The organism is Methanoregula sp., from assembly GCF_049518935.1.
Lineage (GTDB): Archaea > Halobacteriota > Methanomicrobia > Methanomicrobiales > Methanospirillaceae > Methanoregula.
The window spans coordinates 1-54,894 of the sequence record NZ_JBEKRH010000012.1; the positions used below are offsets into that span (position 1 = coordinate 1).

The following is a 54,894-nucleotide window of genomic DNA, read 5'->3' on the forward strand; positions in this document are numbered from 1 at the left end:
GGGAAGAGATTTGAACTCTTGAGGTGCAGGGCACCAGTAGCTTTCAAGGCTACCGCCTTCCCGGACTAGACTACCCCGGCAATGCTCCATATGTTGGTGGTCAGATGTAAAAAAGGCTTCTTCGGGCGAAATGTGGTACTGAGTGGATCTCCGGTCTGCCAGACAACCGACGTAGTGTTTTAATGATTTTTTCGTATCCTCACAAGAGCAACTGCGAAACAGACTACAGCAATACTTGCAGCAGGCAAGATTGGGGATGAAGGCGCAGGTGTCGCGGTTTGTGGTGGTTCACTTGCCGCAAACGGGGTGGAAACTGAGGGGAACGCAGTTGTTTGCGTCACAATTGAGGAGGAAGCAGGGGAAAGTTGCTCGACAACAGAGATCGTACGGGTACCAATGAACCCTCGTGCATCGGTGAAACTCACGTCATAATCACCTGTCTGGGAAATCGGGATATCAGCAGCAAAATTTCCTGCATTGTTCGTATTTACGTATTGGGGCCCGAACACTAATAGGCCGTCAGTATCCGTTACTTCTATCTGGACCCCGGCGTTTTCATCTCCATTGATATTTCCGGCGATATAGATTTTGCCGCTGAAACTTTGGTTGAGGGGTGATACCAAGTAAATATCATCCTCACGGTCCACGAGCTGGATGACCCGCATATTTATTGAATCCCCAAGACCATTTGCCGGTACTTCGACCTTATAGGTTCCTTTTTTCAAGTCGGTTGTGTCAAAAACAGATTTAAATGTCTTGTCCGACTGGACGTAGACAATATTTCTATGAATTTCCGTCGTTGTGGTGAGTTGGTAGTACAATACGACATCGATCGGTGTCCCGACACCGAAGGTTGTCGTACCGGTCACAATGAGGGGCTTTCCGACAGTAAGTGAATCCGGAGCATCAATATTGACCTGATATGCCGATACCCATCCCGACAGAAAGAGAAGTCCTAACACCAGCAGGACGATCTTTTTCATCTATATCAGATCAACTAATAGGATGTTAATGATTTCTGAAATACCCGAAAAACCGCTTGCATGCTGGCGGGGAAAAGAGCGATATGGCAGTGAACTCCTGGATTGCTTAACAATTATCTTCAGGAGTGGCGGGTGCAGCTGGTCACGGTGCCGCATGTGCAGTTATCGTCACGAGAGGTACGGCGAACAGAGCTGCGACGAACTCACACGCCACCTCAAAGCACAGCTTGCGTGGGTATTGAGGGAGCACCGGTTGGATGAATACCGGATGGTTAAAATATTTACTTCGGGTAGTTTTTTCGATCCCGCTGAAGTACCGCCTGCATTCAGAAACGAAGTCGCATCAACATTCCGGGGGAAACTGTTGATCGCAGAGACCCGGCCGGAATACGTAACAGAGGATGCATTCACGCCATTTATCGAGGCTATTAATGATGGCAGCTGGAAAAACCCACTTTATTGTGCTATTGGCCTTGAGACCAGCAATGACCAGATCCGGGAAAAATGCATCAATAAAGGATTTGATTTCGCTGATTTCACGTCGGCTGTAACTGTTGCCCGCGCGACCGGTGCCGGTGTCAAGGTATACCTGCTGTTCAAACCCCTCTTCTTAACGGAACGGGAAGCGGTTGATGATATGAAGGCAACACTTCGGGACATCACCCCATACGCCGACCTGATCTCCATGAATCCCTGCACAGTGCAGCGAAATACGGAAATGGAGTACTACTGGAAGCGGGGGGCATACCGCCCGCCATATCTCTGGAGTGTTCTGACATTGCTCATGAATTCGCCGGTTCATATGACCTGTGATCCGCTCGGTGGCGGCCAGAAAAGAGGTCCGCATAATTGCGGAAGCTGCGATTATGAACTGGTGAAGGGTATCCGCGATTATTCGCTCAACGCAGACCGGGATCTCATCGGTGCCTTACTGGATACCACATGTGATTGCAAACATGAGTGGGAATTTGTCCTTGAAAGCGAGAAGCCACACAGTATGCCACTGACGCGGTAAAAAATTACTTTTTTGCTGCACAACTCTGAATCTCAAGCTGTTTCGCCAACAGCGGCAGGAACGTTCCCGCATCCGAGACTATCCCAATTGCCTGTGTCGTACCGCGATCCATCAGTTTTGTCAGGTGGGCCGGGTTGATATCAACGCAGACAGTTTTGACACTGGATGGAAGGCAGTTACCTACGGCAATGGAATGAAGAAGGGTGGCAATCATCACTACCATGCTGCAGCCTTCGATATGTTTCCGCATGGCATCCTGCGCCTCCATCACATCCAGGATCACATCCGGCAGAGGCCCGTCATCGCGGATGGAACCGGCAAGGACAAAAGGAATATTGTGCTTTATGCATTCATACATAATGCCTCCGGTCACAACACCGGTATCGACCGCATTTTTGATCGATCCTGCCCGCATGATCTCGCTGATTGCATAGAGATGGTGGCGGTGGCCACCCATCACGGGTTTCCCGGTGGAGATATCCATGCCAAGCGAAGTCCCATATAAATTATACTCAATATCGTGGGTTGCAAGAGCATTACCGGCAAAAAGGACATCAATGTACCCGTCATGAATCATGCCGGCCAGCGCTCTGTCTGCACCGGTATGGATAATTGCAGGACCCCCAACGACGGCAATCTTTCCCCCGTTTTTCCGGACTTCGAGGATCTCTTTTGCGATCTTGGCAATGAGTGTCTCGCTGGGTCGTTCGGGAGAAACCGTCCCGTGCATAAACTCGAATGTGCTCTGTTCCCGGGGTCGTTCAGGGTAACTGACACCAACACCCTGTTCTCCCACAACAACAAGATTACCTTTCTGCACCTTCCCGAGCGGTTTAGCTACGGCTATCTTCTCTTCAGGATTGACCACGATGAGAAAGTCCATTTCGATTGCCTGAACTGGGATCCATTCACCACAATATTTCACCTGAGTTGGGTGGTTAGTGGTGGTGTAAAATCCCTTGGGCACGACACGATCAGCTTCAGCAGGAACAAGATGGACATCTTTGACTTTGAGCGGGCGGGCGCCAAGACGGTGAAGTTCGGAAAGGATTGACTGCAGTGTTTCCCTGCTGGAGGCTGCGATACGCAGGCGGGCATAGCTCGGGTCTGTCTTTTTCTTGCCGACTTCAAAGACGAGGATCTCGAAATTCCCCCCCATGTCCATGACCCGATCAAAGAGCTGCGTCATGATACCGGAATCAATGATGTGACCCCGCAGCTCGATCTCCTGCGACTCTGCCATAATACTATGATCTTGGGTGATGCACCTTAATATGCATTCCTGAAAAATATGGCAGGATTATCCTTATTTTGGATTGAATGTCACAGATTGGGACGAATTCTCCGAAAATTGCGGCGATTTCCATCAGGAATTTAAAGCCGCCCTTTCTTGGAGGAAGAGTTCTGCAGCGGCAAGGTCTGCCCGGGTATTTACGTTCAGTGCAAGCCCGGGGTCATCCAGAAGAAGGGCGAATTCGCTCTGGACCTCTGTGATTTGATCCGCACGCAGGATATTGACACCGGCAGGACATGCCTCAATACCATGAATATGCTCCCGGTACGGCATACCACCCCGACATGATTTGACTAAGTTTGCCGGTACCCATACCGATAAGGCATCGTTCCCCACAGACGCATATGTATCCCAAATATAGCGAATATTGTCAGAAGTAATGCCGGGGATATCAGAGACGCAGATAAAAAGGGATTCCTGCTCATCCAGTTCCTCAACGGCATCGATCATATCATCAATATAGCCATGCCCTTCGGATTTACAGAAGGCGACACCTCGTGCTCTGCACCAGTTCAGGGTCATTGGTGTTCTTGGTGAGATTGCAACAACGGGTTCGCACCCGGCTGATCGAAACGCTTCCACAACATAGGCAATCATCGGCTGGCCATTCACCGGGATCAATGGTTTTTCACCGAGATTGAGCCGGCTTCCCTCACCACCTGCCATTATCAGTGCACGCATGCTGCCATTACCTCAATAAGACGGGCATTTTCTTCATGAGTCCTGACCGCAATCCGTATGCATTCCGGGAGACCGAATGATGTACAGTCACGGACAAGAACGCCATTCTGTGCAAGACGTTCGCAAAGAGATGCAACATTCTTCCTGCAATTAACAAGCAGGTAATTTACAGAGGAGGGGGAACAGATCAGGCCAAAAGGGGTGATCTGTGCAACAAGCCAGGCACGTTCCCGATCAATGGCAACGCGTGATGCATCCAGCTCATCTATATGCAGGAGTGCTTCCATGGCATATGACTCTGCGAAGGCATTAACGGTCCAGGGGGATCGGGCCGTTTCTATTTGTTCAATAAGATCCGCATCCCCAAAGCCGTACCCGAACCGGATCCCGGGTACTGAAAAACTTTTGGTCAGCGATCGCAAAACGAACAGGCCGGGATCGCACACATCAGCTACGCTCTCATGAGGATCAGACAATTCTATAAATGCCTCATCACAAAAGAGGAAACTGCCGGTGTCTTTGTGAGATTGCAACCGGGCAAGAACATCTGCCTTTTTTGTCAGGGTACCCGTGGGGTTATTGGGATTACACAGGAATTCTACATCCACAGTTTCTGCAATATTGGTCTGTTTTGCGCCGGCAAGACGGGCCGACAATGCATATTCACCAAACGTTGGAATATCGGTAAAAAACAATTTCTTGCGAGACGGATCACGGAAAACTACAGAACAAAAAACCCGGATCAACTCAATGGACCCATTCCCAACACAAATTTCCGACGGATCCCGTTTGAAAATTTTTCCTATACGCTCTTTCAGTTCAGTATAGGTATCATCAGGATAGTAAGACAGGTCAAAAGGATCGGGCTTCCAGGCAAATGATGGGGGATATGGATTTGTGCTCGCGCTGAAATCCAACACATTTTTGTGCGTTTTTTCGCGCTGAAGCTTCCCGGTACCCCCATGCATGACCCGTTCTGGAAAATCAAAAGTCATAAAAATCCAGTCTATTTATCCAATAATTGGATAATCTGTCATAAATGCATTGTGAAGAGGTTGGCGCATGCAAAGAAGAAAGTTTATATAGATTTATGTTTTATTTTGATTCATCTGGTTAAGTCAGACACAAGGGTTCTCTTTGTCTGACATATGAACGACAGAAGCCAGACATATGTCAGAAATGTGAGATACGATGATGCAAAGAATCACGCTCCGGTTGCCCGAACAGCAGATCAACCTGCTCCAGCAGATGGTAGACTCTGGTGAGTATCCCAATGTCTCTGAAGCGGTGCGGGCAGCGGTCCGTGAACTTGTAGAAAAACGCGCCAGCCGTGTCCTGAAGGAAAGTGACCAGGTTTCATTCAAGGTTTGAGAGGGTAGACATGCAGAGTATTATCAACGATGCACTAAAAAACGCCGAGCTTGAGAAAGAGATTAACAAGCCCGGCAGCACCAACGCACTGGATGATGACTTCGTTGGACAGCCAAGAATCGTCATCATCGGATGCGGTGGGGCAGGTAACAACACCGTGAACCGTATCCACCACATGGGAGTCTCCGGTGCAGAAACGATTGCAATTAACACGGACAAGCAGCACCTGGATATGATCCAGGCGGACAAGCGTATCCTCATCGGGAAATCCTTGACAAAAGGTCTCGGTGCCGGCGGTTACCCCGATGTTGGTAAACGCGCAGCAGAGATGGCTCGCCCGACCCTTGAGGCAATCCTCGAATCCGCAGATCTTGTCTTCATCACTGCAGGAATGGGAGGAGGTACCGGTACCGGTTCCGCACCCGTCGTAGCGCAGGTAGCAAAGGAACAGGGCGCCATCGTAGTAGGCATGGTCAGTTATCCGTTCCAGGTTGAGAAGGCAAGACTTATCCGTGCAGAAGAAGGTCTCGAGGCACTTGCATCCGCAGCGGACTCCGTCATTGTTCTGGATAACAACAGGCTGAAGAACTTTGTCCCGAACCTCCCGCTGGGACAGGCATTCTCGGTCATGGACCAGCTCATTGGTGAGACAGTAAAGGGTATCTCGGAAACGATCACAGAGCCCTCACTTATCAACATCGACTATGCAGATGTCAGGGCAATTATGTCCAAGGGTGGCGTAGCAGTCATGCTCGTCGGTGAGAGCAAGCAGCAGAACAAGGCAGAGAGCGTTGTCCGCGAGTGCCTGAGCAACCCGATGCTCGATATCGACTACCGTGGCGCAACCGGCAGCCTGATCCACATCACGGGCGGTACCGACCTCACCCTGCAGGATGCAGAAGAAGTCGCAACCTCGCTCACGTACGAACTCGACCCCCACGCAGATGTCATCTGGGGCGCCCGGGTCCGCAGCGATATGGAAGGGAAGATCCGTGTCCTCGCCATCATGACCGGTGTCAAGAGCGCGCAGATACTCGGTACACGCCAGTCATACAAGACCATGATCGAAGACATCGAGAGCAAGCGCTCCAACCCCAAGGCAGTTGAGATGCCCGTGGCCAAGAGGAGCGGCAGGGACCAGCCAAGTGGCGGCGGCGTCCTTGAATGGGTCGGTTAATTCCAACACCACGCACATAAAAAATCTAAAAATCCAAAAAATTCCATAGTAATTCAGGAACTGTTGGTTCAATCCAACGACCAACACCCTTTTTGTCATTATCTTCCTTCAGCTCATTAGGATCGTCATTCCCGGCAGTTCACTCCTGAAAATCGGCGAAATGCTTAATAATCCTCGGCTCCTTTAAAATATAGTACATTCGACCAATCCTTCGCTGGGAGGATGGGGGTAAACGACCTTCTGACCGTTTGCCCCGGTATCGGGAGTTGAACATCATGAACAGAGTGTTGAACAAAGACTTCACCGGGAAGTCTTACCTGAATTCTGCGCTGATTGCCTTTTCTGATGTTTTTCGTCCTGCATCCTTGATGCAGAGTTGTAAAATGTGTGATCCGGACGGACGGAAATTTCCTCCCGTTTTGATCACAAACGCCTCAAGTAAAAACTCACGCCTCCCATACAAGGAGAATCTGATGAGGAGTTGGTAACGCATGCTGAATGACCTGATGGAAAAGAGAAAAAAAATTCTTGCCGAGTCTGAAGAACACAAAAACCACCGCAATGAGCTGAATGCTTCTGCAAGCAAATCAGCCCGGGAACGCAACACTCTTAACAACCAGACCCGCGAGTTTGTCGAAGAGGCGCAGAAGAACAAAGATCTCCGGGACAAATACAACCAGGAAGTCCTCGATATCAAGGCCCAGCGCAATGATCTCAACGACAAGGCAAATGTCCTTTTTGAAGATATTGAATCGTTCAAGAAAGAGCACGGTTCCTTAAAAAACCGGGGAATCAAGGAACTCCAGAAGCAGATCGAGTATATGGAGTACCGCCAGCAGACCGAGGTCTTCACCACTGATAAGGAACGTGAGTTGATCGAGAAGATCAAGCAGATGAAAGGCCAGGTGCGGGAACAGGAAGCCGAGCTCGAGCAGAACAAGGAGATGCGCACTAAGGTCACCGAGGCCCGGGATTTCCGCAAGGCGGCATCCGATCTCCATGCAAAAGTCACCGAAGTAGCTGAGCTTGCCCAGAAACACCACGACCTCATGGTTGAGTCATACCGCAAGGCAGACAAGTCCCGTGAGGCTGCGGACGCAGCCCACAAGAGTTTTGTCGAATCACAGGAAGCCGCAGATTCCGAGCACAAGTTCTTCATTGCGTGCCAGAAAGAACTCCGCGATTACGATAAGGTTATCTCCGGTCTGCGCAAGAAGACCAAAAAAGTCAAGGTCTCCAAAGAGCAGAAGGCAGTCAGGAAGGAAGCAGAGAGCCTCTTCAAGAATTTCCGGGCTGGCGAGAAACTCACCACCGACGATATTCTGCTCCTCCAGCGCTCAAAACTCATCTGATTTCCATTTTTTTTCCTTTTTTTGGCGTCAGCAATAATTTAATAGATTTACGGTGATTTTATAGATATAATGACGTTGGGGCGGACTTTAGTACTGAGTGTCGACCGTGACGATGACATCGGATGGAAGGCGCAGGTCGAAAGTCCGTGCATCGGCAGGGCGGCATGCCTGAGGGCTGCAAATACACTCGCGCTCGCAGACCCTGAGGACTCGGATGTCAACGCCATTTTTTCAGCGATCAAGATTTACGATGAACTGACAGCAAAAGGTGAGGATACGGCAATAGCGGTTGTAGCAGGGAATCACCTTCATATGATTGAGGGCGACCGCCGTATTGCCGCATCACTGGAGAAAGTGGTCATCGAGACACAGGCAACAAACTGTATCCTCGTTACCGATGGCGCTGAAGACGAGTACGTCATTCCGATCATCCAGTCAAAGATCCCGGTCTCCAGTATCCGGAGAGTAATCGTCAACCAGATGCCCAATCTTGAAGGGACATACTACATCCTGAAAAAATTCTTCGATGACCCGAAGATCTCACGGATGGTCTTCATCCCCATCGGGCTCGCGATGCTGCTGTATGCGATTGCGTACCTTGCCGGTTCTCCCGGAATAGCAACGATAATTGTCGTAGGCGTGATTGGATGTTACCTGCTCTATAAAGGATTGGGATTTGACGAGCTGTTCCATGGAATATGGGATGCTCTCAAACTCTCTCTTTCCCGGGGGAGGTTTTCATTCGTTACGTATACAACAACGATACTCCTGATCATTATCGGATTTACCGTAGGTTTCATAAATATCCTCAAGTATTATTCCTCTGATGGCAGCCTTGGCCTCGTCACTTATCTTATGACATTCTTATTCGGAGCCCTTGGATGGTTGATCCCAGCCGGCCTTGTCCTTTCTGTTGGGGTTATTATCGATGTCTACAATAATGAGCGTGAGAATCTTGGTAAAGTAATAGTCTTCCCATTCTTTGTCACCGCTATCGGACTCATCCTCTACGGTGCAAGTATATTCCTCATCACTATGAACGGGGTACCTGACTTTCCCCTTTCTACGGATACAACATCAAAATATATTCTCTGGTCAACGATTGGAGGCATTGTCGCCGCCATTGCCGGAGTAATAACGCAGTTCTTTGTCAACAAAAAAATTGCGGAATTGCGCAAACAGGAAATTATCGAAGTGATGTAACCGGTATTCGTAATCACTTTTCTATCCAATATCATTGAAAATAATTTCATCTGTCGCGTACTGCCGGAGAAAGCAAAGCTCCGGAATTGCGGCATCCCGATTAGATAACAGAAATCCTTGACGACACCAGGTTCTTCACCGCGAAATACTGCAGGACATATCGTAATGTAAAATATCTCTGCATTAAAAATAACCGACAGCACCTTATCCTGCCAGTAAACCCTCAAAAAACAGAGGTGGATCACAGAGTCCCTCACGCTTATTGCGGAGAGGTGGTAGGAAGAGCATTCAGCATCTCTTCATTGGGCGCCGGAGAATCATCATGTCCAAAGTACCCGATACCACCCGGGAATTGCTTGACCATGGTGAAATTTTTCAGGGTCTGGGGCGATTTTACCGTAAGATTGGGGATGACCACATTGAAGTCATGGGTAGGGTACCAGTAAACGCCATTTCCGTACGAATAAGATGCATTATCAACCGTGAATTCAGCACTGGAAAGATCGATGTGATTCATATGTGCATCATCATAATTGAGGATCGTCATCAGTTTATTCTTGAGATCCTGTTTTCCCAGTAAAAAGAAGATGAACCTGGTACCTTCATCCACGGTATAATTCACATGGATCAGAGCTGTCCCGTTGTCAAGTTGGATCGCTATATCCGAAACCTGAATATAGCTGTACCGATCTTCATTGGCAGCATATGCCGGGGCTGCGATGCAAAGGGAAAGTAGGATCAGCAGCGCGATGGCACGGGCTCGCATAGCATAATAAATTCGTGAAATCCCCTTAAATTGTTTTGGGTATTTTCACAGGATTATGGACTGGTGAAGACAAGTTTTACGAGAAAAACAGACCACCTTAAAAAAATTATTTGTTATTGGTAAGGATGATCTCTATTGATGAAACATTTGTCTTCCCGGAATCTGTATCGATGATCTCGGTTGAAGTCACAATCTCCTTTTTTGTGACACCGTTGAGAAAGCGGTTGAGAGCAATCTCGGCAGTATCAACAGCACGGGAGATTGCCTTGCCCCGTGCCTTGATTGCTACCTCATCTGCACCATTGTTGAACTGGGTAACTACGGCAAGAACGTAGTTCATGACCGGCTTATTTCCAACGAATACTGTGTTCTCTTTCATTTGCTGCATAGGTCCCACCCACTTATAGATACTTCTTTTTGGAGATCAGTTCTGCGTTCAGTACACTCGCACCTGCCGCACCGCGGATCGTGTTATGACCCATAGCAATGAAACGGATACCCTCACGAAGACGACCAACAGAGACGGTCATCCCTTTGCCCCGCATGCGATCAAGGCGCGGCTGGGGCCGGTCAGGTTCCTCCTCATCAAAGAAGTGAACAGATTCCGCCGGTTGTGTCGGGAGACCCTTGATCGGGGGTTTGTAATCGCGATAGGCCTCTTTGAGTTTATCAACCGGTTCTTTGATGTCAGCCCAGATGGCCATCGTGTGACCATCAATGACCGGGACCCGGTGACAACTGGCACTGACGCGGAATGGTGCGTTCTGGACCTTGCCCCCCTTGAGGGTTCCCATGATTTTGAGGGTTTCGGTCTCCATTTTCTCCTCTTCCTTACCGATGTAGGGGATGACGTTGTCACAGATAGCCATCGCAGCCACACCCTCAAACCCGGCCCCGGAGATCGCCTGCATTGTAGCGACCCGAATATCGGTGAATTTGAACGAGCGCAGGGGAGCAAGGGCTGTGACCATCATAATGGTAGAGCAGTTCGGGTTGGTGACAATAAACCCGTCCCGCCCCTTATCCCGCTGGACATCAATAAGGCCCAGGTGTTCGGGATTCACCTCAGGTACTACGAGGGGGATCGTGGGTTCCATACGGTGGGAACTGGCATTGCTGCAGACCGCGATACCCGCATCTGCAAATTCGGTTTCGGTTGCAGTTGCTACCTCAGCCGGAAGGGCAGAAAAGACAAGATCGACGTTCTTCATCGCTTTGGGCGATGTGGAGACGACCTTGAGCTTCCCGATATTCTCCGGAAATGGCGTATCGAGACGCCATTTGACAATCGATCCGTACGGTTTTCCCGCACTGCGTTCGGAAGCGGCAAGCGTTGTAAGTTTGAACCACGGATGATCTGCTAAAAGTTCAACAAATCGCTGACCAACCGCACCCGTTGCACCGAGTACTCCAACATTGATCATGGTGTCCCTGTATGTCTGTATCCCCCGTTTCTGATATAATGGCGGATTGTAAAGTCCCATATTACTTCTGATGATAAAAACGTTGTTTTTTACAATTTCCCCAACGGGGAATCCGGGTTCCGTATTACAGGCAGTGAACTCACCGATAATACCCAATTCTAACAGAGCAATGAGAAAACAAAGAGCGGATAACCGTGTTCCGGGGAAATGTGATCCCTCGTGAAACACAAAAACAATTGAAAAAACCGGTTCAACCGGATTATTCCATGTGGATTGCTTCTGAGGGGCAGACATCAACGCAGGTCTGGCAGTCTACGCACATGTCCTTGTCAATCTTTGCCTTGTCATTCTCCATGGCGATAGCCGATGCAGGACATTCGCTCACGCAGGTTTCACATCCGGTACATTTATCGTTGTCAACGACTGCTACCAACTCGTTCACTCCAGTAAATATGTTTCTTTTATTGGGAAAAAAGGGTTACTATCATGACGCGTTTACCCGGGAAAATTTCACGGTACGGGCTGGTGGCTTCCTGAGTAAAACCCCGGTCTGTCCGGAAGTAATGTGCGAGAAAACACGGGGTTTTCAAAACGCGAATTCGTGTCCTCGGGAAATACGGCAGAATAACGATCGGGGATACCAAACAACGACCGCCGGAGAAATCGTGGAAGAATGCAGGAGAACGGAAATGAAACGCGGAGGTTCAGACCTGGTACCGAAGATTCACCCAACGCTTTAAGGGAGAATCAGGAATAAATCCCGGAAAATAAAAAAATTTATCTCTTCAGTCCGAGTACATCGCTCATGCCATAGATACCAGGTTTCTTCCCGACAACCCATCGGGCTGCAAGAAGGGCGCCGCTTGCGAAGACCGATCGGTCATAGGCACGGTGTGAGAGTTCTATTGTCTCGAAATTTTTCGAGTACATCACTTTGTGATCGCCCACGATATCCCCGCCCCGGATCACGTGCACACCGATCTCGTTCTGCCGTTCAGTCATGCCCTCACGACCATATACTTTCTTCCGGGCACCTGCTTCGTCCTCAATGATCTGGAGAATTGTCTTTGCTGTGCCGCTCGGGGCATCTTTCTTGTTCCGGTGGTGCGCCTCGATTACCTCAATATCATAGTCTTTCAGGAGCTTTGCAGATTCCCGCACGAGCTGCCAGAAGATGTTGACGCCAACGGAAAAGTTGCTCGCGATGACTGCCGGCACATGACCGTGGATTGCCGTTTCCATTACGCCACGCTGTTCCGGTGAAAACCCGGTTGTCCCGACAACGAGCGCCACATTATTGCGGGCCGCCATCTTCACATTTTCCACAGCAGCACTCGCGATCGTGAAATCGATCAGCACGTCCGCCTTCGTCCGCTTCAGGAGATCCTCGGCATTTCTGGTTTCAACAATCTCGACACCAAAGAAGGTGCTGGGCTTGAGGTTGATCCCGCCGACCAGTTCCAGATCGGAAGACTCATGAACCATCCGCCCGATGGTCTGTCCCATACGGCCGGAGGCTCCGCATACAACAATTTTTTTCTTCATGACGGGTTCACCGGGTCTTCCTTATGCTGGCTGCCCGTGTTGTGCGGGCAGCAGGCTTCACCGGTTTTTTTGCCGGTACTTTTGGTTTTGGCGCCGCTTTTGCAGGAATGGTAGCAATGATCTTCTTGAGCTGCTCAGTCTTTTTTGCATCCAGTTCATCGAGCGGCAGCCGAACCGGCCCACCGGCAAGTCCCGCCAGTTCCACGGCCTTCTTGACCGGGATCGGGTTTGTGTCGATGAACATGGAGCGGAAGAGAGGCGACATTGCATAATGAAGCACCAGTGCTTTCTGGTAATCACCATGCTTCATTGCTTCATACAAGGCAACCATCCGGGCCGGATCTACATTCGCTGCTACCGAGATCACACCGGATCCACCCAGTGCAAGGATAGGCAGAGTGATGTTGTCATCACCGGAGATGACCGCGAAGTCGTCGTCCTGGGTCTCTTCGATTATCCGTGATATCTGCCCGATATTGCCACTTGCTTCCTTGACACCGACAATATTGGGATGCTGTGCCAGTTCCGCAATAAGATCCGGCTCCAGGTTCTGGCCGGTCCGTCCCGGGACGTTATACATAACCACCGGTATATCGAGGTCCGCAAGTTTCTCATAATGTTTGATCAGGCCGGACCGGTTCGGTTTATTGTAGTACGGACTGATCACAAGCACGCCGTCCGCACCGATGTCCTTCGCCGCCTTCGTCAGGCGCACTGCCTCGGCAGTGTTATTAGAACCCGTACCGGCAAGCACGGGAATCTTTCCATTAATCTTTTCGACCGTGACTTCAATGACCTTCTCGTGTTCCTCGAACGTGAGAGTAGCCGATTCGCCCGTCGAACCACAAGGGACAATCCCATGAATACCATGGGAGAGAAGAAACCCGATGTTGCATTCGAGGCCCGGAACATCCAGGCTCATCGAAGGGTTTCTTTTAAAAGGGGTTATGATTGCCGGAAGGACACCTTCGAACATAAATAGGGTTATGAGTGTCTTTTGGTATTTATTTTTCTTGTAATGTATCCGGCGATACGGTTCCGGACACGCTTGCTCTCAATGACTGCTGAGCTTGAGAGTTGCACCTTATTCTCATCGAAACTGCCCGAGAAGTTCTCCCGCTGCTTTGCGAGAAGTTCGGTTCCCATAGACTTGATATATGACGGCTTTATTCCCATGTGAGATTCCTCAAGAATTCTATACCTTAAATGCGGTTTGAGCAGATAATAATATTGTTTGCAACGTCGTTCGGATATTCGCCCAGAATGAGGATCATCCCCTCCCCGTCATCTGCCCCGAAGGGAAAGATCACGTCGGGGACTTCCCCGCGGCAGCAGGATGCAATGCCCCAGTCCATGGTGCTGATGCCACCAGGGGCTTTTTTGGGATCATATGACGCGCACTCCAGGAACAGGTCATCATCCAGCATCTGCAGGACCCGGTCTGAGAACCTGATCAGTGCCGCGCTTCTCCTATAGGGATCGAAGTGCATAACCGTAACAAGGGCACGCGCGATCTCCTCGTCACAGCCGAAGGTACAGGGGCCAATGCAGGGTTTTCCATCCAGTACGACGATCCTTCCGTCAACCGCAGCCACCCCCCCTTTGTCCCGTGCGCCACGGATCGCATACCCTATCTGTGCCCCGCCGGAAGGAATGAGCCTCTCACTCATGGACTGCCCGAGCGTGCTAACTACCCGGGTAAGCAATGCCAACACCTCCTTTCGTTCCTGAACCGGATCCATTACCGTACCAGTGGAGAAGGGTGCGATATTAAGCTGTCCGTTGGCGCTGCGCATACGGAAACGGTACACCGGTTCCTTAAAAAAACAGGACATGAATGCTGCGCCCGGATAAACCTATATTTCCCGGGGGCATACATGAGATGGATGGATGCACGACTTCTTGATGTGATCATCGGGGTGAGCGGATTCATTCTACTCGTAGTACTACTTGCCGTGCTGCCCGGGGTCTTTGCACAGATCTTTGCCCAGACCCTCCAGAGCGTGGCAAGTTATGCGTATCTCACCGCAATCGGGGTATTTATCGTCTTCCTTTCCGGTGCGGGATATCTCGTCAACGAGAAGATTACGTAGGCGGAACTGGCGATTTTTCCTCACCGGGTTTTTGGGTTCCTTTTCCCGTCCCGGATCCCTGCTTTGAAAATTTTCCGGCCTGGTCGCGTTTTTTTGCCTTGTAATAACTCAGGGGATGACTCACTTTTTCGCAGAGGGAATCCCTATGCACACAGAGGCCGGTTGTGCGCATTGCCGCACAGGCCGGTGTAGTATACTCAGTGCCCGATCCGCCCCGACCGGTGATATGCTCGACCTGGTACATGGTGCGCTCGGGATCGAAATCCGGTGACCGGGCATACAGTTCCGCGATACCGTTCACATCCATACCAATCGTATGGAGAAACGTGGTAAGCGAGAACCTGCCGGCATGCGTCAGGTTCGTTCCTGCCGTGAGAGCCGTAATCAGGGCCTGCATACACGGTGGGAACGCACTCTCCTCAACCGCCCCGAACTGCTGGAGCATCTGCTCCTGGTACACCTTTTTCAGAAGGATAACACGGGGCGCCAGCTGTTCGCAGAGCGAGGGAGGGACCTTGTGCGGCAGCTCGCGGCGCAGCATGAGCCGGATCCGTTCCCGGACCAGTTCATATCGCTCTTCTTTTTTAATCGCCACAAAACCATTCTCCACCCGGCGGTTGATCAAGTGGAACCGGTCATCATGGAGCGGGGCTACGAGCTCCACATAATCGGCAAACTGCATCCGGTCCAGCGTGATCCGAATGCCAAGCTCTTCGGCGAGGGCCACGCAGAGCCGGGAGTATTCGCCCACTTCCTGCCGGTAATTCTGGTTCCACTCCTCTTCGTTCACAAGAAAAAAATACGCACGTTCGGATTCGTACCGGGTGAGCCGGTCGATCAGCTGCCGGTCGTTCACGCACGAGACCACCACTCGCGCAAGGGCATAGCCCGCGATCTCGTCCTCCGCAGAACCTGTCACTTCAGGAGAGAATTTTTTTTTCGGTGTAATCGCGTCCTGGATCCGGACAAGGGCGCGTTCGATCAATACTTCCCCTTTCTGGTCCTTCAACAAGGAATCGAGGGATAAAAAACGGCCCCTGACATGGTCTTGGGCTTTTTTTAAAAAGGGAAAATGAGAGAGTTCCTTTGCTGATGGGGAATACTCCATCAGTCAGCCTCAATCCGGGGTGCGAGGAGGTACTCGACATGCCCGTTCCCACCTGCAATATCAAACGAGAACCGGACCGGGTGGTCGATACCGAGGAAGATCTCAACTTCCGCAGCCTTGCTCATGACCTTGCCCATGTCCTTGAGGTAGTCGAGCGAGAAAAGCGAGCGGGCCTCAACAGGGGTGAGCGATACCAGCTCGTCTTTCGAGAACTCACGCCGGATGTGATCGGTGTCGCCTTCCGCCACGAGGTAGAAGGTCTGGTCCTTTGGGTTGATCCCAAGAGCGATTTTGTCCGAGATCACGGCTGCCGCCTTCATCGCATTGTTGAGATCCTCACCCTTGATCACGATCTTGCCCGGCAGGTTGATGGTCGGCGGATTCGGGTCCTTTCGGATAGTGTTGGTGTCGAGGAGCGTGATCGAGTAATGGTAGCCATGGACGGATACGGACATTTTCTGGGCATTGTCAGCCATCTCTATATTGATCAGATCTCCTTTGTTTGCCATGCCGAAGATGTTCTTCATCTTCATGAGATCGATGCCCATCTGGCTCGTAGTCGCCTTGTATGTGTCGAATGCCTCTTTCTTGAGCGTGAGGGCAATCATCGCCACGTTCGCCGTATCAACGGCACGCGTCGAGATCCCGGACTCGTCCGTATGCAGGCGGCACTCAGGGATGAGAGCCGAGATCGCTTCAATCGCTTCCCGGAACGTGTCTGCATCAATCGTAGCTTTTAACATCGCTTACCCCTTAACAAACTGTCTTATACAGTATATCGTCATACTTTAATTATAGCGTTTTGGGTTTAACGCGACAATCTGGGAGATTTTTCATACAATGGGTTCACAATGGGGATATGATAAGACGTACATGCGGGCCAAGCATGAAGGGTACCGCTCGCGGGCAGCCTACAAGCTGCTCGAGATCCAAAACAAATTCGCCATCATCCGGCCGGATGATAACGTGGTCGACCTCGGGGCGGCCCCGGGCAGCTGGCTCCAGGTGGAGCGGACGCTGACGGATGCCCGTGTTGTGGGCATTGATCTCAATCCCATAGCGAACCTCGATGGAGTGGAGACGATCGTTGGGGATATCAATGACCCGGAGATCCTGGCCGAAGTAAAATCCCGTCTCGATGTTGTCAGTGTCGTGGTCTGCGATGCAGCACCCAAGCTCTCCGGGCACAAAACCTATGACCAGGCCCGGATCATCGAACTGAACGAGCAGGCCCTGATGTTCGCCTGCAAAGTTCTCAAGCAGGGCGGCAATTTTGCCGTCAAGTCCTTCCAGGGAACGGATTTTCCCCAGCTCTATGCGATGACCAAGAAGCACTTCTATTCCGTTAAGACCATGATGACCAAATCGACCCGCAAGGGAAGCACGGAACTCTATATCGTTGCCAAGAACTTCGTCGGATAAGCAGGTTCGCATATGGTTCTCAAGGACGCCTTCAACCGCCCGGTCAGCAATATCAGGATCAGCCTCGCCAAGCAGTGCAATCTTGCCTGTATCTACTGCCACCGGGAAGGAGAGAAAGGATCAGAGGACCAGTTGCCGGCTTCCGACATTGCTGAGATCCTTGCCGTGTCAGCAAAGTTCGGCATTAAAAGTGTGAAGTTTACCGGTGGCGAACCACTCCTCCGCCCGGACCTCCTTGAGATTGTACGATCGGTGCCACAAGGGATGGAGTCGTCGCTGACCACGAACGGGACGCTCCTTGCGGGTCTCGCCCGCGATCTCAAGGCCGCGGGACTGAAGAGAGTGAATGTAAGCCTCGACAGCCTGAACCGCAATACATACAAGAAGATCACCGGCGTTGATAAACTGCCCGAGGTCCTCAAAGGAATATCGGCCGCACGGGATGCCGGGCTGACTCCGGTCAAACTCAACATGGTCGTGCTCGAAGGCATCAATGAGCACGAGGTCGATGATTTCCTTGCCTATGTCCGGGGAAAACGGGACCTCGTCCTCCAGCTGATCGAACTGATGAATTTTAACAACTGCGAGCATCACGGCGATCTCAACGGGATTGAGAAGGGACTTGCGCTGCGATCAAAACAGATCGTGACGCGGCGGATGCACCACCGGAAAAAGTACTGTCTCGACGGGGCCGAGGTCGAAGTAGTCCGCCCTGTTCACAACACCGAGTTCTGCGCATTCTGCAACCGCCTCCGCGTCACCTCTGACGGCAAACTCAAGCCATGTCTCATGAGGACGGACAACCATATCGACATACGGGGCAAACACGGGGAAGAACTCGAAAACCTGTTCCGGAAGGCCGTAGCCGCCCGCGAGCCATTTTATCACTAAGTATTTCTGCCGCCATCCCCTGCGTTTCCTGCATCCTGCTGATCCGGAACGGCAATATATTTACCATGCCTGCACGAACCTCTCCATATGCCTGAAGATAATGAATACCTCACGGTCCTCGATTATCTCTATGAGAAATCCCTGATGCTCCAGGACACGGCAGGATTCAACAAAGTTCTTTATTTTTACTTCATCGACTCCCTTGCCCATATAGACTATACCGTGGGAATTTATGCCTATAATTTCGCATCCCCAAAAAATATCATGGGCGTCGAGTACCTGCGTTGGCGGATTGACGAGGAGAAGAAAGGTGACAGGGTGAAATTTGCGGGATTTATCAACTGGCTGCGCGAAAACAACCCGGAGAAATTCTCCGCACTGCCGTCGCTCTGGCAAATGATCTACGAAACAGGGGACCCGGCCAGCTACCGGAGTTTCCGGATCGTTCTGGATCCCGATAGCAAACAGCCCATACCGGCCAATTTTTTCTATGCGATCATTGATGAGTTCTTCGATACCGAGTTCTTGAAAAGCCTGTACGACGATGCCTCGCTCGGGCGCCTCTTTACTGCGTACTGTTCGATGACCTGATCTCTCGACCGGAGTTCCCCATGCACGTCAGTCGGATCTGCTCAGACCTTGTGGCCATACGGAGCGAAAACCCGCCCGGGACAACGGAGGATGCCGTTGAATACATCCGTAACTTCCTTTCAGGAATCGGTGTGCCCTCGGAAGTGTGCGGGAACGGAAATGGCCTCGCGAACCTGGTCACACACAAGGAGGGTGCACGCCTTCTCTTCTGCGGACATGTGGATGTGGTGCCGGCACTTCCCGAAGGCTGGACACATCCCCCGTTTTCCGGGGCACTTGACGATACGTTTGTCTGGGGCCGGGGTTCGACAGATATGAAGGGCGGCTGCGCAGCGATCCTTGCTGTCTGCAGGACCCTTGCAGATGCCGGAAGGGAAATACCGGCCAGCCTCGCGTTTGTCTGCGATGAGGAGACAGGAGGCGAGAACGGGATCCGGTACCTTCTCACCCACAGAAAAATCACCCCCTGCGACTGTCTGATTGCCGAGCCTTCTCCCACCCATCATCCCTGTATCGGACAGAAAGGGCTCTGCCGGATCACCTTGGAGTTCAGAGGTACCCCGGCCCATGGATCCCTCTACCCGGTAGTGGGCGTGAGTGCCATTATGGAAACGGTGGCGTTTCTTGAATACATGAAGACCCTCCACCACCGGGAATTTCCGGTAGATCCCGGCATGAAAAACATCCTTGCACAATCATCCGGCGTACTGGCACAGGAATTCCATATTGGCGGCATCCGCGATGTTCTCACGAGACTGACCTACAACCCTGGCGTGATCCGGGGCGGTGAGAAATCGAACGTGGTCGCCCAGCGATGCGAACTGGATATCGAGATGCGGGTTCCCTTCGGCTGCTCCATTCCGGATCTTCTGGCCGATATCCGGGCCCATACTCCCAACGCAACGGTTACCGTCCAGGAAACCCATGACCCGTCAGGCACGGATCCTGCAAGCCCTCTCGCCACGATCGCATGCAGGGAAGTAGAACGGGTCTATGGGGGACCGGTCTTTCCGATCGTCCAGTGGGCTGCAAGCGATGCCCGGCACCTGCGCAGAGAGGGATTCCGGGTGATCGAATACGGCCCCGGGGAGATTGCCACCCTGCATGCGGTAAACGAGCGCGTCAGGATCGATGCTCTGGAAAAAGCAGTTGATGTGTACCAGGGGATTATGCAAAAGTACTCTTAAAAAATGCCTTGTTTTGAAAATGAGTATGCAGGTTAGTTCACCCGTCGTTTCACGAGTAGTGCAATGGCACCAGCCACAATCGCTGCACTGATCACAGCGAACGGCGAGAGCGGAGAATACGTGGTTTTCTTTGTAACTGTCACGGTAGTCACCGGTGCTTCAGGAATTGATTCAGCAGCAGAGGCTGAAGTCGTACTACCCGGGGACACCTCAGGTTCCGTGGGGATTACCGTGGTATAGAACGTCCCGATCCGGCTGATCGTTGCTGTGGGAGTGACCGTGCCGGTGATATTGACAACCTGAATCGCGCCGTAGAGCTTATCGTGGTTAGTCTGGGCATCAGCAAAAGCAGGATCGATTCCCAGCGCCTTGTCAAAACACTGCAGGGCATCAGATGATCTCCCCATCAGGACGAGTACTTTTCCTTTGTCATTCCATAATGTCGCATTCTTTGCAGTGACACCGGTTGCCTGGTCAAATGCAGAGAGAGCTTCAGGATATTTTCCAAGTCCCGTATATGCAAGGCCCAGGTTATCCCAGGCCATGAAATTCAGGGGATCAAGTGAAGTACATTTGGAATATGGTCCGACGGCCTCATCGGCTTCATTCATCATCAGGTAGGCAGTTCCCTGGTTGCAATACGCGTTAGCATTGTTCAATTGCACGGTGAACAGGGTATTGTATGCATCAATGGATTCATTGTAACGCCCCAGCTCGAAGAGGGCATACGCCTTGGCATTCAGGGCTTTCGGCTCGGCGGATCTGAACACAAGTGACTGGTTAACGGTAATAAGCGCGGAATCGTACTGCCCCAGGGCATTGAGCGCAATGGCCTTGCCGGTCAGTGCAGGCACATAATTCATATCCTGTGCAAGGGCATTATCGAAATACGTAATCGCATTGGCATAGTTCCCGGTAGTGAGGGCGGCCTGCCCGTACGTATTCCACTCAGACGTATCCTCGGCAAGAACTGCGGGGATGAGCAGGAACGCAATAACAAGAACCAGAATGAGAAGTTTGGACTGCATATTCTCATGACGAAATTTCCTTTAATCGCAGATGAATGTATTGATATCCGGTCGCGTTTCGCGATAAGTTGGATCCGGGACCACAAACAGCATCAGCGGCCGATCGTTCCTGCGACAGTTATCGCGCAGAGCGCCGTAGCGATGAATGCAAGAAAGAAACCAGCACTGTCTGCCACAAGACCTGCGAGGAAAGGGAGGAGAGCCATCCCGAGATAGCCGGCAGTAGAAAACAATCCCATTGCGATACCTAGGTGATCTTTGAGATCGGCAAGTACTGCCATCTGGGCGATCATGACGACACCGGCCAGGGCACCAAGGATAAGAAAACCTGCCGGCGTGTAAAAGGTGGCCATGACACCTGCCGCCATCAGGAGTGCGGACCAGCGGATCGCGGCAGCCTCCGGAAGGGTGATGCGGGAGGCTGCAAGTACCGCAACGATTGTCGCCACGCTCATGCCGGCTATCCAGTAGCCGAGAATGTCTGAAGATGCACCGGAAAACTTTGGATAGAGCGATGAGACAACGCCGGTTATACCGATCAGGACGATCGATGAGTACCAGAGCCATCGCTGTTCACGGACCAGCGTGAAGAGGCCCGCGGTATCGCAGGCCTTCACCTTCAGCGGGGATTCCTGCACCAGGAACACCGTCACGGCCGGGATAAGGGACAACACGGCAAAGAGCAGGATCCCGGCAGAAGGGCTATGCAGGATCTCCGCAAGCCAGCCGGAACAGACAAGGCCGAGGACCAGCCCGGCATTCAGGAGTGCCATGAAATACCCGCTCATCTTCCCGTGCTCCTCCGTGGAATTGACATACGACATCGCGGATGCAACAAAAATTCCTGCCCCCACACCTTCCAGGAGCCGAAGCGCAAGCACTGGCACGGGGGAGAGCGTCACCGAGAGAAAGAGACCGCTTGCCACCGTGATCGCGAGGCCGAGGCGCATTAAGGGGATCCGGCCGTACCGGTCCGATAGGATCCCGGCGGGCAGTGTGCTGATGAACGCACCGAGGAAGTATGCGGCGTAGATCGCGCCTTCGAGGCTGGATTGTCCGGAAAATGCCGGAAGTACGGGAACAATAGCATTTGAGAGTGCCATTACCGAGAATATACCAAAAAAAAGGGTGAACTGCGATCGCATGGGAATCGCATCAGACCATGCGGTAGGTCTCGAGGTTCATGGGAGAATGGGTCTCGATATGATACCGCTTATAGATGGAACTCGCGAGATCGATCGTGTTGTTCTCGTCGCCGTGGATGCAGAATATCTTCTCGGGCCGGGGCTGGATCTGGCCGACATAGTTCATCAGCTGCCTCCGGTCGGAGTGGCCCGAGAAACCGTCGACCGTAACAATCTCAAGATTGATCGTGATCGTTCCCTTCCGGCCCATCGGCACTTCCCGCCAGCCTTTCTGGATACGACGGCCGTAGGTGCCGTCGGCCTGGTACCCGACAAAGACGAGCGCGTTCTTTGGATCGTCCGCAAGATTCAGGAGATATTCCATAACCGGGCCTCCATTGAGCATACCGCTCGTGGATATGATGACACAGGGGTCGCCCGCGATCACTTTCTCGCGCAGCTCCTGGCTGTCCACCTGCTGGAAGCACTCGGCAAGGAAGGGGTTCATACCTTCCCGGAAGATCAGGTTCCGGAGTTCGGTGTTCAGGTACTCCGGATACGTAGTGTGGATGGCAGTCGCTTCCCGGATCATACCATCGAGATATATCTTCACTTTCGGGATCTTGTCGAGGCGCATGCCTTCTTCTAAGGCCAGCATCACTTCCTGCGAACGACCGACCGAGAACGCGGGGATGATCACCTTTCCGCCACGCTGGAGGACCGTGTTGATCGTCTCGTAAAGCCTTGCCTCGGCATCGGAGCGCGGCTGCTGGAAATCGTTGCTCCCGCCGTACGTGCTCTCCATGAAGAGTGCCTCGAGACGCGGGAACTGGTTGATCGCCGGGTTGAAAAGACGGCTCTTGCAGTAGTTGAAATCGCCGGTAAATGCGATATTGTACATGCCGTCCCCGATGTGGAAGTGGGCGATCGCCGAGCCAAGAATGTGACCGGCGTTATGGAAGGTGAGCTTGATATCCGGTGCAATATCGGTGACGCTGCCGTAGTTGAGCGTGATCGAGTGACGGATATAGGTCTTGACCTCGTTTGAGGAGTACGGGACCTTGCGGTCTTCCTTGTGGATCACGTCGAGGTAATCGAGCTGGAGCATAGCGGAGAGGTCCCGTGTCGGGGGTGTGGAATAAACCGGGCCTTCGTACCCGTATTTATAGAGAAGGGGGATGAGCGCACAGTGGTCAAGATGGGCGTGCGTGAGGACAACGGCATCGAGCTGGGCAAGCGGGTGGATCTCGGGGACATACAGGTAGGGAGTTCCGTTCTGGTTGTCCGGTTTCTCACCGCAATCGATCAGCACCTTGCTGTTCGGCGTGGAGAGCAGGAACGCGGCCCGGCCGACTTCCCGGCAGCAACCGAGCATCGTGACCCGGATCCAGTGGTCTTTCCGGGTCGCATCCTTGCTGGCTTCATCCTTGCCGGGAAGGTCACGGTGGATGCGCCGGCCGATCGTGCGGAGGAATTGTTTGCGTTCCTCGTTGACGGATCGGAGGTATTGCCGGACCTGCTTGACCGTCGTGCTCTCGATGGGAGGGGTGCGGACCACTTTCGGGGTCCACCCGATCGCCTTGGTGATCTCGCGGAGGGTGGCACCGTTCTTACCGATCACCACGCCAGGCTTCTCGGCCTCGATCAGCACTTCGCCGGTATCAGCATCAAAGAAGATGTCCGTAATACCGGCAGTGTCCGGCACTACCGCCTTGATGTCGTTGTAAGCCTTCTCCGGATCTTCGAGGATCGTGGGCCGCACAACAATGCGCTTGCGCAGGTCCCGGGCAAGGATCTTGATCAGGTCCGCCTCATCGGCAAACCGTTTCGGATCATCAGTATAGATGACCAGTTCTGGGCCTTCGAATTCAACCTGCGTTACCGAGATGCCGCGGGGCACTTTCTCGTTAATCTTGTCTTTGAGCTCCCTGAGCCGTTCTTCAATCTGCATAAAAAAGTCGTCCTAAAAAAAGTTATAGCGAAGTCTTGGCAAGATACGGTTTAATGGCATCTTCGCTGAGCTCCTCATATTTGTCCTTCGTAATCACCACAACGTGGATCCCTTCACCGGAACCTGCATCGCGTTTCATCGCCGATTTCAGGCCACGGACAGCGATCTCGATTGCTTCCGATTCTGTCATGTTCGGCCGGAACCGGTCTTCCAGTACACCGTAAGCCATCGGCGAGCCGGATCCGGTTGCAACGATCTCCTCTTCCTTGGTCGCACCGCCCATCGCATCAACGGAATAAACGCTCGGGCCGGTCTCATCTACGCCGCCAACCAGCAGCTGGACATAGTATGGGAAGTACCGGTTCTGGTTTAAGTAGTTCGAGAGCAGTGTAGCAGTGGCCCCGACAGTAATGGAGCGTGACCTGCGGATCTGGTAAAGATTGCATTCCACAGTAAGGATACGGGCGAGTTGCTGGGCATCTCCGACTCCTCCGGCAGTAGTCATACCGATCCGGTCTGCGACCTGGTACACTTTCTTGGCTTTCTTGCTGGCGATCATGTAGCCCATGGTCGCGCGTTTCTCGGTTGCGAGAATCACGCCGCCGGCATACACAATGCCGAGGGTCGTTGTTCCCTTCATGGACTCCTGTAACTGTTCAGGCATATTGATACCCCAAAAACAAATTAACGCCTAAAATGTCTTAAAAGCGCTATAAAGTATTAGATGATATGAGGAAACTTAAAGGTTTTTATTCTGACCCTTCGCTGCACAGCGCACGGATCAGGTCGCGATCATAGAGCATGGCAACCAGTTTCTTGTCACCATTCACGACCGGCAGCTGATCCACGCGGGACCGCCGCATTTTCAGGGCGCACTCGCTCACTTCTGCATTCTGTGGCACGGCAACCACATTCTTTACCATGGCAAGTTTTACCGGCCGGTTCGGGAGCTGGACCTTGGAGATGCCGAAGCTGATCGTGTGGTTGTCCCGGATACTCTCCCAGGTCCATTCGTCGTCGTCGGTCCCGTTGGAGAAATCGGAGACCCCGACGCTGTCCTCGATGCTTGAGTTCCGGATGAGGTCACGCTCGGAGATGATGCCCTGGAGCTTGTTCTCAGCGTCAAGGATCGGGATCGCATCGACACCGGAGATTTCCATGACACGGCCAACAACCGGCAGGGGCGTCTCCTCCCAGAGGGCAAACGTCCTGCTCGTGTATTTGTCCTTGATCTCATCCTTGTTTTTGAGCTGGGCGAGAGCAGCGATAACATCTGCAACCGAGAGAAGCCCGATCAGGTGACCGTCCTCGACAACCGGGAGTCGGCGGATCCGGCGGGTGATCAGCATGCCTGCTGCTTCACGTATATCCATATCAGGCTCAATGACGATCGGTTTTGGGGTCATCAGGAGCCCCAGCTGGGTCTCCTCGGGTTTCCGCAGGAGATCCTTCCGGGTGATGATCCCGACGATCTTCTTGTTCTTGATAACCGGCACGCCGGAAATTCCTGTACGCTTGAGGATCTTTAAGACATCATCACGGTTGCCCGGGATCTCGACGTGGACCACGTCGGTTGTCATGTAGTCTCTGACAGTCATTTCTGTTATGATCTCACCACCATAGTGGAAACCTTGCTGTGGGTGACCACAAATGTGCTGACGCTCCCTATAAGCAACCGGTCAGTCTGGCTCTTGCCATGGGAACCGACTACAATCAGATCCGCTTTGATCTTTTCAGCAAGGGTGATAACTTCGCTGCCGGCATGACCGAATTTCAGGTGGGTGGTAAGGGTGACACCTTTTGCGGCTGCCTCAGTCTTTGCCTTCTCAAGAACAGATTCTCCTTCTTTCCTGAGGACAGAGTACATCAGTTCAACGGTATTGTCTGCAGGGAGGGAAGCGAAGAGGCCAGTCTCTACAACATAGGCAGCGTGGAGCTTCACATTCCCCGCTTTGGCCATATCAAGTGCCCATTCCAGGGCACGCCGACCTGCTTCCGAACCATCGAGAGCGACTAGGATATTAGAATTCACCGGAATCACCCAAAACAAACATGCCTCTTTTATTGGGTTTCCGAATTAAAAACACTTGTGCCAATGGAGGCAAAAGAAACCCGTTTTGTGATGGATGCAACAGGATCGCGGCTGAAATCAAGTGCGGTTTTTTGTAGTACAAGAGAAAACAGGTTTGCCCGCGCACCTTCCCGTATGAAAAACGGGGATCCGCAGAGGGCCGACCCTGCCACTGCGGAGCGGAGAAGAGTGGCAGGGTCGGGTTTGTATACCGTGGAAACAAACGCCATCTCGCCGGGCAGGTCTGGCGGGACGAACATGACATTGTCGGTGCCGAGCCAGAACATGCAGCCGAGATCCTCCATCAGCCGGAGGGGAGGATGCCGGGAGGAGGACGTGACACCAAGGATCCAGTTGGACCGTGGACAGACCACTATGGGGATCATCTGCTCCGCGCAGGACCTGAGCTGTTTTTTTGTGGCGTGGGTGGCATGGATGATAAAATCGGGTTCAAATGACAGCGCAGAATCGACATCTTCCGCATCCCGCTCCCCGGCATGAAAGGCGATCTTTTTGCCGGCCTTCCGGGCCGCGGCCACCGTTCGCTCAACATCCGGGACATCGCGGGTACTACTGATCCCAAGGCCGCCGGCAATCTGTTCTCCCCCATCCCGGCCGAATATGACGGTATGGAAATGGAGCCCCCGGCTCGCGTTCTGCAACGCAATGACACCATCACGACCGCCTTCACGAAAATCGGCGCAGCCTGCGGTGCCACCGGCCATCATTCCCCGGATGCTTCCCCGCATACCAGCAATGAGATCCTCCCGGGAGGCAGAAGCAAGGAGGCGGTGCTTCAGGCCATCGGGGGGAGTGACCAGTGCAGCAAGGTCTCCCCTGACACCACAGTCCATCGCGATCGTATCGCCAAGATGCGTGTGGGCATTGAAGAAGGCCGGGCAGATCCAGTCCGCGGGCGCACGGGGATTGTCTTCGATTGCCGTGATCATCCCGCGCTCGATAATAATATCGACGGGTGAGAGCGCGAGCTCCTCACCCAGCAATGCATTTCCCGATATGATCAGCGGTTCTTTTCCCATGACGCGTATCTCTCTTTTATATATCGAAAAATGAAATATATTTGCATGGCAAAGAAGCAAGGTGGAAGATTACTCTCATCAGCAGGACTCGTCAATTATTACGAGAGCGAGGACCGTCGGGCAGTTCATATCAGCCCCATCACCGTGATGGTCGTTGCAGCTGTCATCGGCATCATCGTCATGGCTGCAAAGATTGCATTCCCCGGTTAACTCTCCTTTTCGAAAGTAGGTGGTCCGGATTTAAGACCACTCTTTTTTCAGCACACGTTTTGTGATATCCTCATCGTTCGTGAAATAGAGGTTATCGTGGCCCGTCCAGGCCGGGCAGTTGCGGAAGATGACTGCCGGAACGCCGTTGTTGCTCTCGCCCATCACGAAGTTCGCAAACCCGGCAATCTCGTCAACGACCGCCTCTTCCGTGATCTTGAGCACGTGACCGAAGAGATCCGTATCGCCCCGGAAATCCCGGATCGCAACCATGCCGCTCCAGCCGATAGCATTGCCGGTCTGGCCCCTGCGGAATGACCGCCCGCAGGTATCCGTGATGATCGTTCCCACACATTTACCGGTGATCGTCCTGATCTCCTCCCGCAGCTCGTCCGCTGCTTTCATGGGATCGGGTGGGAGAAAGATCACCATCCCATCCTCGATATTACTCTGATCCACGCCGGCCCTGACGCCGATATGGCCGAATGCAAGTTCGGAGAGGATGAACGGGTATTCCATAATGATGTCGGTAGAGGCATCGAGTACCGCCTGGACGAACCGGGGATCCTCACCGTTCAGGTTCCCGAGCCGTATCGCCCGCTCCGAGGGTGTAATCGCCAGCAAAGGTTTGGTATGGCCTTTCGATTTTGAGTAGATTGTCGAGGCTACGCAGAGCACGTCCCCCTCATGAACCGTTGTGTTCTCGCAGATCATTGCGGCAATGTTGTCGCCAGCCTGGATCAGGGGAAGACCCCGTACGCCCATTACCTGGATCGGTTTCATATGCACATCTCTATGAGATGAGCGTGCGATATAGGGATTTCGGATTGTTCATAAACGGAACCGCTGGCAGGAATCCGGCGGGTGAGATAAACGCCGGGACTTGTGGGGGATTTTATAAGCGGGAAGAACGGTCATAAGGCACAGAATGCAGCAGAGAGTTTCATTGCCGATATGTTTTTATGAGACCTCCACACAACACCCAAATATAATGTACCTCATTATCCGGTGCCCGGGTGGTTGCAAGACTTTCACGTACGTGGACCGGTTCCAGAAGTGGAAGCTCTGCCCGTCATGTGGGCATGCTTATGAGGTTGCAAAAGCGCCGGCGTACCTCGAAGTCGAGGACCATCACGAGGCCGAGCATATCGTCAGGCAGATGGAAAAACACCTGCACGAAACCAAGAAAAAAGATTTTTCTCCGGAGGAGAGGGAAGAACTCCGGCACCATTATACCACAGCCCTGCGCTCAAGGAAGCATAACTCCGTACATTAAAATATGGAATACTGTTTTTTAATAAGATTCTGATAGTACCGGCTCATCGCGGTTATCCGTCACGGTTAATCACAACCCATGCCGGGCGTGTGATCTCACCGATACCCGGATCCGGCGAACGGGGCATGGATGGAACCCCGCACGTAGGATGCCACGACACCGGCAATGCAGAGCAGCGTGAATACCAGAAATGCAACGACCGTGCTCTCGATCAGCGCCGGATATACTGCCGGCGTGATGGCTGCCGCACCGATGAAGATCGAGAAACAGAACATCGCGATCGCCATGGAGAGCACCTGGCCGAGCGACCGCATCGTCGCAACCATGCCGGAGGCAATGCCGAGGTACTTCTTGTCCACCGAACTCATGATCGCGTTGGTGTTGGGCGAGGAGAAGAACGCGTAACCAAGACCGAGGATCATAAGTGAGGTAATGATCAGGTACAAGGGTGTTTCCGGGCCAAGGAAGATGAAAAATGAGAGCCCGAGGGTAGTGATCGCCATACCTATGGTTGCCACGACCTGTGGTTCCACCCGGTCCGAGATCTTCCCGGCCACGGGCGAAAGGATCGTCTGGACGAGCGGCTGCGCGATAAGGATGAGTCCGGCAGTCTCGGCAGAAAATCCTTTGATGTACTGGAGGTAGAGGGAGAGCAGGAAACCGACACCATAGGTTGCACCGTAGTTGATCATAGCGGCGATATTCGAATAGGTAAACGTGCGATTCGCGCTGAAGATTCCCAGGTCAAGGATGGGATAACTGCATCGTTTCTGCCACCAGACATAGAGTCCCGCCCCGATGACAGCGGCTACTATCCATGCGAAACCGGTAAGATCCGGCAGCAGCAGCATGCCTAAAATCCCGCAGAAAAGTGTGGAACCGTAGATCACGGAACCATAAACATCAAACGGTTCTCCCCGGGCACCCGCCCATTCGTGGGGAATATACACCAGGGTTAACAGGATAGTCGCAATCCCGAGCGGAACGTTGATAAGAAAGATTGCCGGCCAGCCGAAATGATCGGTAAGGAAGCCGCCGAGGAACGGGCCGACGGAGAGCCCGGCATAGACCGTTGCTATCGTGATCCCGAGCGCCCAGCCCCGCTCTCCCGGCCCGTAGACCTGCGTGACGATTGCAACTGAGGTGGCAAAGAGCATCGCGCCGCCAATACCCTGGCAGAACCGCGCCACGATCAGCAGGCTTTCGGTCGGTGCAAGAGCGCACGCAAGCGAGGCAAGGGTGAAGATCGCGACCCCAATGATGAAAATCTTCTTCCGGCCGCGGATATCCCCCAACCTGCCGAACGGGACTATGAAGAGCGCTGCTGATATAATGTACGCAGACGTGATCCAGCCAAGGGTTACCGCGTCGACGTGGAACTGCGCAGCCATCGCGGGCAGGGCAACTGTGATGGACGAGCCCGTGTAGGGAACAAGGAAGGATGCGAGCGATGCGACCAGGAGGATGACGGACTTTTCCCGCGGGCTGATCATGAGTATTCCGGGGTCTGCACCGGTACGGATTAAGGTATTGAATTCCTGCCGGACTGCGTGTCCCGTACCGTGAGTGGAATCCCGGGTGGGCAGCCATACATGGGAGATATCTGATAGTGGTTCCCGGCCTGAAGTACCCCGTCCGTGCAGGCCGTGCAGCTGGTTACTCCGGCTGGACCGGAAATGTCGTGCAAGGGCGATATATGTAAGAGACTACATCGCGATGTACCTGTGAGGGGATCGCAATAGGTGAATATGACGTGGCCATCATCGGTGCCGGGCCGGCCGGACTGTTCTGCGCGATTCATGCTGCTGCCCCGGGCCGTCGTGTTGTCCTGTTCGAGAAGAATACGGAGCCGGGAAGAAAACTCCAGCTTGCCGGGTCCGGGCAGTGCAACATTACCCACGCAGGGGAGATCCCGGCATTTCTTACCCGCTACGGCAACCATGGCCGGTTCCTGAAGCCGGCACTGATGGGTTTTTCCAACGCGGCTCTCGTCCGGTTCTTTACAGATCATGGACTTGCAATGGTGACCGAAGAGAACGGCAAAATTTTTCCGAAGACCCGGTCATCGGCCGATGTACTCCGGCTCCTCACGCAGGAATGTGGTGAACATGGCGTGGAGATCCGGTGCGGGGAGCCGGTAACCGGTCTCACAAAAGCTGTCGATACATTTTCGATAACAACGGATAAAGGCACGTACCGCGCTACAAACCTTGTCATCACTACCGGTGGTGCGTCATACCCGAAGACCGGGTCTGCCGGTGACGGCTACCGGCTCGCTGCCACCCTTGGCCAGCCGGTAACAGAGATTACACCGGCGCTGGCCCCGCTGCTGGTCCGCCCTTTCCCGTTTGCGAGCCTCTCCGGCATCTCGTTCGAAGGGATGCGGTTCTCGGTCTGGCGTGACGGGAGGAAGATCTCGGACCACACCGGCGATGTCCTCTTCACTCACCTCGGGCTCTCCGGCCCGGGCATCCTCGATGCATCGCGTGCGATCCGGCCTGGTGACGTGATCAGGCTCTCGTTTGTTGGTGCTATGCGACGCGAGGAATTTGCCGCTGATATTGCGAAGCGTGCCGCTGATAACACCGGCTGGCAGGTAAGCACGATCCTTGCGAAGTACCCGATCCCGGAGCGGCTGAACCGGAAACTGCTGAAACTCTCCGGGATCCCGGAAGACCTGAAGTGCTCCCAGTTCTCAGCAGAAAAAAGGAACGCCCTGATCGCAAACTGCACGGAGTTCCCGCTTGCTGTTGAGAGACTCGGGGACTTTGCGATCGCGATGGCAACCCACGGGGGCGTTGCACTCGATCAGGTTAATCCAAAGAATATGGAGTCGAAGCTCGTGCCCGGCCTCTTCTTTGCCGGGGAGGTACTCGACATCGATGGCGATACCGGTGGCTATAATTTACAGGCCGCGTTCTCGACAGGCCACTGTGCGGCGGTGGGGATTGGGAAGAGAGCGGATACGGGAGTAAAGAAGAGTTAACGTTACCGGCAGGTTCACGGATCGAATGATAGAGGAGGCTCTCTCACCCTAAAAATCCGGGCATTTTAAGGGCCCGGTTTGCCAATCCGGAGGACAGATTTTCGGTACACGCGCAAAAAAAGGTACACTTTTACACACTTTTTTCAAATACGTGTTTTCCGCGCGATTCATAGCAGTCAGAGCATATTACGTGGCGATGTAAAACGCTAACGTACGCTTTTGGGAGGCGAAACTTGAGGGAGGTGGGGGGTAAGTATGTGGCAGTTGAAAAAAACCTCTGTTTTGTTTGTCCGTAGTCCGGGCCGGGACCACGGATATTCCTGATGATGAATAAGCCGGGTATAAAATTCTGCAAATCTGCGTTCAATTCAATCGTAAAAAAATGAAAATGCTGTTGCCCGCCGGGCACCGCTCAATCTTTCCCGTGCAGACCCTTTGGCCCGAACGTGACCCCGGCCTTCTTGATCATGTAATAAGCGCCGGAAAGGCCGATAATCACGACACCGATACCGATCAACTCGAATCCATCGTTCGGCCCTGGGTTGAGCAGGATCACTTTCCGGGCTACGGCGATGATTGCCAGGAGAACCACGATCTCGACATGGATCGCATTCTCCCGGAAGTACTCCATCATCGTATCGAGCAGCTCGATCCCGATCAGTACCAGCAGGACAGTACCTAACACATTCGTCAGCCCCTCGGACTGGAGGAGCCCGGGGGTAGGCACGGGGGGAGGCACGGAGGTAATAGCATTCGTCACGGAAAGTTGCAGGACCCATACAAGTTCTCCCAGCGCAAAGACAAGAAACACCATAAGCACCACGATGAGCGCACCGTAGCAGAACTTCTCAAACTTTCCAACAAATTCCAACAGGTTCATTGTTCACTCCTTATCCATAGGGTATCAGATCCGGCAGGGCCGGGTCATAGAGGTTCACCACGTCGCCGATAACGATTACGGCCGGGGGTTTCACGCCGGCATTCTTCGCCGCATTTGCAATGGTTTCAAGGGTGCCGGCAGTCACCCGCCGGTCTTTCCGCAGGCCCCGCTCGATAATTGCAACTTTGGTGTTCGAGCTTTTCCCGTGCTTCACCAGGACTGCGGCGATCTTTGCAAGGTTCGCAACACCCATAAGGATGACGATGGTACCCCGGCTCCGGGCAAGCAGCTCCCAGTCGAGCGCAGGCTCGGGCTTGATCGGGTCCTCGTTACCGGTCAGAATAGTTACCTGCGAAGCGTACTTCCGGTGCGTGAGCGGGATACCGACCGAAGCCGGGACAGCAAGGGCACTCGATATACCAGGCACCATCTCCACCGGGATCCCCGCAGCCCGCACGGTCCCGAGCTCCTCGCCGCCCCGGCCGAAAAGGAACGGGTCCCCGCCCTTGAGCCGGACCACAATCTTTCCTTTCTTTGCCCGGTCCACCATAAGGGCCTCGATCTCGTCCTGCTCGCGATTGTGCTTTCCGCCAAATTTCCCGCAGTCGATCTTCTCGGCCCCTGCCGGCAGGGAGGCCAGGATCTCAACACCCGGCAGCTGGTCGAAGAGTACAACCTCGGCCTTGTCGATGACCGCCCGGCCCCGCTGCGACAGGAGTCCTTCGCCACCCGGCCCCGAACCCACCAGATACACTTTACCTCTTGTGCTACGTTTCATGCGTAATCCCCAGTTGCCGGTATGCTTCTTCAATGAGGTCCCCGGCCTTACCCCGGAGTTTTTTGCCTTCTTCACGGGCCTGCTCGATTGTTCTGACGTCCACTTCGATCCGCTCTGTCCGCTGGCCGTCAAGCGAGAGCACTTCCGCGATGAGGTGGCCGGCACGGCAGTAGATGCCAAGGGGCGTATAGCACCCGCCGCCCAGCTGCTCCATAACGGCACGCTCGATCAGCACGTCGGTCCGGGTCTGCGGGTTATCAAGCGCGGAGAGTACCTCCATCAGGGAGGGGTCGGCCCTGCTGACCACGGCCACCGTTCCCTGATTGGGAGACGGGACAAACTTCTCCGGGGGGAACCGCTCGCCCGGTATGCGGATCCCGAGCCGGGTCAGGCCTGCCTCGGCAAGGACGATCGCATCGTATTCACCGGCTCCCATCTTCCGTATACGGGTGTCCACATTTCCCCTGAGTTCTTTGATCCGGATATCCGGGTCGTGGCGGAGGAGCTGGGCGCGCCTCCGGGTGCTCGAAGTACCGATGGTCCTGACTCCGGAAAGTGAGCAGGTATGGGCGAGATAATCCGCAGGCGAATCACGTTTCAGGATAGCTGCTGTGAAGAGGCCGCTCGGGCGGTAGGCAGGGATGTCTTTCATGCTGTGCACCGCACAATCGATGTCACCGGCAAGAATAGCATCATCGAGCGCCCGGACAAACACCCCCTGCCCGCCTATCTCGTGCAGGGGCACCTGCGTAGAAGTATCGCCCTGCGTTGTGATGATCACTTTTTCTGTACCGATCCCGAGAGCAGTGAGTTTCTTTATCACGGTCTCTGTCTGCACAAGGGCAAGCTTACTCCCCCGGGTCCCGATCTTTATCGACATTGTGTGTACGCCTGTGCCAGTGCGGCGAGATCCTGGTCGTTATGCGCTGCGGAGAGGAAGTTTGTCTCAAACTGTGACGGGGGAACGAAGATGCCGGCCCTGAACATTCCCTGCCAGAAAGTGCCAAATGCTGTGGTATCGCATTCCTTGACTTCCCGGTAATTCTGCGGTGGCGTGTTCCGGAAGAAATACTTGAACATCGAGCCGAGCCGGACAAATGAGCCGCCGTCTTTACTGCCGATCGATTCTTCGAGCGCCCGGGTTTTCCCCTCAAGATCGCGATAGATCGTAGAGTGATTATGGAGATGCCGGATGGTCGCGATGCCGGCGGTCAGCGAAAGCGGGTTGCCGGAGAAGGTCCCGGCCTGGTACACCGGACCCTGCGGTGCCACCAGTTCCATGATCTCCCTGCGCCCGCCAAAGGCGCCGATGGGGAGACCTCCGCCAATAATCTTGCCGAGCGTAGTAAGATCCGGCTTTGTGCCGTACTTCACCTGGGCCCCGCCGATCCCGACCCGGTATCCCGTGATCACCTCATCGAAGATCAGGATTACGTCATGCGCTTTTGTGATCTCCCGGATGTCCCGCAGGTAATTGTCCCGCGGCAGGACTGGCCCGATATTGCCGAGCACCGGTTCGATAATGAGCGCCGCAACATCGTTGTGGGCAGAGAGCACGGACTCGAGTGCTTCGGGATCGTTGTAGGGCACCTGCCGGGTGTGGGCCACCAAGTCGGCAAGGACACCTGCAGAATCCGGGACGCCCATCGTTGTCGCACCGGATCCGGCTTTTACGAGCACGGCATCGTGCGCACCGTGGAACCCGCCTTCGATCTTCACGATATCCTTCTTACCGGTAAAGCCGCGAGCAAGCCGGATCGCGGCCATCGTTGCTTCCGAGCCGCTCGAAACAAACCGGACCATGTCCATGCCGGGATGGTCCCCCGTGACCAGTTTTGCGAATTCCGGTTCGAGCGGGGAAGGTGTTCCATAGAGCCACCCGCTCTCCAGCTGGCCAGCGATTGCCGTCCTGATTGCAGGGTGCACATGGCCGAGGATCAGCGGCCCGTACGCCATGCAGCAGTCGATGAGCGTTGTCCCGTCGACCGTTGCAAGGTGTGCCCCGGCAGCTGATGTGGTGTAGAACGGGTATGGTCGGATTGCCCGCACCGGACTGCTCACGCCGCCCGGCATCAGGAGCTTTGCTTCAGCGAAGAGCTCGCTGCTGGACTTATGATTCATCGAGCCACCCGGCAACATCGCCAGCAAAATACGTGATGATCAGACCGGCGCCCGCACGCTTGATGCAGGTGAGGCTCTCAAGCACGGTCTCCTTCTCATTCAGCCACCCGTTGGCGGCCGCGCTTTTAATCATCGAGTACTCGCCGCTTACCTGATACGCGGCCACCGGCAGGCCGAGCGTTGCGATCTCTGAAAGAACGTCGAGATAGAATCCCGCGGGTTTCACCATCAGGATGTCCGCGCCTTCGTTGACATCCATCTGGGACTCCATAAACGCCTCACGACTGTTGCCGGGATGGATCTGGTACGTGGTCCGGTCACCAAACGAGAAGCCCGAATCGGCCGCTTCCCGGAACGGGCCATAGAGGGCAGAGGAGAACTTGGTGGAGTAGGACATGATCAGGACTTCCTCGAACCCCTCGTCATCCAGAGCAGTGCGGATGGACCTGACCATCCCGTCCAGCATGCAGGACGGTGCAACGATATCAGCCCCGCTCGCCGCGTGGCTGATGGCGATTTTATTCATCAGCGCGAGAGACGGGTCATTAAGCAGGTCGGGACCGCAGCGTGTCTCACCGACAATACCGCAGTGGCCATGATCGGTATATTCGCAGGCACAAACATCCGTGATGACGACCATGCCGGGCACTTCTGTCTTAACCCGCCGTACTGCCTGCTGCACAACCCCTTCAGGATCGTACGCGGAACTGCCTTCCGCGTCCTTCTCCTTTGGGATTCCAAAGAGCAGGATCGCCCGGATTCCTTTCTTCCAGAGCCCGGCTGCCACGTCACCGATACCATTTACGGGATACCGGAACTGGCCGGGCATTGCCTCGATAGTCCGGGGGGATGTGATGAGTTCGTCCACAAACAGAGGGGCGACCAAATCATTTCTTGAGAGCCGGATCTCCCGCAGGAGCGGCTGGATATTCCGGGACCGTGCCCTCCTCATACGTCGTTCGGGAAACATGCTGTTCTGGCCACCTCCAGATTACTGACTGACTGGTTGAATACATTTTTTTAAATCCATCGTATTTATGGTTACAGTATCCGGTATCTGCCGGAGATTTTACAAAGGAAATCCTGCCGGGTCCTACGGGTGAGGCACGACTACAGTAGAGGTATCCCGTGAAACCGGCCCTCACTAAAGGGGGAAAGTCCCGGTGATGCGGTCCGTGTATTTTTTTATCTTCCACGTAGTTATAATGAACAACATGCCGCTTCTCCAGGGACCACGGTTCGGTTTTTCCGGGCTCTTTTCCGTGATGCTGATCATCCTGCTGGTGGTGATGCTGATTGGTATTGTCGCAGCGATGCTTTTTGGCACAGTGAAGATTCCGGAGAAGAGTGCCTACTTCAGCCCGGCAGCAGAGGACATCCATATCGATGGAAAAGAAGTGATCCGCATCGAGCACCGGGGAGGGGATGTGCTCAGCCTGAATATATCCCGGGGCACGGAAACCTCATATTCCATCGCCGTTTTTGTCCAGATACCCTCCTCGATGGCGGAAGTCCGTGTCGCCCCTTCCACACGATCAATGTTCTATCGGCAGGGAGATGCGATCTATGTATATCATACCATCGCCGGCTATTTCCTGTCCGACACGGATGCCGCTATCCACCCGGACCGGGATGTTTTCCCTGAAACGACCGCATTACAAGCTCATATCGTCATCGTGGACCGGGTCGCAAACGTATCGATCGCCCGGCTGGGCCCGTTCTGATGTCGGGTCCCGGGTTCACCGGCTTGCCATCTCTTCGGCTGCATGCCGCTTGAGGGCACAGGCAAGCCGGAGGGCGCTGGCCACAAGGTTCCGGAGGTCTTCCTGGGTATACCGGTTGCCTTCAATCTGGCCCCAGTCCTTGGTCGTATCTTCATCATTTTCCCCAACCCAGGACGCGATCGCAACCTCGGGGATATGGAACCCGACCCATGAGAGGAAATTCAGCAGGTTGCCAGCCACATGCTGGATGCCGTCCACATGGCCGATGATGATCATACCGGCGACCTTGTCGGTGATCAGCCGGTTCCCAAACCACGAGTACTGGTTCTCGATGCAGTTCATGCGCTCGACAAATTTCTGGATGAGCGCAGAATGGTTGTTCCAACGGATCGGTGTTGCAAGGATCAGAATATCGCAGGCCAGTACCTCATCATACACGCGCTGCATCTGGTCGTCAGGATACTTGAGGGAACTCTGGCAGGGATACGTGCAATAATCCGGGTTCTCGGAATAGTTGCCTTCACATTCGTAAATCCGGAGATCCTTGAGACGGATGAAATCGGTTTGGCATCCGAGATTCCTGTACTGCGCAAGGGCAGAATCGAGCAGGCGCTCGGATTTGCTCATCTCCGGTTGCTGGCGGCTGGATCCCGAGATGCCGAGCACCCGGATCTCGCGACAGATGCTCCGGTCAGGGATCGGGACGATATTGATACCAAACTTCCTTCCGACAAGTGGCGCAGGCATGATTTAATTATGATGGAGCAGGCGATAATCTACTTATTGATCCGCAGGATCCATGAGAAGCATGCAGAACCGGGTGGGGAAAATGACGAATACGAATCTTCAGGCAGTCATTGTAGAGAACCGTAAGAGGTGTATCTGCGAGCCCTGCCCGAGCTACAATGAATGCATGCGGGCCGGGGACCGCCTTCTGTTCTGTATTACCGGTAAGACCGGGAACTGTACGTTTGGCATGAAAGGCTGCTCCTGTCCCACATGCCCGTTCCGGAAGGCCCGCAGCTTCAAAAAAGCGTATTACTGCATCCGTGGATCTGAAGAGGAGCAGGTATAGCAGCACGGCAACAGGGCAAGGGCGATCAACAGCACACAAAATAACCATCTTTTTTATACCGGCCGTAACGACCATGTACCATGAAAGATTCCCTGGTCCTGGCTTCTGTCCTGCTGGTCTGTGCTGCACTGGCGGGTGCAGCCTGCACGTCCACGACATCACATGCATCTTCCGGCCTGTCCTCTCAGGTTACTCAGACTTCTGCCGCACTTTCAGTCCCGCTTGCGTCCCTTGCCCTTACACCTCAGGATATTCCGGCAGGGTACGTGCTCACGGAGAGCCGGGCAAAGAATAGTTCTGAAGTGGGTAAACTCGCCATCAGCCTTGGCTGGCAGGAAGGATATGTTGTCCAGTATACCAACAATACCGTAGGATTCGGGAATTCCACCGGAATCATGCAGACCATCACACCGTATCCAACGAACAATATCCCCGGCATTATCAACATCATAAGCACGCAGGAACAGTCCGACAAGGACATGACATTTACCGCTATCCCGGCCCCGACAGGAATAGGTGATACAAGCGGGGGTTACGTGGGCAGGGCACATGCCGCATCGGCAGTCAGACAGGAGGATGGAAGTAGTTCCTTATCCAGCACGCTCTTGTCAGGGGAATCCATGCATACCGACGTAAAGCAGGATGTGGCCGAAGTCTATTTCGCCAGGGGCGGGATATTAGAAGTAATACGGGTGACAGGAGCCGGTGCCGATGCGGCGATCATAACAGAACTCGCCCGGAAAGCAGTTGCAAAGATTCCCTGACCGGGCTCACCCTTTTTATTGTTGGCACCCTATCAGAACTGATCAGGAGCATATAACGGAGAGTGAATATGGAATTCAAGGATATCGTCATGCAGCGGTATGCGACGAAACAGTTCGACGGGAGGATGATCGAAGAGGCAAAACTCTTTGCTCTCCTTGATATCATCCGCTATTCGCCGTCAGCATTCAACCTGCAGCCCTGGAAGATCAAGGTGGTCACGGCCAGCAAGATCAAGGCAAACCTCCGCCCGCATGCAAACGACCAGCCCCAGATCACCAGCTGCTCGCACCTGCTGGTATTCTGTGCCAACGCGGAGCTGGAGCCTCTGGTCGACAAGGTCGTAGACGGAATGCGATCGGGCGGCATGGCGGCTGATACGGTCAGACAGTACGAGGCAATGATGAAGGGCTATGTCGCTTCCATGAACCCGGAGCAGCGCATGTCCTTTGCCCGGGAGCAGATCCATATTGCTCTCGCAAACGCGGTGAACGGTGCCAAGTCGCTCGGGATTGACTCATGCCCGATGGGAGGCTTTGACCCGGCCGCTTTTGCCGAAGTCCTGTTTCTTCCGGAAGAATATGTCCCGGTCGTACTCTGCGCAATCGGGTATGCTGCCGATACCCCGCCTCCCAAGTGGCGCCTGCCCCGGGAAGAGGTATTTTTCTGATTTTTCCCGTAGAAATCCATATTTTGATTTAATTGTTATCAGATTTTTTGGACCGGACGTCCAGGGCACCACAAAAAATGCAATTAAAAAAAACTGCCGTTCGCTCTGCCTTTATTCCTTCTCCCGTTTGTCCCGGAGAGGATCCCCCGTAGTAAGCGCCTTCATGAGGGCCTGTGCAGCGGGCATATCCCCCTCTTCTGCGCTTGAACGGATGGAGAACGTTGCGTCGGTCAGCAGTTTCCGGGTGAGGACACGGGTGAGATCATCGACAATGGCGGCGGTCTTTTCATTAGATGCACCAAGCCGCGCAAGGGCCCGCTCCCGTTCCCGTACCCGCACGGTCTCTGCCCAGATATGGAGCGCACCGAGCAGCTCATCGGCATTTTTCCGGTTGAGATGGCGGAGAAAGATACCGAGCTCGGCCTCGACAAACCCGTGGGCCCGGTCCGCTTCTGCTTTGCGGGTGCTCATGGTTTGCTCGTTGACCGTGCGAAGATCATCGATCGTAAAGAACCGGACACCGTCAATCGTCCCGGCACCGTCTTCCACGTCCCGTGGCTGGGCAATATCAATGAGAAGCAACGGGCGGGGATGGCCGTCCACCGGCCAGCACCGGTCCTTCATCGCCCGGGCCAGATCCTGCTTATGGATGACCGGGTGCGGGGCGGAGGTGCAAGAGATCACCACGTCCGAGAGGGTGATGTAATGGTACAAGTCGCTCATCCGCACCGCCTTACCGCCTATCTTGTTTGCGAGGATCTCTGCCCGGCCATACGTGCGGTTCGCAACGTACATGGCAGTGAGTTTCTTTGCTGCCAGGGCCTGGGCGACAAGGAGCCCCATCTCACCGCTGCCGACTACGAGGATATGCCTGCCGTCAAGCGTTCCGAGCTCGGCTTCGGCCAGCTGGACTGCAGCAGACCCGACCGAGACGGCACCGCGGTTGATCATGGTGCGCCTCCTGACATCAATCCCGACATGGATCGCCTTGTTGATGCAGGTCTCAAGGAGACTGCTCGCCGTGCCGGATTCCTGTGCAGCAGTCAGTGCTTTCCGGAGCTGCCCGAGGATCTGGTCCTCGCCCACGATCATCGAGTCGATGCCGGAGGCCAGGGCAAAAAGATGGCGCAGGGCCCCGTTCCCGTCATGGATGAAATAATCGTTCCGTCCGAACCCGTCAAGGAATTCCCGTAGGGAGGTCTGGTCTCCCTCAACCACCACTTCCACCCGGTTGCAGGTCTGGAGGAGGAGGACTCCGGCAAACCGCTCCCTGGCTGCGGCAAGGAATTCTTCTTCGCCCGCGAACCGGAACGCCTCGATGGTTGTCACATTTGCCGTGTGATGGCTGACCCCGGCAATCGCAAGCGGCACAACCGGGTCATTCATGCAGGTACCTCCTCTGTACGTCGTCCCATGCCAAGCCGGGATTGGTCAGCAGCGTTTCCCATACCGCATGATCCTCCAGCACATTCCAGAGAACTGCCGTCCGCCGGGCCTGGTCGGGCTCGCTTTCCCTGAGCACTTCCCGCAACCGGCCCTGGAGATCGATCATCTTATCCAGCGCAGGAAAATCCTCCTCGATACGCTCGCGTATGAACCGGGAGATCGCCGGGCTGGCTCCCCGGGTGCTGACGGCGATCGTATAATTCTCTCCTCCGGTCACTGCCGGCAGGATCACATCACCGGGTTCGCCGTCCGCGTTATTGAACAGGATCCCAATCGCCCTGCATGCCTTCCCGATCCGGTTATTGGTGGCGGGGTCGGAGATTGCAGCAATAACAAGGAACGCTCCCGAGAGAAGCAATGCAAGCTGCCTGCCCGTCACCGTCGCGAGATCGAGTTCAACGCGTTTAACGTCCAGTCCGTCAACGGCTGGTACGAACGACCGGCTCACGATCGTCACATCCGCCTTCCCTGAAAAATAGGCAGCCTTCCGTGCGGCCACGTCTCCCCCACCGAAGATCACAATGCGCCTGCCGGAACAGTCCACAAAGAGAGGGATCATCTGTTATTAGATAGAGCGATAGCGTTACATTAAGATTCTGGAATGTTCGAGGGGTTCATCAGAAGCCCGAGAAAGAGAAGAACCGCAAGGTTCTTCGAACGGCCGCAGCACATGCCCACTGCAGTACCGCAGAAATTCCGGGACACAGGCTTTCCCGCATTCAGCCATGACGGAGCACATCCGAACTGCATCCCTGACGGTTCGATATGCTTAAATCGTTTGAATTCCCACATTGTAGAGCACACTGCGCCGATAGTGTAGTGGTTATCACTAGGCGTTGCCAACGCCTAAACCCGGGTTCGAGTCCCGGTCGGCGCATCCGGGCCTGGAGTTCGATTCTCCGTCATATGTGTCAAATAACGGCACATATCTGTTCTGTCCCTGATGAGCCAGGGGAAACTCTTTTGCGTTCAATCTGTTTCCGCCAGAGTATGCCAGTAACTCCATTCATAAAGCTTAACCTGCTGGACTCATTTATTCTCGCGATGCCTGCCCCATCAATGCGTTCCATCCTGGAATCCAGGCAGCACATTCCTCGTGCAGGGATTATCCCTTTCCCTGGGAGAGGACACGGGTTGATGTACCAGTTCGCGGAGGAGGTTGTCCGCGCAGTGACCGTGTTTCTGGAACAAATTTCTCATTGATAATTTGTATAACGGATCAAAGAACCGCCGCAGTACGGGCTGATATTGATCAGGTGATGTCCCGGAATTTCTCCCGTCATCAGGATATCCGTTTTGTTTTGAGAAGATGCAGCTCTGATAATGCCGGTGCAGATAATAGGTACATGCTATAAAGGTTGTCCATTAGTCTTATGGTTCGGAGAAAATCATAGGATAGAAGATGGCTGATAAAAAATACGAATCATTGAAGATTGAGAATATCGTTGCATCCGGTGTCATAGCCGGTTCCATCGATCTTGTTGAATTGTCAAATAAGGTCAAGAACTGCGAACTCAATAAGAAACGTTTCCCCGGTGCAGTATATCGTATCGCGGATCCCAAAATTGCGTGCCTGATCTTTTCATCAGGCAAGATAGTGCTGACCGGCATTCGTAACAATAAGGCGCTTGCCGACGGACTTGCTATCGTCGTCAGCTCGTTAAAAGAGGCGGGCATCGAACCGCTCAAAGAGCCCAAAGTTGCGATCACGAATATGGTCTGTTCATACGATCTGGGCAGATACATCAATCTCAGCAAGTTAGTAGTCACGCTCAATGTCGAAAATATCGAGTACGAACCCGAACAGTTCCCCGGGCTGGTATACCGGATCAAAGATCCCAAGATCGTAGTTCTTATCTTCTCTTCAGGAAAGATCATTCTCACGGGAGGCAAGAACCTTGAAGATATCAAGAGGGGGCTTGATGTGCTCGAACAGAAACTCGAAAGCATCATGTAAATGGGAAAAACAGCAAATTTTTTTTTGCCAGTGTTGATGTGGCAAATAGAAATAAAGCCGGTTTGTGGCAGGGTAGTGTATGATAGGTTCCCCAAAGCCAAAACACCGGAAATTCCGGATTGATGCACAGTTTGCAACAACTGGACATGGGTTTCCACTATTCCACACTATAGTGGCGGGCACTGACAGGGAATTAAAAAATCACACCGGAGAAAGGAGTCGTACAGGTTGGATCGCCAACGAGGGGAAGTAAATGAAATGACCGCAACGCGCATCGAAACCGGAACCCCCAGGGATGACGCACGGGGATTCTCCAAAGACCTCTTTCCCGGCTGGCTGGTGCGGGAAGAGAACCCGCACTGCCTCCACAATATCATATCACGGGAGAAAAACGAGGGAAATACCCAAAACCTGATCCAACCGTGACTGGACAACGGTTATCATATCAGTGTCGTGATGCCCCGGCCCATTATGCAGCACATCCTCAAAAAATTCCCGTGCATACCCTTCTTTGAGTATTTCCCGGACGAGTACGTGGACACTGTGGAGGCCTGGCACTGCCCGGTGCGGAGTCAGGTCGGTGTATCAAACCCCGGCTGGAGTCCGTTGAAGCAGGATAATTTCTTTGGAGTCCCTTCCGTCACCGTTTCACCACGCCCCTGCCGTGGCGTTATCCCGACCTGATCGAATTACTTTATCATGGAGAATTATCACTGGGGTCTACGTATAAGAACTCCAACCGTGTTATACCGAAAGACCCGATGGAGTGCGATACTTCCCTCACACTCTGCAAAGGACCGGACTGTCCGAAGTATGATGGCGGCAGGTGTTTCATGATATATCGGGTCGGAAAACAGGGTCCGGTATACATCTCAGCAACTTATTCAGAGAACCCCGCCATGCATTTCCGGGGGCGTTTCTCTGCGCTGATGAAAGTATGTGGCAGATGAAAATCGTGGAGATACGTTGATTGCAACCCGTTATCGGACATCATGTAGAAGGTTATAATAATAGTGAAAAAACATTACCAGATTGTATGTCACGTACCTATTGTCCTCCATTTGAGATTGTGGTGGCACTCCTTTTGTTGATCCTGTTTTCGATCGGTATGATCATGCATGCTTTATGGGTTTTATCACAGCGCAGTCCCAGTGCAATCTCCCCAATGACGTATTTCTTTTTTTTGTCATTTGTCGCAGTTATCGTGATTTCCGGTTCCATTCTCGTTCATATGTTATTCCCAAAGCGTATGCTCTTCCCACCACCCTGCCTATAATTTTTTTTAATTTTCTATGAATTTCATTCAATTAATAAATATAAATTAATTAGATATATTTTCAACGCCATTTTTTTCTGAATGATTTTGTCCTCTTCACATCATGGTTCCGGATTGTGCATTGAGGTGAAGAAACAGATATGTTTGCAGATCGCTGACCCCATCCCAATTGAATTTTACGATTCCAGCCCACCCCTTCGGGGACCGCCGAAGGAGATGGAGAAGTGAGAACATCCCGGGTCTCATCTATTCGGGATTCAACAGTTCGAAGATTGAAATCTTCTCCAATCACCCCTCGCTGATTTGAGAAGGCTGAATTCGAGGCGTTTTGCGCAGAGGGCATCACTATACGGGATGTTCGATCAATAACCACATGCATTTTCAATCAATATCCTCTGCATAAAAGTATCAAAATCCGATTAACTTATTTTGTTTAACAAAATCCAGTCCAGCCAAGTATGAACAATCGTGATCAATCCTGCCGATCGCGTTTGAAAAAAACCAAACGACCCAACTGATCGCGATTTATATTTTTCAAGCAGGATCTGATAGAACATTTTTGGGCAAGGTCTGGCTGAAAAAAGTTAAATGGATCTCAAGTACTTCGAGCAGGATCGTGACAGAGTCATGCCGGCCTGTCCGACCCCCTCCCGGATGCCAGCTTCCATCTTTTCATTTTTTGTAAACAGGGAAAGAGACTTTGCCTGCCACAACCGGATGTGGTAAAAACGATGATGGAGTTGACGTAACTATGAGTCTGTTGTCCGGATATACTCTTGGCGAACTTACGCTTTCGAACCGTATGGTCATGGCCCCCATGACCCGCTGCCGTGCAATCAATGGAAACGTCCCGGGGCCGTTAACGGTCACGTATTACCGGCAGAGAGCCTCGGCAGGACTCATCATCACCGAGGGGTCCCAAGTGAGCCCCATGGGGGTCGGTTTCCAGCGGACTCCCGGGATTCACTCACCGGATCAGGTGGCCGGGTGGAAGGACGTGACCGGAGCCGTCCACAAATCCGGCGGGAGGATCTTCCTCCAGCTCTGGCACGTGGGGCGGATGTCCCACCCGGATTTTCTTGGAGGTGCACTTCCGGTCGCCCCGTCAGCTCTTCCCGTTGGTGAAGAGATCCATACCCCCTCCGGCGCGAAGAAGGAGATCCCAGTCCCCCGTTCCCTCGGCATCGATGAGATCCACGGCATCATCGACCAGTTCCGCGTTGGGGCGATTAATGCAATGGCAGCGGGTTTTGACGGCGTTGAGATCCACGGTGCAAATGGTTACCTGCTGGATCAGTTCCTGCGGGATGGTTCGAACCGGAGGACCGACACGTATGGCGGTAGCGTGGAGAACCGGGCACGCCTCCCGCTGCAGGTTGCCGGGGCCGTAGCCAAAGTCTGCGGCGGAAAACGGGTAGGGTACCGGATCTCACCGCATTTCCTGTTCCATGCTATGGCGGATTCAAACCCGCAGGAGACATTCTCCTGCCTTGTCGAGGGGCTGAACAGGACAGGTATCGGGTATGTCCACCTTATCGAGCCTGTCGGGGGCAGGACACCGGTCCCGGCAGCCGGAGACCGGCTGGCTTCCGTCATCCGGGCGAAATTCGATGGAACGCTCATACTCAACGGGGGATATGATGAGCAGAGCGGGACGGCGGCAGTTGAGGAAGGGGGCACTGACCTCATCGCGTTTGGAGCCCCGTTCCTTGCCAACCCGGATCTTCCCGAGCGGTTCCGCAGGCATGCCCCCCTGAACCGGGAGGACGCTGCAACGTTCTATACCGGCGAAGAAAAAGGATATACCGATTATCCGGCGCTGGGAGAATAAACAGGGGCTTTTCAGCGCCGGTCATACCATGAGAGCCGGAATCTTCAGGTCTGCATGCCCGGCGCCTGGTTTTTTAATCCGATCCCGGGCTGGTTCTGATCGTTATGTCCTAGTTTTTAAAAAAAACTGCCAAATGCTTTTTTCAATAGTTTCATCCCGTAAATCCGGTACTACGGAATCAAGTGAGAATCCAAAAACAATATTCTAAAAATAGTGTTCGTGTTATGTGCAAAGATTACTTCTTCTTTGCTGCTGCCGCCTTCTTTACGGGCTTTTTTGCTTCCGGCTTCTTTGCCGCCGCCTTCTTTGCTGCTGCCATGTTGGTATCCACCTCCTACCGGAAAGGGTTATATTTTCTCTTAATTTGTCTATTAATAAATATTTTGGTCGCAATGGCATTTTGAGGCCCAGAAATGCACATAACCACTACTTTCTTCATTGCAAATGGCCACTATCCATGCAAGAACGGATTATCAAAGCAATACATCACGAAATGCGCAATCCTTCAAATTTCGCTCTGATTTAAAAAATGGCGCCGATTTATAGGAATTACGTTCAGGGACTGACCATATTCTCCGGGGAGGGACGCGCATTTTCCGGGATTTTGCAAAGCCCTCCCGCGGGTTCCTGCCCGCACGTGCAGGATCTGATCGTTTGCACTCAGGAACGCTACGGTAACCTTTATCCACCTCCGCGTCATCCGTAAAACTATGAAAAAGCAGTTCATGCTGGGCCTTGTCGGGGCAATCCTTGGGATTATAACGGCCATCTTCGTCATTCTCTCTGCCACCAGCAGCGACCAGACTCTTTCCGGTGTGCAGGCAGCACTCTTCTCAAGCATGGGACTGATGGGAGCGGCAATCGCCAACAAGGAGACACGGTTCGCCGGCTGGATGCTGCTCCTGTCAGCGGTATTCATCACCCTCTCGGCCCCGGTCGCAGGTACCTTAAACCTGCTCTTCCTCTACATGCCAACAGTCGTTATCCTCGGGATTACGGCGATTCTTTGTTTCATGGAACCGGAAAAGGAAATGGCAGATCCGGAATAATACCGGAAATCTGCACTTTTTTTTACGCGGGAAAAGAACCGGCAAGGCGAAAACCCGGTGTACCATGCCTGATTTTTCCGAATACAAGTACTCCGGATCAAAAAGAGAGGGGTTAATTTTCTTCTTGCGGTTCGGTTTCAGTACCTGCTCCAGGGTTTGCCTGGCAGTATGATTCATGACGGGTCCGGTCAAGAATGATCCGTGCTATTGCACTATTCGCAACCACGACCACACCGTAGAAAAAGAGGGTATGAATAACAAAGGTTGCATACTGGCTGCCTCCAGTAGACAGGAACCCGTTGATCCCAAAGAGGATAACTGCAACGGTTATCGCACTGACACTGATCAATATTGCACGTGTTGCCGTAAACATACGGCTGCGGATATCCGGGAATATCAGGAGCCCTAGAAACGCCAGTGCCCCAAAACCAACACCGATTGCGAGGAGGAGCCAGATGAGAATATCCCAGAAGAGCGGCATCATGTGCTTTCACCCCAGGAGAAACTGATCAGCGCAAGGATGACCGAGTAAAAGATCAGCGCAAGGATCACCGTCAGATCCAAGGCGATCAGGGTACCAAGGGCAATGCTCAGGCAGAGACCGGCTGCGCCGGCGGCAGTAACCGCTACCAGGGCCGCAACATAGCGATCATACCGGGTCTTTGTCCACAACACGCGTATGAGTGCCCCGGCAGTCAGGAGCAGAAGGCAGAGGGTGGCCAGCAGCCAGGTGTCTATCATTATCCTGTAATGGTGGGGAAGATTGGTATATATCCATACTGCCCCGGCATTCATGGGCCTGCCATGGTTTTTGACCCGTCATTTCCGGCAGGCACATACCCGCCGGTTCCGGTACGCGTTTGTTTTTATTCCAAAAGTGACAATGAATACAGAGATGCCCCCGTCATATCTTGGCAAAATCCTGCTCCGTTGGTGTGATGCCTGCCATACCCCTGTCCTCTCCCGGACCTGTGCCTGCGGTGCAGAGACCCGCGAGGTGCCTGTTACCCCTCCCGGGGATGCACGCCCGGCATTTCCGGAGGACATTGCACTAATCAACCGGATTTATGAAGATCATTTCGGCGCCCCGCTCATACCGGATGGCCAGATCGTCCTTCTCAACAAGGTGCCCGACCAGGACCGGATGGAAGAGGTGATCGTGGGCGGGGGGATTGCCGGGATCATCCGGTATTTCCCCAAAGACCGGCACTGGGAGCCGGTCCCGCGGCCGGAAGCCGGCCGGCTCTTTACCCCTGCAAAACGGTTTGTCGTGGTCAGCGACGATGCAGTCCCGTTCATCCGCAACCAGGGGATGAGCGTGCTCGCCCCCGGGCTCGTATCAATTGAAGATCATGTCAGGGCAGGGGACGAGGTATTCATACTTACACAGGATGGGAGCTGTATCGGTGTCGGACGGGCAAAAGTCGATGCAGCAACCGCCCGTTCCATGGCGAAAGGATCCGTAGTACGGACCCGTCGGAATATCGCCTCGCAGCTGACTCCCGGCAACGCCTCGTGGGACGATGTCGTGCGGGCAAACACAAAGGTGCTCACAGCGGCTGAATCGGAAGCGGTTGCGTTTGTTCGGGCGGTTGCCGGAAGGAACCCGGGGCTTGTCGCAAACGTCTCCTATTCAGGGGGAAAGGACAGCCTTGCTACGCTCCTCGTGGTCCTTAAAGCGGTCGGGCCGGTACCTCTGCTCTTTGCCGATACGGGTCTTGAATTCCCGGAAACCTATGCAAACATCAGGGAAGTGTCGGAGAAGTACGACCTCGAAGTACTCAGGACAAACGGCATCAATACATTCTGGGAGACGTTCGCAGAGCAGGGTCCGCCGGCTGTGAATGCCCGCTGGTGCTGCAAGGTCTGCAAGCTGACACCGGTCACGAACATGATCCGGGAGCGCTGGGGGAAGTGCCTATCCTTCATCGGCCAGCGAAGATACGAATCTGCGGCCCGGGCACAGAGCGAACGGGTCTGGCGCAACAGGAATGTCCGGATCCAGCTCTCCGCTGCTCCGATCCACAACTGGACCGCCCTCCATGTCTGGATGTATATCATGAGGGAGAAGGCACCCGCAAACGTCCTGTACATGCACCACCTGGATAGGATCGGTTGTTTCATGTGCCCGTCAAGCGATATGGCATTGATTCACATGATCGCGGAGGACTACCCGGAACTCTGGCAGGACTGGACAAAGCACCTGGCCGGCTGGCAGGAGTCGCAGGGGCTTCCCGCGGATTGGATTACCGAAGGAAAGTGGAGACTCAAAGAAGGGAGCAGCGATGATGCAGATAGCCATTATTGATTACGGCCTTGGCAACCTTCGCAGTGTCATGAAGGGCCTTGAGAAGGCAGGAGCGCACGCTGCTATCACCTGCGATGCGCACGAGATCGCCGCTGCCGACGGGCTTGTGCTCCCGGGGGTCGGTGCATTCCACGAGGGTATGGACCAGCTCGGGCCCCTCAAGGACCTGATCATCGAATCTACCCGGGACGTCCCGCTTCTCGGCATCTGCCTGGGTATGCAGATGCTCATGGAGACGAGCGAAGAGCATGGGATCCACCAGGGCCTGGGCCTTGTTCCGGGCAGGGTAACACGGTTCCCGCGGGTCTACGGGTTCAAAGTCCCCCACATGGGCTGGAATTCCCTTGCGATCGAACAGCCGGACAACCCGCTCCTTTCCGGTCTCGGGCCTGCTGAATACGTATACTTCGTCCATTCCTATTATGCCGATACCCTGCCGGAATACACGCTCACTTCTACCCGGTACATCTGCCCCTTTGCCTCCGCGGTACAGAACGGCAATGCGTACGGTGTCCAGTTCCACCCGGAAAAGAGTGGCGCTGTCGGCCTCCGCATGCTGGAGAATTTCATTGGCATGATCTGAAGGTATCCCGGAATATTCACATTCCGGGTCACGGACCTTTTTTTTAAACCGGATCAAAAGATACCATTAATATTCCGGCCATTCGATCCTGTAGTCATGAAAAGAATCCTGATCATCGCACTGCTCCTGATATGTACCGCGGGTACTGCGTCCGCATACAATGTCTACCTGAAATGTCCTGACAGCGTGCAGGCCGGGGCGCCGCTCAAGTGCTCGCTTGACAGTAATTTCCCGGCGGGGACTACGTTCAATCTTGTCCTGTACCAGTCACAATATACAGCTACCCAGATCAAAAACCAGCCGGTGACAATCCAGGCGGACCACAACACCCAGTATCTCGTGGTCGATACCACGGGTTTACCGGGAGGGCAATACAAGCTCGAGGTACAGTTTACCAGTATTGTTTCACCGAGCTCGGATTCAACCACGCTCCAGTTAATCACCATCGTTGACCGTTCAGGTAATATCGAGATCACGTCTCCCGTGTCACAAGACCTCGATGAGGCGCTCAGGGTTGAAGGGGATATCCTGCATGCCGGGAACGGTGGCGTACAAATCGAGGTAACCGGCCCGGACGGGGAGGTATTTCCCGCTACGTGGATCCAGACCCAGGCAGACATCAGGAATGGTGCGGGAGTGTTTACCAAGAAAGTTCCTGTCACCAGCGGCGGGGATTACAAGGTTGACTTCTCAGATTCGAACGGATTTATCGGCGAGAAAGTATTCACGGTAGTTGCACCCACAACTGCCCCGACTGCCGTTGTCACCGGAACGGCAGCGGTCGTGAGAACAACCCGCCCGGTCACTACCGTCCCGACACCCTGGCCAGTCACAACAACGCAGTCACCCCTTCCCTCCCTGATTCCGATTGACGCGCTTCTCTGTGCCGGTATGATGGCAGTCATGACAGGCAGCAGAGACAGGAAGTAATCGGGAAAAGAAATACCAGAAAATTTCTTTTTATTCGTTTTCCCGGCGGGTTATTTAAAAAAATTCAAAAAAAATATTCTGAAAAATTCTTGCAGTGGACATTTATTATCAGATTATATTTTGCGGGGGGACGGGACAGTTCCACAACAAAGAACCGGATGGTTCTTCTCGTAGCTCATCTCTGACGAGATGTCCCCTCCCGGAAATATTCTGATGACTATTTTCTCATGCTCCTTTGTTGCACTACACCTGACCTTCGGGCAGGTAGGCTGTCACCCCATTCCGCCCCTGCGCATTGCGATACTGCGGGAGTTGCCTGTTCGGAAGTTATCGCATTCTGGAGATGCTGCCCCATCCGCAGGTTCAGGCTACCGCTTTTTCCAGAGCCATGCTTCGTAGCAGAGCAGGACGAAGATCACAAGGATCCCGCCAAGGAAGAATGCAAGGGCGGGATCCGGGCCGGCAGCCGACGACATTGCCCAGGTGTCAGAGCTTACTTTCATGGCCATGGTGCCAACTTCGTTACTTCGCTCCGCACCACCAACGGCGAACGCAGCAGGGACCGCCATCGGGGGGCTGGCAGCGGACCATGATGCAATCAGCGGCAGGATGACAGACACGGCCAGGGACGCAACGGCAACAATACCAAACAGGGCGGCATACTTCAGGAGCAGGGACCGGAGGTCTGCCTGCCGCGGGGCAACTATCAGGAGCTGGTTTGTAAGGGAATAGAGTTTGACTTCCCTGCCCTTGACGCTGTATTTTGTGTCCGTGACCGTGATGAGCCCGGCATCGAGCAGGTTCCCGACATGGTACTTCGCCGTATTCATCGGGACGGCAAGGGTATCCGTGATATCGGTCAGGCTCTTTGCCCCCCCAGCCAGCAGCCGGAGGATATCGCTTGCCGTCTGGCTTCCCATGGCTTTTGCAATCTTCTGCGCCCGTTCTTCGCCGGGCTCCAGCACTATGATCCCGTCAGTCATGCAGGGCAGCAATGATCCGTTCGCGTCCGACTTTCAGTGCAAGGTCCAGCTGGTTGACATCCGGGCCCCCGCCCTGTGCCATAGTTGGCTTGCCGCCTCCCTTGCCCCCGAGCAGGCCGCAGACCTGCCCGATGATCTCGCCGGCATTGACCCGTGAGTCCCCGGATGCGAGGACAACGCGGGCTGTATCGCCAGATCCGGCAATGAGGGCAACGCCACCTTTCTCTGCAACGGATGTGGCAAGGGCAGAGAGCTCCTTCTGCGGGAGATCGATCCGACGGATCACGACATCCACACCGCCGATGGATTCGGGAACGAGGGAACGCATCTCCAGTTCGACCAGCTGGGTGCTCATGCGCTCGATCTCTTTCTTCTGCTCTTTCCATTCCGTGAAGAACCGGGTCACGGTTGGGGGGAGATTCTCGAACTGGACCGAGAGGATATCAGCCGATGACGCAACAATCCCCTCGAGGTGCTGCATGTAGTAGATCGCGGCAACACCGGCGGCAAACTCGATCCGCTCGATGCCGTCCTGAATATGTTCAACCCGCATGATCTTGATGACACCAACTTCACCGGTACTCCGGCAGTGGGTGCCGGCACAGGCTTCGATATCGCCTGCCACCTTGACGACCCGTATTTCCCTGCCGGGCGGAACACCTCCCTGGTAGAGGGAGAAGCCGTATTTCTGCTCCGCCTTGGTCCGGTCCTCGATCGAGATCTCGACCGGCTGGCTCGCCATGATCATCCGGTTTGCCGCGATCTCGATCCTGTGGAGCTCGTCCTGCGTGATGTGCTTGAAGTGGCGGATGTCGACACGCGAGCTCTCGCTGCCTTTCTGGGCGCCGGCCTGGTGGATGTGGGCGCCCAGCACCTCCTTTGACGCGTGGAGGAGGATGTGGGTTGCGGTGTGGTGGCGCATCAGGGACCAGCGCCGCTCCTCGTCGACCATACCCTTAAGCCGCTCGCCGCGCCGGAGCATGCCGCCAACAATGTGGTGGAGGACGACCTCGCCCACCTTGACAACACCATCCACACGAACCATTGCCTCGGCGCTGACGAGTGTCCCGGTATCGGCCGGCTGGCCGCCACCCTCGGGATAGAAGAGAGTCTGGTCGAGCACCGCATATTCGTCGAAGAAGTCCAGCACGACTGCCTCGAACTCAATGTCCGAGGGCTGCTCGTAGTAGAGTTTCTTCGTGGGCGGCAGGGTCTGGAGTCGTTCCGCATATTTCGCGGTCTTGTCCACCTCGACCTCCTTCTTGGACTCGGAGTGCGAGTCGGCAACCATCGAATAGAAGTTATCCGGAAGATCAACAACCGCTCCTTCTTTTGCAGCGATATCCCGGACCATCTCCGGCTGGATGCCATGAGAGTCGTAAAGGGTCATGATCTCGGCGAGCGGGACGCGCTGGCTCTTCGCCTTGTAGGTCTTGGCCACTTTCTGGACGATCCGGGTGCCACGTTCGAGAGTCTGGGCATACTTCTCAGTCTCGCGATCCGCGATCTCGCGAACTACCGAGATGTCCTGCTCGAACTTCCGGTTACCGAGGATACGGGTTTGCTGCTCGATCAATTCGGCCAGCGGTTCCTCGATCTTGAGATCGGTCATCAGCCGCAGGGTCCTGCGGATGACGAGGCGGGCGAGATAGCCTTCCCGCACATTGGAGGGGACGATGCAGTCGCCGAGCATGTAGGCAAGGCAGCGGGTGTGGTCGACTACCGCGTACACCTTCTCGATCGGCGTGATCATCTTGTCCAGTTTCTCGGGTGAGATATCGATTGCCGCCGCCACTTTCTTGCGGAGGTTGAAGAGGTTGGTGCCCGAGATGTCCATGAGGCCGGCGAATTTTGCGTTGAGGGCAAGGATCTTCGTATATTCCTTGTTGTCAAGCATGTGGGAGAGGCCGGCAAGACCCATCACCCTGCTCACCATCTCCGGGAAGACCGCATCGTAGATGGTGGGCGAACCCTTAGAAGCCCAGACGAACCGTTCGAGCCCATAGCCGGTATCGACAATTCTGAGCTTCATCGGGTAATACATCTCGCCGTTGAGATCGTAGCCCTTCCCGTCAGTCTTCTGTCGGCCGAGGCTCATGAAGACAAGGGTCGCGACTTCGAGACCGCCTATTAGCACCTCGACACTCGGACCGGCATTCCCGCCGCCGATCCAGGGGTTCTCCTTGTAAGTGACCTGGTTGATATCCCCTCCGATAGAGGCGATGAACTGGTCGCAGAGTTCCACGGTCCTGTCCTTCCAGTAGATCTCCTCCGTGGGAGTGTTGAAGGCATGGTGTGCCATCATCTCGAACGTAGTGAGGTGGCGTCCTGACCGGCCCACGGAGTCGAGATCATTGAGCCGGATGCACGGCTGGGAGAGGGTCAACGGGTTTGCCGGCGGGGGTACAATACCACTCGTGACATAGGGCTGAAAATCCGCAATCGATGCGATGGTGAGATAGATATCGTCCCGCCAGCGTGCCACGACCGGGTACCGCTCTATCCGCGTGTGCCCGTGTTTCTCAAAAAAGGAGAGGTACGCCTCACGCATGCTGTCGAGGGTATGGGGCCGGAAGATCGGGTTGCCGATGAAGTTATAGGGTTCACAGGGCGCATCCCCGCAGACTTCGCGCGAACTGTCGCGGGTCCAGAAGGCAGAACCGCACACCTTACAGATCTTGCGGGTCATTCCCTGGGTTTTGAAGTAATCGAGCTGGTATTCCTCTTCAAGCATG

General features: G+C 53.9%; 59 protein-coding genes and 1 tRNA gene. 25 read left to right on the forward strand and 35 right to left on the reverse strand.

Annotation, left to right across the window (positions count from 1 at the left end):
• Positions 1-179: 179 nt before the first annotated feature.
• Entirely contained in the window at positions 180-983 is an 804-nt protein-coding gene (locus ABSE13_RS08425; protein ID WP_424028074.1) for a hypothetical protein, read from the reverse strand.
• Between the two features lie 28 nt (positions 984-1,011).
• Between ABSE13_RS08425 and ABSE13_RS08430 the strand changes: the two genes are divergently transcribed.
• Positions 1,012-1,998 (forward strand): archaeosine biosynthesis radical SAM protein RaSEA, encoded by a 987-nt coding sequence (locus tag ABSE13_RS08430; protein WP_424028075.1) that lies wholly within the window; start codon positions 1,012-1,014, stop codon positions 1,996-1,998.
• A 4-nt stretch (positions 1,999-2,002) separates the two neighbouring features.
• Here the strand turns inward: ABSE13_RS08430 and ABSE13_RS08435 are convergent, their stop codons facing one another.
• From ABSE13_RS08435 to ABSE13_RS08445, 3 genes are all read right to left on the reverse strand, one after another.
• The gene (locus ABSE13_RS08435; RefSeq protein ID WP_424028076.1) at positions 2,003-3,241 is read right to left on the reverse strand and encodes an ornithine cyclodeaminase, nickel-pincer nucleotide-dependent; all 1,239 of its coding nucleotides are present in this window, start codon (positions 3,239-3,241) and stop codon (positions 2,003-2,005) included.
• Between the two features lie 123 nt (positions 3,242-3,364).
• Positions 3,365-3,973 carry an NTP transferase domain-containing protein gene (locus ABSE13_RS08440; protein WP_424028077.1) on the reverse strand — a complete coding sequence of 203 codons (609 nt, stop codon included), beginning with the start codon at positions 3,971-3,973 and terminating at the stop codon, positions 3,365-3,367.
• Positions 3,961-4,968 (reverse strand): pyridoxal phosphate-dependent aminotransferase, encoded by a 1,008-nt coding sequence (locus ABSE13_RS08445; RefSeq protein ID WP_424028078.1) that lies wholly within the window; start codon positions 4,966-4,968, stop codon positions 3,961-3,963. The genes ABSE13_RS08440 and ABSE13_RS08445 overlap by 13 nt, the downstream gene beginning before the upstream one ends.
• 196 nt (positions 4,969-5,164) lie before the next feature.
• On the opposite strand from ABSE13_RS08445, the gene ABSE13_RS08450 reads away from it, so the two are divergent.
• The 4 genes from ABSE13_RS08450 to ABSE13_RS08465 all read left to right on the forward strand — a co-directional run bounded on the left by ABSE13_RS08450 (position 5,165) and on the right by ABSE13_RS08465 (position 9,076).
• On the forward strand, positions 5,165-5,344 hold the full coding sequence (locus ABSE13_RS08450) for a ribbon-helix-helix domain-containing protein (RefSeq protein WP_015285751.1): 180 nt from the start codon (positions 5,165-5,167) through the stop codon (positions 5,342-5,344).
• A 10-nt stretch (positions 5,345-5,354) separates the two neighbouring features.
• On the forward strand, positions 5,355-6,521 hold the full coding sequence (gene ftsZ, locus ABSE13_RS08455; protein ID WP_424028079.1) for a cell division protein FtsZ: 1,167 nt from the start codon (positions 5,355-5,357) through the stop codon (positions 6,519-6,521).
• A 491-nt stretch (positions 6,522-7,012) separates the two neighbouring features.
• Entirely contained in the window at positions 7,013-7,873 is an 861-nt protein-coding gene (locus ABSE13_RS08460) for a coiled-coil protein (protein ID WP_424028080.1), read from the forward strand.
• A gap of 69 nt (positions 7,874-7,942) precedes the next feature.
• The gene (locus tag ABSE13_RS08465) at positions 7,943-9,076 is read left to right on the forward strand and encodes a DUF373 family protein (protein WP_424028081.1); all 1,134 of its coding nucleotides are present in this window, start codon (positions 7,943-7,945) and stop codon (positions 9,074-9,076) included.
• Positions 9,077-9,335: 259 nt separating this feature from the next.
• Here ABSE13_RS08465 and ABSE13_RS08470 read toward each other — a convergent pair whose 3' ends face one another.
• The 8 genes from ABSE13_RS08470 to ABSE13_RS08505 form a co-directional block, all read right to left on the reverse strand.
• Entirely contained in the window at positions 9,336-9,842 is a 507-nt protein-coding gene (locus ABSE13_RS08470; RefSeq protein ID WP_424028082.1) for a hypothetical protein, read from the reverse strand.
• Positions 9,843-9,948: 106 nt separating this feature from the next.
• On the reverse strand, positions 9,949-10,221 hold the full coding sequence (gene albA, locus ABSE13_RS08475; RefSeq protein WP_424028083.1) for a DNA-binding protein Alba: 273 nt from the start codon (positions 10,219-10,221) through the stop codon (positions 9,949-9,951).
• A gap of 22 nt (positions 10,222-10,243) precedes the next feature.
• Positions 10,244-11,266 carry an aspartate-semialdehyde dehydrogenase gene (gene asd / locus ABSE13_RS08480; RefSeq protein ID WP_424028084.1) on the reverse strand — a complete coding sequence of 341 codons (1,023 nt, stop codon included), beginning with the start codon at positions 11,264-11,266 and terminating at the stop codon, positions 10,244-10,246.
• Positions 11,267-11,525: 259 nt separating this feature from the next.
• Positions 11,526-11,699: a ferredoxin family protein gene (locus ABSE13_RS08485; protein ID WP_424028142.1), complete on the reverse strand. Its 174-nt coding sequence runs from the start codon at positions 11,697-11,699 to the stop codon at positions 11,526-11,528.
• A gap of 344 nt (positions 11,700-12,043) precedes the next feature.
• Positions 12,044-12,772, reverse strand: a complete 729-nt coding sequence (gene dapB, locus ABSE13_RS08490; RefSeq protein WP_424028085.1) for a 4-hydroxy-tetrahydrodipicolinate reductase — start codon at positions 12,770-12,772, stop codon at positions 12,044-12,046.
• Positions 12,773-12,818: 46 nt separating this feature from the next.
• Entirely contained in the window at positions 12,819-13,787 is a 969-nt protein-coding gene (gene dapA, locus ABSE13_RS08495) for a 4-hydroxy-tetrahydrodipicolinate synthase (RefSeq protein ID WP_424028086.1), read from the reverse strand.
• Between the two features lie 8 nt (positions 13,788-13,795).
• Positions 13,796-13,987: a 30S ribosomal protein S17e gene (locus ABSE13_RS08500; RefSeq protein ID WP_424025506.1), complete on the reverse strand. Its 192-nt coding sequence runs from the start codon at positions 13,985-13,987 to the stop codon at positions 13,796-13,798.
• Between the two features lie 26 nt (positions 13,988-14,013).
• Entirely contained in the window at positions 14,014-14,553 is a 540-nt protein-coding gene (locus tag ABSE13_RS08505) for a thiamine-phosphate synthase family protein (protein WP_424028087.1), read from the reverse strand.
• Positions 14,554-14,697: 144 nt separating this feature from the next.
• Between ABSE13_RS08505 and ABSE13_RS08510 the strand changes: the two genes are divergently transcribed.
• Complete coding sequence (locus ABSE13_RS08510) at positions 14,698-14,904, forward strand: hypothetical protein (protein ID WP_424028088.1); 207 nt, start codon at positions 14,698-14,700, stop codon at positions 14,902-14,904.
• Here the strand turns inward: ABSE13_RS08510 and priL are convergent.
• Both priL and ABSE13_RS08520 read right to left on the reverse strand, forming a co-directional pair.
• Complete coding sequence (gene priL, locus ABSE13_RS08515; protein WP_424028089.1) at positions 14,897-16,012, reverse strand: DNA primase regulatory subunit PriL; 1,116 nt, start codon at positions 16,010-16,012, stop codon at positions 14,897-14,899. The genes ABSE13_RS08510 and priL overlap by 8 nt on opposite strands.
• Positions 16,012-16,755 (reverse strand): DNA polymerase sliding clamp, encoded by a 744-nt coding sequence (locus tag ABSE13_RS08520; RefSeq protein WP_424028090.1) that lies wholly within the window; start codon positions 16,753-16,755, stop codon positions 16,012-16,014. The genes priL and ABSE13_RS08520 overlap by 1 nt, the downstream gene beginning before the upstream one ends.
• A gap of 97 nt (positions 16,756-16,852) precedes the next feature.
• Here ABSE13_RS08520 and ABSE13_RS08525 point away from each other — a divergent pair, with 97 nt between their 5' ends.
• The 4 genes from ABSE13_RS08525 (at position 16,853) to ABSE13_RS08540 (ending at position 20,103) form a co-directional block, all read left to right on the forward strand.
• On the forward strand, positions 16,853-17,434 hold the full coding sequence (locus tag ABSE13_RS08525) for an RlmE family RNA methyltransferase (protein WP_424028091.1): 582 nt from the start codon (positions 16,853-16,855) through the stop codon (positions 17,432-17,434).
• A 12-nt stretch (positions 17,435-17,446) separates the two neighbouring features.
• Complete coding sequence (gene moaA, locus ABSE13_RS08530; RefSeq protein ID WP_424028092.1) at positions 17,447-18,325, forward strand: GTP 3',8-cyclase MoaA; 879 nt, start codon at positions 17,447-17,449, stop codon at positions 18,323-18,325.
• Between the two features lie 87 nt (positions 18,326-18,412).
• Positions 18,413-18,916, forward strand: coding sequence for a hypothetical protein (locus ABSE13_RS08535; RefSeq protein ID WP_424028093.1), 504 nt, complete (start codon positions 18,413-18,415; stop codon positions 18,914-18,916).
• Between the two features lie 20 nt (positions 18,917-18,936).
• Positions 18,937-20,103 (forward strand): M20/M25/M40 family metallo-hydrolase, encoded by a 1,167-nt coding sequence (locus ABSE13_RS08540; protein WP_424028094.1) that lies wholly within the window; start codon positions 18,937-18,939, stop codon positions 20,101-20,103.
• Positions 20,104-20,135: 32 nt separating this feature from the next.
• Here the strand turns inward: ABSE13_RS08540 and ABSE13_RS08545 are convergent, their stop codons facing one another.
• The 7 genes from ABSE13_RS08545 to ABSE13_RS08575 all read right to left on the reverse strand — a co-directional run bounded on the left by ABSE13_RS08545 (position 20,136) and on the right by ABSE13_RS08575 (position 27,317).
• Positions 20,136-21,131 (reverse strand): tetratricopeptide repeat protein, encoded by a 996-nt coding sequence (locus ABSE13_RS08545; RefSeq protein WP_424028095.1) that lies wholly within the window; start codon positions 21,129-21,131, stop codon positions 20,136-20,138.
• Between the two features lie 92 nt (positions 21,132-21,223).
• On the reverse strand, positions 21,224-22,276 hold the full coding sequence (locus ABSE13_RS08550) for an MFS transporter (protein WP_424028096.1): 1,053 nt from the start codon (positions 22,274-22,276) through the stop codon (positions 21,224-21,226).
• Between the two features lie 10 nt (positions 22,277-22,286).
• Positions 22,287-24,206: a beta-CASP ribonuclease aCPSF1 gene (locus ABSE13_RS08555; RefSeq protein ID WP_424028097.1), complete on the reverse strand. Its 1,920-nt coding sequence runs from the start codon at positions 24,204-24,206 to the stop codon at positions 22,287-22,289.
• Positions 24,207-24,228: 22 nt separating this feature from the next.
• Positions 24,229-24,870 (reverse strand): archaeal proteasome endopeptidase complex subunit beta, encoded by a 642-nt coding sequence (gene psmB / locus ABSE13_RS08560; protein ID WP_424028098.1) that lies wholly within the window; start codon positions 24,868-24,870, stop codon positions 24,229-24,231.
• A gap of 85 nt (positions 24,871-24,955) precedes the next feature.
• Positions 24,956-25,804, reverse strand: coding sequence for a CBS domain-containing protein (locus ABSE13_RS08565; protein ID WP_424028099.1), 849 nt, complete (start codon positions 25,802-25,804; stop codon positions 24,956-24,958).
• Between the two features lie 5 nt (positions 25,805-25,809).
• On the reverse strand, positions 25,810-26,238 hold the full coding sequence (locus ABSE13_RS08570; RefSeq protein ID WP_424028100.1) for a universal stress protein: 429 nt from the start codon (positions 26,236-26,238) through the stop codon (positions 25,810-25,812).
• 29 nt (positions 26,239-26,267) lie between these two features.
• Positions 26,268-27,317 carry an amidohydrolase family protein gene (locus tag ABSE13_RS08575; protein ID WP_424028101.1) on the reverse strand — a complete coding sequence of 350 codons (1,050 nt, stop codon included), beginning with the start codon at positions 27,315-27,317 and terminating at the stop codon, positions 26,268-26,270.
• Positions 27,318-27,362: 45 nt separating this feature from the next.
• Between ABSE13_RS08575 and ABSE13_RS08580 the strand changes: the two genes are divergently transcribed.
• Positions 27,363-27,527, forward strand: a complete 165-nt coding sequence (locus ABSE13_RS08580) for a preprotein translocase subunit Sec61beta (protein WP_424028102.1) — start codon at positions 27,363-27,365, stop codon at positions 27,525-27,527.
• Positions 27,528-27,557: 30 nt separating this feature from the next.
• Here ABSE13_RS08580 and ABSE13_RS08585 read toward each other — a convergent pair whose 3' ends face one another.
• A complete protein-coding gene (locus ABSE13_RS08585; RefSeq protein ID WP_424028103.1) occupies positions 27,558-28,307 on the reverse strand; it encodes a coenzyme F420-0:L-glutamate ligase in 750 nt (249 codons plus the stop codon).
• Between the two features lie 208 nt (positions 28,308-28,515).
• Between ABSE13_RS08585 and ABSE13_RS08590 the strand changes: the two genes are divergently transcribed.
• The gene (locus ABSE13_RS08590) at positions 28,516-28,800 is read left to right on the forward strand and encodes a DUF1922 domain-containing protein (protein ID WP_424028104.1); all 285 of its coding nucleotides are present in this window, start codon (positions 28,516-28,518) and stop codon (positions 28,798-28,800) included.
• Between the two features lie 95 nt (positions 28,801-28,895).
• Here ABSE13_RS08590 and ABSE13_RS08595 read toward each other — a convergent pair whose 3' ends face one another.
• On the reverse strand, positions 28,896-30,293 hold the full coding sequence (locus ABSE13_RS08595; RefSeq protein ID WP_424028105.1) for an MFS transporter: 1,398 nt from the start codon (positions 30,291-30,293) through the stop codon (positions 28,896-28,898).
• A gap of 260 nt (positions 30,294-30,553) precedes the next feature.
• Here ABSE13_RS08595 and ABSE13_RS08600 point away from each other — a divergent pair, with 260 nt between their 5' ends.
• Entirely contained in the window at positions 30,554-31,786 is a 1,233-nt protein-coding gene (locus ABSE13_RS08600) for a BaiN/RdsA family NAD(P)/FAD-dependent oxidoreductase (protein ID WP_424028106.1), read from the forward strand.
• A gap of 412 nt (positions 31,787-32,198) precedes the next feature.
• Here the strand turns inward: ABSE13_RS08600 and ABSE13_RS08605 are convergent, their stop codons facing one another.
• Genes ABSE13_RS08605 through hemB form a run of 5 tightly spaced genes read right to left on the reverse strand, consistent with a single transcriptional unit; the run spans position 32,199 to position 36,535 of the window.
• A complete protein-coding gene (locus ABSE13_RS08605; RefSeq protein WP_424028107.1) occupies positions 32,199-32,666 on the reverse strand; it encodes a phosphate-starvation-inducible PsiE family protein in 468 nt (155 codons plus the stop codon).
• 10 nt (positions 32,667-32,676) lie between these two features.
• Positions 32,677-33,444, reverse strand: a complete 768-nt coding sequence (cobA, locus tag ABSE13_RS08610) for a uroporphyrinogen-III C-methyltransferase (RefSeq protein ID WP_424028108.1) — start codon at positions 33,442-33,444, stop codon at positions 32,677-32,679.
• Positions 33,434-34,324 carry a hydroxymethylbilane synthase gene (hemC, locus tag ABSE13_RS08615; protein WP_424028109.1) on the reverse strand — a complete coding sequence of 297 codons (891 nt, stop codon included), beginning with the start codon at positions 34,322-34,324 and terminating at the stop codon, positions 33,434-33,436. Before hemC ends, cobA begins: the two co-directional genes overlap by 11 nt.
• Positions 34,315-35,565 (reverse strand): glutamate-1-semialdehyde 2,1-aminomutase, encoded by a 1,251-nt coding sequence (gene hemL / locus ABSE13_RS08620; RefSeq protein WP_424028110.1) that lies wholly within the window; start codon positions 35,563-35,565, stop codon positions 34,315-34,317. Before hemL ends, hemC begins: the two co-directional genes overlap by 10 nt.
• Complete coding sequence (hemB, locus tag ABSE13_RS08625; protein ID WP_424028111.1) at positions 35,555-36,535, reverse strand: porphobilinogen synthase; 981 nt, start codon at positions 36,533-36,535, stop codon at positions 35,555-35,557. Before hemB ends, hemL begins: the two co-directional genes overlap by 11 nt.
• A 244-nt stretch (positions 36,536-36,779) precedes the next feature.
• Here hemB and ABSE13_RS08630 point away from each other — a divergent pair, with 244 nt between their 5' ends.
• The gene (locus ABSE13_RS08630) at positions 36,780-37,289 is read left to right on the forward strand and encodes a type IV pilin domain-containing protein (protein ID WP_424028112.1); all 510 of its coding nucleotides are present in this window, start codon (positions 36,780-36,782) and stop codon (positions 37,287-37,289) included.
• 15 nt (positions 37,290-37,304) lie between these two features.
• Here ABSE13_RS08630 and ABSE13_RS08635 read toward each other — a convergent pair whose 3' ends face one another.
• Positions 37,305-38,036 (reverse strand): flavodoxin family protein, encoded by a 732-nt coding sequence (locus tag ABSE13_RS08635; protein ID WP_424028113.1) that lies wholly within the window; start codon positions 38,034-38,036, stop codon positions 37,305-37,307.
• A gap of 82 nt (positions 38,037-38,118) precedes the next feature.
• Here ABSE13_RS08635 and ABSE13_RS08640 point away from each other — a divergent pair, with 82 nt between their 5' ends.
• The 3 genes from ABSE13_RS08640 to ABSE13_RS08650 all read left to right on the forward strand — a co-directional run bounded on the left by ABSE13_RS08640 (position 38,119) and on the right by ABSE13_RS08650 (position 39,796).
• A complete protein-coding gene (locus tag ABSE13_RS08640; protein ID WP_424028114.1) occupies positions 38,119-38,364 on the forward strand; it encodes a DUF2769 domain-containing protein in 246 nt (81 codons plus the stop codon).
• Positions 38,365-38,444: 80 nt separating this feature from the next.
• Positions 38,445-39,128 carry a hypothetical protein gene (locus ABSE13_RS08645; protein ID WP_424028115.1) on the forward strand — a complete coding sequence of 228 codons (684 nt, stop codon included), beginning with the start codon at positions 38,445-38,447 and terminating at the stop codon, positions 39,126-39,128.
• Positions 39,129-39,196: 68 nt separating this feature from the next.
• On the forward strand, positions 39,197-39,796 hold the full coding sequence (locus tag ABSE13_RS08650; protein WP_424028116.1) for an NAD(P)H-dependent oxidoreductase: 600 nt from the start codon (positions 39,197-39,199) through the stop codon (positions 39,794-39,796).
• A gap of 111 nt (positions 39,797-39,907) precedes the next feature.
• Here ABSE13_RS08650 and hemA read toward each other — a convergent pair whose 3' ends face one another.
• Positions 39,908-41,182, reverse strand: coding sequence for a glutamyl-tRNA reductase (gene hemA, locus ABSE13_RS08655; protein ID WP_424028117.1), 1,275 nt, complete (start codon positions 41,180-41,182; stop codon positions 39,908-39,910).
• Positions 41,175-41,801: a precorrin-2 dehydrogenase/sirohydrochlorin ferrochelatase family protein gene (locus ABSE13_RS08660; protein ID WP_424028118.1), complete on the reverse strand. Its 627-nt coding sequence runs from the start codon at positions 41,799-41,801 to the stop codon at positions 41,175-41,177. Before ABSE13_RS08660 ends, hemA begins: the two co-directional genes overlap by 8 nt.
• A 246-nt stretch (positions 41,802-42,047) precedes the next feature.
• Here ABSE13_RS08660 and ABSE13_RS08665 point away from each other — a divergent pair.
• From ABSE13_RS08665 to ABSE13_RS08685, 5 genes are all read left to right on the forward strand, one after another.
• Positions 42,048-42,119 (forward strand) — tRNA-Gly (locus tag ABSE13_RS08665).
• A gap of 525 nt (positions 42,120-42,644) precedes the next feature.
• Complete coding sequence (locus tag ABSE13_RS08670; protein WP_424028119.1) at positions 42,645-43,199, forward strand: TATA-box-binding protein; 555 nt, start codon at positions 42,645-42,647, stop codon at positions 43,197-43,199.
• Positions 43,200-43,457: 258 nt separating this feature from the next.
• Entirely contained in the window at positions 43,458-43,625 is a 168-nt protein-coding gene (locus tag ABSE13_RS08675) for a hypothetical protein (RefSeq protein WP_424028120.1), read from the forward strand.
• Positions 43,626-45,226: 1,601 nt separating this feature from the next.
• Positions 45,227-46,306: an alkene reductase gene (locus ABSE13_RS08680; protein WP_424028121.1), complete on the forward strand. Its 1,080-nt coding sequence runs from the start codon at positions 45,227-45,229 to the stop codon at positions 46,304-46,306.
• A gap of 710 nt (positions 46,307-47,016) precedes the next feature.
• Entirely contained in the window at positions 47,017-47,355 is a 339-nt protein-coding gene (locus tag ABSE13_RS08685; RefSeq protein ID WP_424028122.1) for a hypothetical protein, read from the forward strand.
• A gap of 112 nt (positions 47,356-47,467) precedes the next feature.
• On the opposite strand, the gene ABSE13_RS08690 is transcribed toward ABSE13_RS08685, so the two are convergent.
• Both ABSE13_RS08690 and ABSE13_RS08695 read right to left on the reverse strand, forming a co-directional pair.
• Positions 47,468-47,839 carry a hypothetical protein gene (locus tag ABSE13_RS08690; RefSeq protein WP_424028123.1) on the reverse strand — a complete coding sequence of 124 codons (372 nt, stop codon included), beginning with the start codon at positions 47,837-47,839 and terminating at the stop codon, positions 47,468-47,470.
• Positions 47,836-48,096, reverse strand: a complete 261-nt coding sequence (locus ABSE13_RS08695) for a hypothetical protein (RefSeq protein WP_424028124.1) — start codon at positions 48,094-48,096, stop codon at positions 47,836-47,838. The genes ABSE13_RS08690 and ABSE13_RS08695 overlap by 4 nt, the downstream gene beginning before the upstream one ends.
• A 154-nt stretch (positions 48,097-48,250) precedes the next feature.
• Here ABSE13_RS08695 and ABSE13_RS08700 point away from each other — a divergent pair, with 154 nt between their 5' ends.
• The 3 genes from ABSE13_RS08700 to ABSE13_RS08710 all read left to right on the forward strand — a co-directional run bounded on the left by ABSE13_RS08700 (position 48,251) and on the right by ABSE13_RS08710 (position 51,176).
• Positions 48,251-49,663 carry a phosphoadenosine phosphosulfate reductase domain-containing protein gene (locus ABSE13_RS08700; protein ID WP_424028143.1) on the forward strand — a complete coding sequence of 471 codons (1,413 nt, stop codon included), beginning with the start codon at positions 48,251-48,253 and terminating at the stop codon, positions 49,661-49,663.
• Positions 49,641-50,246: an imidazole glycerol phosphate synthase subunit HisH gene (hisH, locus tag ABSE13_RS08705; RefSeq protein WP_424028125.1), complete on the forward strand. Its 606-nt coding sequence runs from the start codon at positions 49,641-49,643 to the stop codon at positions 50,244-50,246. Before ABSE13_RS08700 ends, hisH begins: the two co-directional genes overlap by 23 nt.
• 96 nt (positions 50,247-50,342) lie before the next feature.
• Positions 50,343-51,176 (forward strand): hypothetical protein, encoded by an 834-nt coding sequence (locus ABSE13_RS08710; RefSeq protein WP_424028126.1) that lies wholly within the window; start codon positions 50,343-50,345, stop codon positions 51,174-51,176.
• A gap of 368 nt (positions 51,177-51,544) precedes the next feature.
• Here ABSE13_RS08710 and ABSE13_RS08715 read toward each other — a convergent pair whose 3' ends face one another.
• Both ABSE13_RS08715 and alaS read right to left on the reverse strand, forming a co-directional pair.
• Positions 51,545-52,159 carry an ArsR/SmtB family transcription factor gene (locus tag ABSE13_RS08715; RefSeq protein WP_424028127.1) on the reverse strand — a complete coding sequence of 205 codons (615 nt, stop codon included), beginning with the start codon at positions 52,157-52,159 and terminating at the stop codon, positions 51,545-51,547.
• On the reverse strand, positions 52,152-54,893 hold the full coding sequence (alaS, locus tag ABSE13_RS08720; RefSeq protein WP_424028128.1) for an alanine--tRNA ligase: 2,742 nt from the start codon (positions 54,891-54,893) through the stop codon (positions 52,152-52,154). Before alaS ends, ABSE13_RS08715 begins: the two co-directional genes overlap by 8 nt.
• Position 54,894: the final 1 nt, after the last annotated feature.

What these genes read in the sequence shown, in the direction of transcription:
- ABSE13_RS08640 (WP_424028114.1), top strand. Translation starts at nt 38,119, where the DNA reads ATGACGAATACGAATCTTCAGGCAGTCATTGTAGAGAACCGTAAGAGG.
- ABSE13_RS08440 (WP_424028077.1), bottom strand. Translation starts at nt 3,973, where the DNA reads ATGCGTGCACTGATAATGGCAGGTGGTGAGGGAAGCCGGCTCAATCTC.
- ABSE13_RS08465 (WP_424028081.1), top strand. Translation starts at nt 7,943, where the DNA reads ATGACGTTGGGGCGGACTTTAGTACTGAGTGTCGACCGTGACGATGAC.
- moaA (WP_424028092.1), top strand. Translation starts at nt 17,447, where the DNA reads ATGGTTCTCAAGGACGCCTTCAACCGCCCGGTCAGCAATATCAGGATC.
- psmB (WP_424028098.1), bottom strand. Translation starts at nt 24,870, where the DNA reads ATGCCTGAACAGTTACAGGAGTCCATGAAGGGAACAACGACCCTCGGC.
- ABSE13_RS08580 (WP_424028102.1), top strand. Translation starts at nt 27,363, where the DNA reads ATGGCAAAGAAGCAAGGTGGAAGATTACTCTCATCAGCAGGACTCGTC.
- ABSE13_RS08565 (WP_424028099.1), bottom strand. Translation starts at nt 25,804, where the DNA reads ATGACTGTCAGAGACTACATGACAACCGACGTGGTCCACGTCGAGATC.
- ABSE13_RS08550 (WP_424028096.1), bottom strand. Translation starts at nt 22,276, where the DNA reads ATGCGATCGCAGTTCACCCTTTTTTTTGGTATATTCTCGGTAATGGCA.
- ABSE13_RS08460 (WP_424028080.1), top strand. Translation starts at nt 7,013, where the DNA reads ATGCTGAATGACCTGATGGAAAAGAGAAAAAAAATTCTTGCCGAGTCT.
- hemL (WP_424028110.1), bottom strand. Translation starts at nt 35,565, where the DNA reads ATGAATCATAAGTCCAGCAGCGAGCTCTTCGCTGAAGCAAAGCTCCTG.
- ABSE13_RS08555 (WP_424028097.1), bottom strand. Translation starts at nt 24,206, where the DNA reads ATGCAGATTGAAGAACGGCTCAGGGAGCTCAAAGACAAGATTAACGAG.
- hemA (WP_424028117.1), bottom strand. Translation starts at nt 41,182, where the DNA reads ATGAATGACCCGGTTGTGCCGCTTGCGATTGCCGGGGTCAGCCATCAC.
- ABSE13_RS08590 (WP_424028104.1), top strand. Translation starts at nt 28,516, where the DNA reads ATGTACCTCATTATCCGGTGCCCGGGTGGTTGCAAGACTTTCACGTAC.
- ABSE13_RS08430 (WP_424028075.1), top strand. Translation starts at nt 1,012, where the DNA reads ATGATTTCTGAAATACCCGAAAAACCGCTTGCATGCTGGCGGGGAAAA.
- ABSE13_RS08650 (WP_424028116.1), top strand. Translation starts at nt 39,197, where the DNA reads ATGGAATTCAAGGATATCGTCATGCAGCGGTATGCGACGAAACAGTTC.
- ABSE13_RS08685 (WP_424028122.1), top strand. Translation starts at nt 47,017, where the DNA reads ATGAAAAAGCAGTTCATGCTGGGCCTTGTCGGGGCAATCCTTGGGATT.
- ABSE13_RS08585 (WP_424028103.1), bottom strand. Translation starts at nt 28,307, where the DNA reads ATGAAACCGATCCAGGTAATGGGCGTACGGGGTCTTCCCCTGATCCAG.
- ABSE13_RS08675 (WP_424028120.1), top strand. Translation starts at nt 43,458, where the DNA reads ATGACCGCAACGCGCATCGAAACCGGAACCCCCAGGGATGACGCACGG.
- dapA (WP_424028086.1), bottom strand. Translation starts at nt 13,787, where the DNA reads ATGTTCGAAGGTGTCCTTCCGGCAATCATAACCCCTTTTAAAAGAAAC.
- ABSE13_RS08540 (WP_424028094.1), top strand. Translation starts at nt 18,937, where the DNA reads ATGCACGTCAGTCGGATCTGCTCAGACCTTGTGGCCATACGGAGCGAA.
- ABSE13_RS08445 (WP_424028078.1), bottom strand. Translation starts at nt 4,968, where the DNA reads ATGACTTTTGATTTTCCAGAACGGGTCATGCATGGGGGTACCGGGAAG.
- ABSE13_RS08605 (WP_424028107.1), bottom strand. Translation starts at nt 32,666, where the DNA reads ATGAACCTGTTGGAATTTGTTGGAAAGTTTGAGAAGTTCTGCTACGGT.
- hisH (WP_424028125.1), top strand. Translation starts at nt 49,641, where the DNA reads ATGATGCAGATAGCCATTATTGATTACGGCCTTGGCAACCTTCGCAGT.
- ABSE13_RS08630 (WP_424028112.1), top strand. Translation starts at nt 36,780, where the DNA reads ATGCCGCTTCTCCAGGGACCACGGTTCGGTTTTTCCGGGCTCTTTTCC.
- ABSE13_RS08510 (WP_424028088.1), top strand. Translation starts at nt 14,698, where the DNA reads ATGGATGCACGACTTCTTGATGTGATCATCGGGGTGAGCGGATTCATT.
- ABSE13_RS08680 (WP_424028121.1), top strand. Translation starts at nt 45,227, where the DNA reads ATGAGTCTGTTGTCCGGATATACTCTTGGCGAACTTACGCTTTCGAAC.
- ABSE13_RS08470 (WP_424028082.1), bottom strand. Translation starts at nt 9,842, where the DNA reads ATGCGAGCCCGTGCCATCGCGCTGCTGATCCTACTTTCCCTTTGCATC.
- ABSE13_RS08710 (WP_424028126.1), top strand. Translation starts at nt 50,343, where the DNA reads ATGAAAAGAATCCTGATCATCGCACTGCTCCTGATATGTACCGCGGGT.
- ABSE13_RS08635 (WP_424028113.1), bottom strand. Translation starts at nt 38,036, where the DNA reads ATGCCTGCGCCACTTGTCGGAAGGAAGTTTGGTATCAATATCGTCCCG.
- ABSE13_RS08535 (WP_424028093.1), top strand. Translation starts at nt 18,413, where the DNA reads ATGCCTGAAGATAATGAATACCTCACGGTCCTCGATTATCTCTATGAG.
- ABSE13_RS08595 (WP_424028105.1), bottom strand. Translation starts at nt 30,293, where the DNA reads ATGATCAGCCCGCGGGAAAAGTCCGTCATCCTCCTGGTCGCATCGCTC.
- hemC (WP_424028109.1), bottom strand. Translation starts at nt 34,324, where the DNA reads ATGTCGATAAAGATCGGGACCCGGGGGAGTAAGCTTGCCCTTGTGCAG.
- ABSE13_RS08660 (WP_424028118.1), bottom strand. Translation starts at nt 41,801, where the DNA reads ATGATCCCTCTCTTTGTGGACTGTTCCGGCAGGCGCATTGTGATCTTC.
- ABSE13_RS08670 (WP_424028119.1), top strand. Translation starts at nt 42,645, where the DNA reads ATGGCTGATAAAAAATACGAATCATTGAAGATTGAGAATATCGTTGCA.
- ABSE13_RS08425 (WP_424028074.1), bottom strand. Translation starts at nt 983, where the DNA reads ATGAAAAAGATCGTCCTGCTGGTGTTAGGACTTCTCTTTCTGTCGGGA.
- ABSE13_RS08645 (WP_424028115.1), top strand. Translation starts at nt 38,445, where the DNA reads ATGAAAGATTCCCTGGTCCTGGCTTCTGTCCTGCTGGTCTGTGCTGCA.
- ABSE13_RS08545 (WP_424028095.1), bottom strand. Translation starts at nt 21,131, where the DNA reads ATGCAGTCCAAACTTCTCATTCTGGTTCTTGTTATTGCGTTCCTGCTC.
- hemB (WP_424028111.1), bottom strand. Translation starts at nt 36,535, where the DNA reads ATGTTTCCCGAACGACGTATGAGGAGGGCACGGTCCCGGAATATCCAG.
- ftsZ (WP_424028079.1), top strand. Translation starts at nt 5,355, where the DNA reads ATGCAGAGTATTATCAACGATGCACTAAAAAACGCCGAGCTTGAGAAA.
- ABSE13_RS08525 (WP_424028091.1), top strand. Translation starts at nt 16,853, where the DNA reads ATGGGTTCACAATGGGGATATGATAAGACGTACATGCGGGCCAAGCAT.
- priL (WP_424028089.1), bottom strand. Translation starts at nt 16,012, where the DNA reads ATGGAGTATTCCCCATCAGCAAAGGAACTCTCTCATTTTCCCTTTTTA.
- ABSE13_RS08505 (WP_424028087.1), bottom strand. Translation starts at nt 14,553, where the DNA reads ATGGATCCGGTTCAGGAACGAAAGGAGGTGTTGGCATTGCTTACCCGG.
- alaS (WP_424028128.1), bottom strand. Translation starts at nt 54,893, where the DNA reads ATGCTTGAAGAGGAATACCAGCTCGATTACTTCAAAACCCAGGGAATG.
- ABSE13_RS08450 (WP_015285751.1), top strand. Translation starts at nt 5,165, where the DNA reads ATGATGCAAAGAATCACGCTCCGGTTGCCCGAACAGCAGATCAACCTG.
- albA (WP_424028083.1), bottom strand. Translation starts at nt 10,221, where the DNA reads ATGAAAGAGAACACAGTATTCGTTGGAAATAAGCCGGTCATGAACTAC.
- ABSE13_RS08715 (WP_424028127.1), bottom strand. Translation starts at nt 52,159, where the DNA reads ATGACTGACGGGATCATAGTGCTGGAGCCCGGCGAAGAACGGGCGCAG.
- ABSE13_RS08500 (WP_424025506.1), bottom strand. Translation starts at nt 13,987, where the DNA reads ATGGGAATAAAGCCGTCATATATCAAGTCTATGGGAACCGAACTTCTC.
- ABSE13_RS08690 (WP_424028123.1), bottom strand. Translation starts at nt 47,839, where the DNA reads ATGATGCCGCTCTTCTGGGATATTCTCATCTGGCTCCTCCTCGCAATC.
- ABSE13_RS08435 (WP_424028076.1), bottom strand. Translation starts at nt 3,241, where the DNA reads ATGGCAGAGTCGCAGGAGATCGAGCTGCGGGGTCACATCATTGATTCC.
- asd (WP_424028084.1), bottom strand. Translation starts at nt 11,266, where the DNA reads ATGATCAATGTTGGAGTACTCGGTGCAACGGGTGCGGTTGGTCAGCGA.
- ABSE13_RS08700 (WP_424028143.1), top strand. Translation starts at nt 48,251, where the DNA reads ATGCCCCCGTCATATCTTGGCAAAATCCTGCTCCGTTGGTGTGATGCC.
- ABSE13_RS08575 (WP_424028101.1), bottom strand. Translation starts at nt 27,317, where the DNA reads ATGGGAAAAGAACCGCTGATCATATCGGGAAATGCATTGCTGGGTGAG.
- ABSE13_RS08695 (WP_424028124.1), bottom strand. Translation starts at nt 48,096, where the DNA reads ATGATAGACACCTGGCTGCTGGCCACCCTCTGCCTTCTGCTCCTGACT.
- cobA (WP_424028108.1), bottom strand. Translation starts at nt 33,444, where the DNA reads ATGAAACGTAGCACAAGAGGTAAAGTGTATCTGGTGGGTTCGGGGCCG.
- ABSE13_RS08520 (WP_424028090.1), bottom strand. Translation starts at nt 16,755, where the DNA reads ATGTTAAAAGCTACGATTGATGCAGACACGTTCCGGGAAGCGATTGAA.
- dapB (WP_424028085.1), bottom strand. Translation starts at nt 12,772, where the DNA reads ATGGGACAGACCATCGGGCGGATGGTTCATGAGTCTTCCGATCTGGAA.